Source organism: Pseudomonas sp. NFPP24 (assembly GCF_900112095.1).
In the GTDB taxonomy this organism is placed as follows: domain Bacteria; phylum Pseudomonadota; class Gammaproteobacteria; order Pseudomonadales; family Pseudomonadaceae; genus Aquipseudomonas; species Aquipseudomonas extremorientalis.
Map to the genome: position 1 here is coordinate 1 of NZ_FOKD01000009.1, position 56105 is coordinate 56105.

The 56105-nt window shown below is 60.0% G+C and carries 61 protein-coding genes and 1 tRNA gene (1 of these 62 running past the window's edge); 11 read left to right on the forward strand and 51 right to left on the reverse strand.

Annotation, left to right across the window (positions count from 1 at the left end; translation table 11 throughout):
• On the forward strand, nt 1–289 hold a 289-nt coding region (locus tag BM026_RS19545), incomplete at its 5' end, for a transposase domain-containing protein (RefSeq protein ID WP_139217563.1).
• Between the two features lie 55 nt (nt 290–344).
• Entirely contained in the window at nt 345–911 is a 567-nt protein-coding gene (locus BM026_RS19550) for a hypothetical protein (protein WP_093529775.1), read from the forward strand.
• A gap of 45 nt (nt 912–956) precedes the next feature.
• Here BM026_RS19550 and BM026_RS19555 read toward each other — a convergent pair whose 3' ends face one another.
• The 6 genes from BM026_RS19555 to BM026_RS19580 form a co-directional block, all read right to left on the reverse strand.
• Nucleotides 957–1250 (reverse strand): hypothetical protein, encoded by a 294-nt coding sequence (locus BM026_RS19555; RefSeq protein ID WP_093529777.1) that lies wholly within the window; start codon nt 1248–1250, stop codon nt 957–959.
• Between the two features lie 235 nt (nt 1251–1485).
• Nucleotides 1486–3279, reverse strand: a complete 1794-nt coding sequence (locus BM026_RS19560) for a DUF2326 domain-containing protein (RefSeq protein WP_093529779.1) — start codon at nt 3277–3279, stop codon at nt 1486–1488.
• Nucleotides 3266–3517, reverse strand: coding sequence for an ABC-three component system middle component 8 (locus tag BM026_RS19565; protein ID WP_256575531.1), 252 nt, complete (start codon nt 3515–3517; stop codon nt 3266–3268). Before BM026_RS19565 ends, BM026_RS19560 begins: the two co-directional genes overlap by 14 nt.
• Complete coding sequence (locus BM026_RS19570; protein ID WP_093529781.1) at nt 3498–4463, reverse strand: ABC-three component system protein; 966 nt, start codon at nt 4461–4463, stop codon at nt 3498–3500. Before BM026_RS19570 ends, BM026_RS19565 begins: the two co-directional genes overlap by 20 nt.
• Nucleotides 4464–4993: 530 nt before the next feature.
• Complete coding sequence (locus tag BM026_RS19575; protein WP_218189403.1) at nt 4994–5311, reverse strand: type II toxin-antitoxin system ParD family antitoxin; 318 nt, start codon at nt 5309–5311, stop codon at nt 4994–4996.
• 107 nt (nt 5312–5418) lie between these two features.
• Nucleotides 5419–5508 (reverse strand) — tRNA-Ser (locus BM026_RS19580).
• Nucleotides 5509–5828: 320 nt separating this feature from the next.
• On the opposite strand from BM026_RS19580, the gene BM026_RS19585 reads away from it, so the two are divergent.
• The 3 genes from BM026_RS19585 (at nt 5829) to BM026_RS19595 (ending at nt 8560) form a co-directional block, all read left to right on the forward strand.
• On the forward strand, nt 5829–6521 hold the full coding sequence (locus tag BM026_RS19585) for a crotonase/enoyl-CoA hydratase family protein (RefSeq protein ID WP_071491433.1): 693 nt from the start codon (nt 5829–5831) through the stop codon (nt 6519–6521).
• A 212-nt stretch (nt 6522–6733) separates the two neighbouring features.
• Nucleotides 6734–7456 carry a lysophospholipid acyltransferase family protein gene (locus BM026_RS19590; RefSeq protein ID WP_093529783.1) on the forward strand — a complete coding sequence of 241 codons (723 nt, stop codon included), beginning with the start codon at nt 6734–6736 and terminating at the stop codon, nt 7454–7456.
• A 132-nt stretch (nt 7457–7588) separates the two neighbouring features.
• A complete protein-coding gene (locus BM026_RS19595; protein WP_092242626.1) occupies nt 7589–8560 on the forward strand; it encodes a magnesium and cobalt transport protein CorA in 972 nt (323 codons plus the stop codon).
• Here BM026_RS19595 and BM026_RS19600 read toward each other — a convergent pair.
• From BM026_RS19600 to BM026_RS19610, 3 genes are all read right to left on the reverse strand, one after another.
• Nucleotides 8557–9270 carry an amidotransferase gene (locus BM026_RS19600; protein WP_071491436.1) on the reverse strand — a complete coding sequence of 238 codons (714 nt, stop codon included), beginning with the start codon at nt 9268–9270 and terminating at the stop codon, nt 8557–8559. The genes BM026_RS19595 and BM026_RS19600 overlap by 4 nt on opposite strands.
• Nucleotides 9271–9354: 84 nt before the next feature.
• The gene (locus BM026_RS19605; protein ID WP_093529785.1) at nt 9355–11502 is read right to left on the reverse strand and encodes a 3-hydroxyacyl-CoA dehydrogenase NAD-binding domain-containing protein; all 2148 of its coding nucleotides are present in this window, start codon (nt 11500–11502) and stop codon (nt 9355–9357) included.
• Nucleotides 11503–11518: 16 nt separating this feature from the next.
• The gene (locus tag BM026_RS19610) at nt 11519–12724 is read right to left on the reverse strand and encodes an acetyl-CoA C-acetyltransferase (RefSeq protein WP_093514576.1); all 1206 of its coding nucleotides are present in this window, start codon (nt 12722–12724) and stop codon (nt 11519–11521) included.
• 645 nt (nt 12725–13369) lie between these two features.
• On the opposite strand from BM026_RS19610, the gene BM026_RS19615 reads away from it, so the two are divergent.
• Nucleotides 13370–14176, forward strand: a complete 807-nt coding sequence (locus BM026_RS19615) for a c-type cytochrome (RefSeq protein ID WP_093514621.1) — start codon at nt 13370–13372, stop codon at nt 14174–14176.
• Between the two features lie 33 nt (nt 14177–14209).
• On the opposite strand, the gene BM026_RS19620 is transcribed toward BM026_RS19615, so the two are convergent.
• The 14 genes from BM026_RS19620 to BM026_RS19685 form a co-directional block, all read right to left on the reverse strand.
• The gene (locus BM026_RS19620; protein ID WP_092242614.1) at nt 14210–15013 is read right to left on the reverse strand and encodes a transglutaminase family protein; all 804 of its coding nucleotides are present in this window, start codon (nt 15011–15013) and stop codon (nt 14210–14212) included.
• Nucleotides 15010–15960 (reverse strand): alpha-E domain-containing protein, encoded by a 951-nt coding sequence (locus BM026_RS19625; RefSeq protein WP_071491441.1) that lies wholly within the window; start codon nt 15958–15960, stop codon nt 15010–15012. Before BM026_RS19625 ends, BM026_RS19620 begins: the two co-directional genes overlap by 4 nt.
• Before the next feature lie 4 nt (nt 15961–15964).
• Nucleotides 15965–17374 (reverse strand): circularly permuted type 2 ATP-grasp protein, encoded by a 1410-nt coding sequence (locus BM026_RS19630; protein WP_093529787.1) that lies wholly within the window; start codon nt 17372–17374, stop codon nt 15965–15967.
• A gap of 403 nt (nt 17375–17777) precedes the next feature.
• Nucleotides 17778–18119, reverse strand: a complete 342-nt coding sequence (locus BM026_RS19635) for a ribonuclease E inhibitor RraB (RefSeq protein ID WP_058427416.1) — start codon at nt 18117–18119, stop codon at nt 17778–17780.
• Between the two features lie 212 nt (nt 18120–18331).
• Nucleotides 18332–18568, reverse strand: a complete 237-nt coding sequence (locus BM026_RS19640; RefSeq protein WP_092242608.1) for a hypothetical protein — start codon at nt 18566–18568, stop codon at nt 18332–18334.
• A gap of 103 nt (nt 18569–18671) precedes the next feature.
• Nucleotides 18672–19277 (reverse strand): START domain-containing protein, encoded by a 606-nt coding sequence (locus BM026_RS19645; protein WP_092242602.1) that lies wholly within the window; start codon nt 19275–19277, stop codon nt 18672–18674.
• A gap of 41 nt (nt 19278–19318) precedes the next feature.
• Nucleotides 19319–19573 carry a YkgJ family cysteine cluster protein gene (locus tag BM026_RS19650; protein ID WP_071491547.1) on the reverse strand — a complete coding sequence of 85 codons (255 nt, stop codon included), beginning with the start codon at nt 19571–19573 and terminating at the stop codon, nt 19319–19321.
• Nucleotides 19574–19735: 162 nt separating this feature from the next.
• On the reverse strand, nt 19736–20221 hold the full coding sequence (locus BM026_RS19655) for a translation initiation factor 2 (protein ID WP_093529789.1): 486 nt from the start codon (nt 20219–20221) through the stop codon (nt 19736–19738).
• A 104-nt stretch (nt 20222–20325) separates the two neighbouring features.
• Nucleotides 20326–21765 carry an aminotransferase-like domain-containing protein gene (locus tag BM026_RS19660; protein WP_015885400.1) on the reverse strand — a complete coding sequence of 480 codons (1440 nt, stop codon included), beginning with the start codon at nt 21763–21765 and terminating at the stop codon, nt 20326–20328.
• Nucleotides 21766–22015: 250 nt separating this feature from the next.
• A complete protein-coding gene (locus BM026_RS19665; RefSeq protein WP_093514574.1) occupies nt 22016–22831 on the reverse strand; it encodes an OmpA family protein in 816 nt (271 codons plus the stop codon).
• Complete coding sequence (locus BM026_RS19670) at nt 22828–23190, reverse strand: DUF4398 domain-containing protein (protein ID WP_092242594.1); 363 nt, start codon at nt 23188–23190, stop codon at nt 22828–22830. Before BM026_RS19670 ends, BM026_RS19665 begins: the two co-directional genes overlap by 4 nt.
• A 9-nt stretch (nt 23191–23199) precedes the next feature.
• Nucleotides 23200–24015: a substrate-binding periplasmic protein gene (locus BM026_RS19675; RefSeq protein WP_092242591.1), complete on the reverse strand. Its 816-nt coding sequence runs from the start codon at nt 24013–24015 to the stop codon at nt 23200–23202.
• 73 nt (nt 24016–24088) lie between these two features.
• Nucleotides 24089–25018: an electron transfer flavoprotein subunit alpha/FixB family protein gene (locus BM026_RS19680; RefSeq protein WP_058427425.1), complete on the reverse strand. Its 930-nt coding sequence runs from the start codon at nt 25016–25018 to the stop codon at nt 24089–24091.
• A gap of 2 nt (nt 25019–25020) precedes the next feature.
• Complete coding sequence (locus BM026_RS19685) at nt 25021–25770, reverse strand: electron transfer flavoprotein subunit beta/FixA family protein (RefSeq protein ID WP_071491449.1); 750 nt, start codon at nt 25768–25770, stop codon at nt 25021–25023.
• A 506-nt stretch (nt 25771–26276) separates the two neighbouring features.
• Between BM026_RS19685 and BM026_RS19690 the strand changes: the two genes are divergently transcribed.
• Nucleotides 26277–27941, forward strand: a complete 1665-nt coding sequence (locus BM026_RS19690) for an electron transfer flavoprotein-ubiquinone oxidoreductase (protein WP_071491450.1) — start codon at nt 26277–26279, stop codon at nt 27939–27941.
• Between the two features lie 42 nt (nt 27942–27983).
• On the opposite strand, the gene BM026_RS19695 is transcribed toward BM026_RS19690, so the two are convergent.
• Complete coding sequence (locus BM026_RS19695; protein WP_071491451.1) at nt 27984–28877, reverse strand: AraC family transcriptional regulator; 894 nt, start codon at nt 28875–28877, stop codon at nt 27984–27986.
• A 181-nt stretch (nt 28878–29058) separates the two neighbouring features.
• Here BM026_RS19695 and BM026_RS19700 point away from each other — a divergent pair, with 181 nt between their 5' ends.
• Nucleotides 29059–30111 carry an NAD(P)-dependent alcohol dehydrogenase gene (locus BM026_RS19700; protein WP_092242587.1) on the forward strand — a complete coding sequence of 351 codons (1053 nt, stop codon included), beginning with the start codon at nt 29059–29061 and terminating at the stop codon, nt 30109–30111.
• Here the strand turns inward: BM026_RS19700 and BM026_RS19705 are convergent, their stop codons facing one another.
• The 6 genes from BM026_RS19705 to BM026_RS19730 all read right to left on the reverse strand — a co-directional run bounded on the left by BM026_RS19705 (nt 30112) and on the right by BM026_RS19730 (nt 36049).
• Nucleotides 30112–30915 (reverse strand): IclR family transcriptional regulator, encoded by an 804-nt coding sequence (locus tag BM026_RS19705; protein WP_093529792.1) that lies wholly within the window; start codon nt 30913–30915, stop codon nt 30112–30114.
• 183 nt (nt 30916–31098) lie between these two features.
• The gene (gene araH / locus BM026_RS19710; RefSeq protein WP_093128222.1) at nt 31099–32064 is read right to left on the reverse strand and encodes an L-arabinose ABC transporter permease AraH; all 966 of its coding nucleotides are present in this window, start codon (nt 32062–32064) and stop codon (nt 31099–31101) included.
• 17 nt (nt 32065–32081) lie between these two features.
• Nucleotides 32082–33581: an L-arabinose ABC transporter ATP-binding protein AraG gene (araG, locus tag BM026_RS19715; protein ID WP_093514570.1), complete on the reverse strand. Its 1500-nt coding sequence runs from the start codon at nt 33579–33581 to the stop codon at nt 32082–32084.
• A complete protein-coding gene (locus BM026_RS19720; protein WP_093529794.1) occupies nt 33578–34558 on the reverse strand; it encodes a substrate-binding domain-containing protein in 981 nt (326 codons plus the stop codon). Before BM026_RS19720 ends, araG begins: the two co-directional genes overlap by 4 nt.
• A gap of 32 nt (nt 34559–34590) precedes the next feature.
• Entirely contained in the window at nt 34591–35412 is an 822-nt protein-coding gene (locus tag BM026_RS19725) for an SDR family oxidoreductase (protein WP_092242578.1), read from the reverse strand.
• 157 nt (nt 35413–35569) lie between these two features.
• Nucleotides 35570–36049 carry a GNAT family N-acetyltransferase gene (locus tag BM026_RS19730; RefSeq protein ID WP_010208407.1) on the reverse strand — a complete coding sequence of 160 codons (480 nt, stop codon included), beginning with the start codon at nt 36047–36049 and terminating at the stop codon, nt 35570–35572.
• A gap of 190 nt (nt 36050–36239) precedes the next feature.
• On the opposite strand from BM026_RS19730, the gene BM026_RS19735 reads away from it, so the two are divergent.
• Together BM026_RS19735 and BM026_RS19740 are read left to right on the forward strand one after the other, a co-directional pair.
• Nucleotides 36240–36572 (forward strand): hypothetical protein, encoded by a 333-nt coding sequence (locus tag BM026_RS19735; RefSeq protein WP_058427434.1) that lies wholly within the window; start codon nt 36240–36242, stop codon nt 36570–36572.
• Between the two features lie 51 nt (nt 36573–36623).
• A complete protein-coding gene (locus tag BM026_RS19740) occupies nt 36624–36890 on the forward strand; it encodes a hypothetical protein (protein ID WP_058427435.1) in 267 nt (88 codons plus the stop codon).
• Between the two features lie 47 nt (nt 36891–36937).
• Here BM026_RS19740 and BM026_RS19745 read toward each other — a convergent pair whose 3' ends face one another.
• The 20 genes from BM026_RS19745 to BM026_RS19840 all read right to left on the reverse strand — a co-directional run bounded on the left by BM026_RS19745 (nt 36938) and on the right by BM026_RS19840 (nt 54504).
• Nucleotides 36938–37855, reverse strand: coding sequence for a PfkB family carbohydrate kinase (locus tag BM026_RS19745; protein ID WP_093529796.1), 918 nt, complete (start codon nt 37853–37855; stop codon nt 36938–36940).
• The gene (locus BM026_RS19750) at nt 37848–39314 is read right to left on the reverse strand and encodes a purine-cytosine permease family protein (RefSeq protein ID WP_093514567.1); all 1467 of its coding nucleotides are present in this window, start codon (nt 39312–39314) and stop codon (nt 37848–37850) included. The genes BM026_RS19745 and BM026_RS19750 overlap by 8 nt, the downstream gene beginning before the upstream one ends.
• Nucleotides 39315–39388: 74 nt before the next feature.
• Nucleotides 39389–40390, reverse strand: coding sequence for an ADP-ribosylglycohydrolase family protein (locus BM026_RS19755; RefSeq protein ID WP_093529798.1), 1002 nt, complete (start codon nt 40388–40390; stop codon nt 39389–39391).
• A complete protein-coding gene (locus BM026_RS19760) occupies nt 40387–41100 on the reverse strand; it encodes a GntR family transcriptional regulator (protein WP_092242568.1) in 714 nt (237 codons plus the stop codon). Before BM026_RS19760 ends, BM026_RS19755 begins: the two co-directional genes overlap by 4 nt.
• Before the next feature lie 70 nt (nt 41101–41170).
• Nucleotides 41171–41731, reverse strand: coding sequence for a DUF1285 domain-containing protein (locus BM026_RS19765; protein WP_071490493.1), 561 nt, complete (start codon nt 41729–41731; stop codon nt 41171–41173).
• A gap of 16 nt (nt 41732–41747) precedes the next feature.
• Nucleotides 41748–42353: a DUF4823 domain-containing protein gene (locus BM026_RS19770; protein ID WP_093529800.1), complete on the reverse strand. Its 606-nt coding sequence runs from the start codon at nt 42351–42353 to the stop codon at nt 41748–41750.
• A gap of 143 nt (nt 42354–42496) precedes the next feature.
• Nucleotides 42497–43465, reverse strand: a complete 969-nt coding sequence (locus BM026_RS19775; RefSeq protein ID WP_092242561.1) for a GTP 3',8-cyclase MoaA — start codon at nt 43463–43465, stop codon at nt 42497–42499.
• A 115-nt stretch (nt 43466–43580) separates the two neighbouring features.
• The gene (locus BM026_RS19780) at nt 43581–44234 is read right to left on the reverse strand and encodes a TetR/AcrR family transcriptional regulator (RefSeq protein WP_071490496.1); all 654 of its coding nucleotides are present in this window, start codon (nt 44232–44234) and stop codon (nt 43581–43583) included.
• 448 nt (nt 44235–44682) lie between these two features.
• Nucleotides 44683–45468: a TatD family hydrolase gene (locus BM026_RS19785; protein ID WP_092242558.1), complete on the reverse strand. Its 786-nt coding sequence runs from the start codon at nt 45466–45468 to the stop codon at nt 44683–44685.
• Nucleotides 45469–45531: 63 nt separating this feature from the next.
• The gene (locus tag BM026_RS19790; protein ID WP_092242555.1) at nt 45532–46521 is read right to left on the reverse strand and encodes a DNA polymerase III subunit delta'; all 990 of its coding nucleotides are present in this window, start codon (nt 46519–46521) and stop codon (nt 45532–45534) included.
• Nucleotides 46514–47146 carry a dTMP kinase gene (gene tmk, locus BM026_RS19795; protein WP_093529802.1) on the reverse strand — a complete coding sequence of 211 codons (633 nt, stop codon included), beginning with the start codon at nt 47144–47146 and terminating at the stop codon, nt 46514–46516. Before tmk ends, BM026_RS19790 begins: the two co-directional genes overlap by 8 nt.
• A 31-nt stretch (nt 47147–47177) precedes the next feature.
• Nucleotides 47178–48311, reverse strand: coding sequence for an endolytic transglycosylase MltG (mltG, locus tag BM026_RS19800; protein ID WP_093514562.1), 1134 nt, complete (start codon nt 48309–48311; stop codon nt 47178–47180).
• Between the two features lies 1 nt (nt 48312).
• The gene (gene pabC, locus BM026_RS19805) at nt 48313–49128 is read right to left on the reverse strand and encodes an aminodeoxychorismate lyase (protein WP_093529804.1); all 816 of its coding nucleotides are present in this window, start codon (nt 49126–49128) and stop codon (nt 48313–48315) included.
• Nucleotides 49128–50372 (reverse strand): beta-ketoacyl-ACP synthase II, encoded by a 1245-nt coding sequence (gene fabF, locus BM026_RS19810; RefSeq protein ID WP_093128129.1) that lies wholly within the window; start codon nt 50370–50372, stop codon nt 49128–49130. Before fabF ends, pabC begins: the two co-directional genes overlap by 1 nt.
• 128 nt (nt 50373–50500) lie before the next feature.
• A complete protein-coding gene (gene acpP / locus BM026_RS19815) occupies nt 50501–50737 on the reverse strand; it encodes an acyl carrier protein (protein ID WP_003175607.1) in 237 nt (78 codons plus the stop codon).
• A gap of 191 nt (nt 50738–50928) precedes the next feature.
• Nucleotides 50929–51672 (reverse strand): 3-oxoacyl-ACP reductase FabG, encoded by a 744-nt coding sequence (gene fabG / locus BM026_RS19820; RefSeq protein WP_015885432.1) that lies wholly within the window; start codon nt 51670–51672, stop codon nt 50929–50931.
• A gap of 25 nt (nt 51673–51697) precedes the next feature.
• Entirely contained in the window at nt 51698–52636 is a 939-nt protein-coding gene (gene fabD / locus BM026_RS19825; RefSeq protein WP_093529806.1) for an ACP S-malonyltransferase, read from the reverse strand.
• A 126-nt stretch (nt 52637–52762) separates the two neighbouring features.
• On the reverse strand, nt 52763–53773 hold the full coding sequence (plsX, locus tag BM026_RS19830) for a phosphate acyltransferase PlsX (protein WP_093529808.1): 1011 nt from the start codon (nt 53771–53773) through the stop codon (nt 52763–52765).
• 4 nt (nt 53774–53777) lie between these two features.
• The gene (gene rpmF, locus BM026_RS19835; RefSeq protein WP_003179396.1) at nt 53778–53960 is read right to left on the reverse strand and encodes a 50S ribosomal protein L32; all 183 of its coding nucleotides are present in this window, start codon (nt 53958–53960) and stop codon (nt 53778–53780) included.
• A gap of 13 nt (nt 53961–53973) precedes the next feature.
• Entirely contained in the window at nt 53974–54504 is a 531-nt protein-coding gene (locus tag BM026_RS19840; protein ID WP_010566563.1) for a YceD family protein, read from the reverse strand.
• 105 nt (nt 54505–54609) lie between these two features.
• On the opposite strand from BM026_RS19840, the gene BM026_RS19845 reads away from it, so the two are divergent.
• Nucleotides 54610–55188 (forward strand): Maf family protein, encoded by a 579-nt coding sequence (locus tag BM026_RS19845; RefSeq protein ID WP_093514559.1) that lies wholly within the window; start codon nt 54610–54612, stop codon nt 55186–55188.
• Between the two features lie 130 nt (nt 55189–55318).
• Here the strand turns inward: BM026_RS19845 and BM026_RS19850 are convergent, their stop codons facing one another.
• Nucleotides 55319–56105 carry the 3' portion of a S49 family peptidase gene (locus tag BM026_RS19850; RefSeq protein ID WP_092242527.1) on the reverse strand. 197 nt of this gene lie beyond the right edge of the window, so only the last 787 of its 984 coding nucleotides appear in the window; its start codon lies beyond the right edge, outside the window; it ends in the stop codon at nt 55319–55321.

A 56105-nucleotide genomic window follows, 5' to 3' on the forward strand; every position in this document is an offset into this window, starting at 1 on the left:
CCGACTGGAGCGCTATGTCGAAGCGGGTTATTTACCCATCGACAACAACGCCGCTGAAAGAGCGATCAAGCCGTTTGTGATCGGACGCAAAGCTTGGTTGTTCAGTGATACCGTCAACGGCGCCGCCGCCAGCGCAAAGATTTACAGCTTGGTCGAGACCGCCAAGGTCAACGGCCAGGAGCCCTATACGTGGCTGCGCCACGTACTGGAGCGGTTGCCATATGCCTCGACGGTCGAAGACTACGAAGCCTTGCTGCCGTGGAACTGCTCACCGGAGATGCCACGGTAAACCGTTGACTCACCTTGGGATAGGTGGGGTTTATGGATCGCTTACTGCCGAACGTATGTCTTCTGCATACGAGCAAGGTGAATCTATCACCATCGACCTGGCACAAGACCCACACAATCTGGCTATGTTCATGCGCTATGCAGAGCAGTATGGCGGCAACAGCGCAGCGGCCAAAGTGATGATGGACGCCGAACTGGCACGCCAAGGTTTGTCGCCCAACCGGGTGATTTCCGACGGCACTGCACTGCCCACCTCCTTCGGCGACCTGGGCGAGCAGCGCAGCACAATGCAACAACGAGTGGACCAACAAAGCAACCCTGCAAGCACATTTACCCGCAATCGGCGGACCGTCGAAGGTTGGGATAATACGTTGTCGGACGCACCAACGGCATCCGCCACGCCCATTCGGGAACAAATCCAGGCACGCGGCGAACAGATGCACGGTCAAACCCAAGCCGACCAGGTCGGCTTTGATCGCCGAGCAGACTTGGTAGACACCGACGACGGAACACTTGCATCGGATAAGTCACAGGTGGAACAGACCACGAAACAAGTGGAACGCGATGCACGCTCCACCATCACCCGAGCAAAAGACGCCCTGAAAGATCTGCTGAAAAAATGAACCTACTAGCATCGGCGAAGAAGAGAACACTCATCAGGGGTAACGCTAAAAATCTTTGGGGTTCGTAAAAGGCGGATGCCATTCATCTCGCCAATAATTGGCTGCATAGTCTTTTGCATGAACGCCAGACCCTATTGGCCGATGGATCTCATACCAATCATTGGCATCCGGCTCAGCCGTACCTCGACCGATATCCGCCACTGCCCCACCAATCGCCCCAGCAAACATCATGCTGATGCCCATCATCAACAAACGGGTGAGCCAATCATCCGGCGGCCCCCAGAGATAGCCGAATCCGGCACCTACGAGAAGAAAGCTGAAGAAGATCAACTTGCGCATCGCACACCTCCGATCAACAGGCGCAAATGCAAACTGACCCCCCACGGAAGGTGGGCGATAAGCACATCTTCCATCAGCGTTATATACGACGGTGCCGCCAGGAGTTCCAGTGAACCAACATCAAGTTACAAAAAAAGTGATCTACGTCGCCAATTCAGGAGCGAACGTTGCCCGTACAGATCACGAGCAGGGCAACGTAAAACACGCACATCCACTCCACCGACATCGGACAGGGCTACCAGGCTCGCATCTTGAACAGGCGTCCTTGCTCACTCTCATCATGCAGGGTCAGTGCAACTTCATCTTCAGAGAACACAGGGTCGTTGCCAGTGCGAACAGGGAGATCCGAGTCAATCAAAGTGATGACTGGCTGCAGCCCCAACTCAGCGTACCTATGGATAACCGTTAACAGGTTCTCTTTTTTGCGATCATCTAACGATTCGAACACGCCATCGTGATAGACAAAGCGCGGGAACTTCTCATCGATGTAGGCCCGCAGCACTGCCATATCAAAAGCAATGCAGAGCAGCTTACGGTAGGTATGCCCTTGATCTGCGCTGGTAGCATTGCCCGACTCATCCAATATTTCAGCCTTGAATTCCAAGTGCCCCTGTTGATTAGGGGACACGCTCAGCAATGCTTTGCGATCAATGACCTCCTCAACGATTTCATTGAAGTAGACACGAATCACCGAGAACAGGCTGTCCTGCGTCGAGTTCTGACGCTCAACATCTTCTTCAATTTGAGTCTGCAGATGGCTTCGTTCCTCCGTCAATGTCCGGATCTCAGCCCTTAGCTCCTGCAGTCGATGCACGAAGCCACGCTGCCGCTCAAGTGAGGTGATGTCTGCACGCAACATCACCATCTCGTCAGCTACCTGCTTGTACTTGGTGAAGACATCGGTGCCGCTCAGGAACGAGAGCATCTCCGAACGCTTCTTCCCCAAAGTGTTGAGCTCCGAGTTCAAACGTTTCAACTCCGCCTCAACTTCAATCCGCTCCTCTTGCAAGTATCCGCGGCGTTCCTCGGTGATGGCCTTGTTGAATGCGATCAGCTGTTCGAAATCCTTCTTGATCTGATTCTGAAAAAGCACTCCGACTTCGCTGAATAATTGCTGCGCCTCGTCAGGACTGAACAAAATCTGATCATCCTCCAACGACAACAGAATTTTCTTTCTATTTTGACTCAACGAGTAACGCTCGGCGTTAAGCACAGCAATTTTTTCGTCAATTCCTTCAACCAGTTGCTTGGTATGATCCTTGTCTTGGGAACGGAAATCGAACGCATCCAGCAGCTTCTGCTTTTTTTCAGCATCGTTTTTCTTCAGAAGCAAAATACCTTCAATTTTGCTGATGTCCTCAACAGAACCGCCAAGCTCATTTTTTATTGTCTGAGCTGTTTCCTGCTTTTTCGCCAGCTCTTCTTCTTTGAGGTAGTGCTGAGAAATCAGTTGCGCATTGAAGCCCAGCAAATGCGCGAGAAATGGCTTCCAATCGGCATGTTTTGACGCAAACTTGCGGAGCTGGAAAACTTCACGATAGTCCTCCTGAGCGCGCAACAAGTAGCCCAGGCCTTTGCGGTATGACCATGGCTTCAAGGCTCGCCAATCAAGCAAGCCATCCAGCAGGTCGCGCGCGCGCTCAAATGGGACATCGTAGTGATCCCATTCAGCAGCTTGCAGCATTGACAGGTCCTGCTTACCCGCCTCATGTTTCTTGAAAGCAATCTTCGTCGCATCCTTCACACTACGCCGCACAGTGACGAAAGAAGCGTCATTCAACTCGATTTCTAAAAAGAAAACGAAGTCCTTGAACAACTCAGAATGCTTGAAGAGGAAAAACTTAGCATCGCGCCCAGACAAGAAGCCGAAGTCGAGTAGGCGCCCAAGCGAGGTCTTTCCAAGATTGTGGGTATCTTTGGCCTTATTTTCGGGCAAGCGAATCTCGGCCAAGACAACATTCAGCCCTTCAACAAACTCTACCGGCTCAAACAGATCCGGCTTATCCGTATAAATTTTAGAGAGCTTCATTCGGACCTACATATTCCACAGCATCTGTTTTAGGGCGATAGTCGATCAACCCCAATAGATAAAGAAAATTCAACGCCGGCAAAAACAAAACATCACCACCGATGACTGCTTTTTTCGCATATCTGCGCAACGCATCATAATCGTCGACTCGACGCGACTTCAGTCGCCCGAGCAGCAGCAATGAAACATTGATCACAGTGCGGTCTGGGTGGGAGTGTTTAGTCGGCCTCAGCATCATCCACCTCGCCAATGTCGCAGTTCCAGTACATGTAGAACAGCACCGCACGAGTAAGACGCTTGTGCGCATGCTGACGCAGAACAGGATCACGGCTGAATAATAGGTCGATCAAGTACTCCATGACCTCATCAAAGGTCTGATAGTCCCGACGCTTGGCGATGATCTTGAATTGAAACTCGTCGACCACAGATTCATATAGATGAAGCAACTCAAGATTTTCCGGAGCCGCCAAAAAAGCACGTATCTGCGCGGTCTCTTTAAGAAATCGTCTACGCAGTGCCTTGGCATACTCTGCACTCATATTGTTCAGCGCATTCTTTGTTTCATAGGACACCCGTGCAGTCGGCGGGTCATCCAACAAGGCACCTACAGCATCCTTGTGGTTTGCCAGTGCTTGAACAACCTCAGCCAGATCATCCGGACTGACAATTAATGGACAATCGATTGGGTCGAGGTCTGCCAAGACGGCGACTTCCGGAAACACCTTCAGAAATACTTCCAGCTGCTCCACACCGCACAAGTAAATGGACGACTCCGGTAACCCACACTGCGTCGAGATATGTTTGCGTATCTCGCTTTCGGCATTGCCTGCAAGGCGCCGGTTGGCGAACAGCATGTAGTGATCCAGCTGTTTTTTGGTACGCAGATTCTGAATCCGGGGGATCTCTTTGCTCAGTACGGTATTGGTGCCTTTAGCACTGTAAAAGTCAGGCTCGGAGAAATTCCGGTTGTAACCATTGGTGTGCTTGGCTTGAATGATGATCGTGCCTGCCCATGGCGCAGCCTTGCTAGGATGCAGCTCGGCGGTACCGACAAATTTCGCATCACGCCCCCCATCAGGGCCTTTGGCGAAGCCTTGAACGGAGATGCCAAGCAGCCGTTGGCACAAGAACACGATAAGGTTCTCGAACTGCGTATCGCTCAGGTCTTCATAGGCGTACTTCATCGCGCTTCCATGGCGAAAGACATCGTTAGGTTTGAGCCAGTCTCCCGACGACCCTCAATATTCAGCGTACGCATAACCATTGCCTTCAGGCCTCCCAGGCCAGATCAACACCTCAGACAGCAAAGCCCTGAGAAGGCTGTCAGGATGCCGTAAGGGCGTATTGAGCATCATAGAACGCCGTGGATGAAGGAACATCGACCCACTCGTTCAGTCGAAACGTCAAATTTACCCGCCACCACACCAGAACACAATGGTTCCTCCTGGCCCTTGGCAGAACTCAGATAAGTGGCAACCCGTTGACTCTGTTTGATTTTTAACAGATCAAGAAACGTGCAGAGATCAAGAAATCTATGCCTTAAGCGCAGACTTGCTTGCACAAACAACACTGCAAGCAAGCAGCGCGCTCATGCTCCAAATTCCTGCGGCAATGGCCCTACACTATTGCTTCAGCTTACAGATTGCCCAAGGTCTAGAGGCCAATCAGCCCCCCCGTGCCGGACATCTCGCAGATGGTGAACAGTCCGCAGTCATCAGCGTCTGGAATTGGCCAACTCACGCACCTGCGCCTCGATCACGTCGAAGACTTCATCGGTAGCTTGCGGCTCTCCGCTTTGCATTCCTTCAGCCAATGCCGCCTTCAATTCCAGTGTCCTGGTCGCGAAATGTTGCTGTTGCTCTTCCAGCAGACGCAAACCTGCCCGGATAACTTCACTGACCTTGTTGAAGCGACCGCTCGACCCTGGACAGGCCTGGTGGAAACCGCTCAAAGGGTCATGTTGCGCGGCACAGGCAGCGGGCTCGGGTGTCATTTTCGCGTTGAGATCCGCCGCCATACCGGCCCAAGCCATCCACTCAAGTCCTGTCACAAACGGGGGTACAGATGGGGGTACGCTGCCAAATCGCGGGCAAAAAAAATCCCGCTGAGCGTCTAACTCGCGAGATTTCTTCAAGAATTTGGCGGTGAAGGAGAGATTCGAACTCTCGATACAATTTCTTGTATACACACTTTCCAGGCGTGCTCCTTAAGCCACTCGGACACTTCACCGTATCTCGTCAAACCAGTTCAGTCTGTCGAGGCGCGCTAATGTAGTCGAAAGCCTTTCTGATGGCAAAGGTTTTTTTCAGAATATTCATGCGCTTAGCCGGTTATGCCGCTCACCGCCCGGCAAGGGGCGTTGATTGTGCCATTCTCAGGCATCGGCGGTAGGTGTCTGGGGCGGCGATTGTGCCCTGCCCCAGGCATTCCGATGCGCTGTGCAGGGGAAAACCCTGACTGGCCAGTCAGTCACAGCGCTTTACCGGGGCGGGCGTGGTGGGTAACGTCTGCTGCATTCTTCTATAACAAGTCCTACAAGGAACCGCGTCATGAGTGAGTTGATTGCCTACCACCTCGAAGACGGTATCGCGACCCTGACCTTGAGCAACGGCAAGGTGAATGCCATTTCTCCGGCGGTGGTCAGTGCCTTTAATGAAGCGCTGGACCAGGCGGAGAAGGACCGGGCGGTGGTAGTGATCACCGGTACGCCGGGGATTTTGTCGGGTGGTTATGATTTGAAGGTGATGACCGCCGGCCCTAAAGAGGCGATCAGCCTGGTGACGTCCGGTTCGACGTTGGCGCGTCGCCTGTTGTCGCACCCGTTCCCGGTGATTGTGGCGTGCCCTGGGCATGCGGTGGCCAAGGGTGCCTTCCTGCTGCTGTCGGCGGATTATCGGATTGGCGTGGAAGGCCCGTTCAGCATTGGCCTGAACGAAGTAGCGATTGGCATGACCATGCACCACGCCGGTATCGAGTTGGCGCGGGATCGCCTGCGCAAGTCGGCGTTCCATCGTTCGGTGATCAATGCCGAGATGTTTGACCCGCAGGGCGCGTTGCAAGCGGGCTTCCTCGACAAGGTGGTGGCACCGGAAGAGCTGCACGCGGCGGCGCTGGAAGCGGCGCGTCAGTTGAAGAAGCTCAACATGAACGCCCACAAGCACACCAAGTTGAAAGTCCGTAAAGAACTGTTGGAAGCCTTGGACGACGCCATCATCCAAGACCAGGGGCATATCCTGAGTTAATCCCTACGCCTGATACACCGAAGCCCGACCTTGCGTCGGGCTTTTTCGTACAACCAATTCCGAATCATCTTCAGCCGCTCTAGCTTGCCCGTATCGACAGATGTTGAAACATGCGCTTAAACATCGGCTATCTCCTACCTCTACCGGGGTAATTGCCGAATACAGTGCACAACCGTACACTGCGCCACCTTTTGTCCCGGTGGGCCGTGTCGATGCTTTTTCTGTTGCGTATGTTGTTGATGAGCCTGCACTTTATGCTTGCCGGCGTGCTCGGCGTGCTGGTTGGTGTGTGCCGGCCGTTCAACCCGGACAACAGTCGCCTGTGCGCACGCCTGTACGCGCTGCCGGCCATGTGGATCCTGCGGCTCAATGTGAAGGCCGATGTGGACTCGCTGCGCAACAAGCCCGGCACCTGCGTGATCATCGCCAACCACCAGTCCAACTATGACCTATTTGTGTTCGGCACCGTGGTGCCCCACCGTACGGTGTGCATCGCCAAGAAAAGCCTGAAGTGGGTGCCGCTGTTCGGCCAGTTGTTCTGGCTGGCGGGCAATGTGTTGATTGACCGGGGCAATGCGCACAAGGCACGCCGTGCGATGCTCACCACCACCCACACGTTGCAGCATGAAGACACCTCGATCTGGGTGTTCCCGGAAGGCACGCGCAACCTGGGCAAAGGATTGCTGCCGTTCAAGAAAGGTGCGTTCCATATGGCGATTGCGGCGGGTGTGCCGATTGTGCAGGTGTGTGTCAGCAATTACGTCACGCATATGCAGCTCAATCGCTGGAACAGTGGGGATGTGCTCATACGGTCGCTGCCGCCAATTCCTACCGTTGGCATGACTTCGGACGACATCCCGGCGTTGATGCAGGCGTGTCATGCGCAGATGCAAGCCTGTATTGACGAGATGGACCGCGAGTTGCGGGCAGCCTGAACACCGCTTGAAGGCGCTTCGCACCCCAGCGCGAGCAAGCTCGCTCACTACAAAAAGCTCGACGCAACGACGGAACGCCATTCAGGCTAAGCTGCCCAACACTTGTCCTCCCAATAAGAAGCGATCAGCACCATGGGTAGAGTTGTTGCGGCCGCCGTCTACAGCGCCGGTAAGAAAGTCACGGATATCACCCTCGATGAAGGCGCGGCCTGGGCCGCCAAACCCGATCACTTTGTATGGATAGGCCTGGAAGAACCCGACGCCCGGGAGCTGGCCAACCTGCAACGCCAGTTCAACCTGCATGAACTGGCCATCGAAGACGCCCTGGAAAAACACAGCCGCCCCAAGCTGGAAACCTTTGGCGATGCGCTGTTTATCGTCACCTACTCGCCGGTGCGCGAGAACGGCAAGCTGGAGTTTATCGAGACGCATATCTTTGCCGGCAACGGCTACATCATCACCGCGCGCAATGGGCACTCGGCGTCCTACGGCTTTGTGCGCCAGCGTTGTGAGGCGCGGCCGCTGTTGCTGGAGCATGGGGAAGACTTCGTACTGTATGCGCTGCTGGATTTCGTCACCGAAAACTACCAACCGGTGAGCGAAGCGATCCATGCCGAGATCGATGAGCTGGAGCGCAACGTGTTGTGCAGTTCGCTGAGCGAGCGGGATATCCAGAAGATCCACGGCCTGCGCCGCGACGTGTTGCGACTCAAGCGTTATGTGGCGCCGATGGTGGAGATCAGTCAGGAGTTGCAGAAGCTCAGCTTCCCGTTCATCGACAAGAACATGCGCCCGTATTTCCGTGACGTGCAGATTCACGTGACGCGGCAGATGGAAGACCTGACCACCCTGCGCGATATCGCCAGCCAGACCATCGAAATCGGTGTGTTATTGGAGGCTTCGCGCCAGAGCGTGGTGCAGCGCAAGTTTGCCGCATGGGCGGCGATCCTGGCGTTCCCCACCGCAGTGGCGGGGATTTACGGGATGAACTTCCAGAACATGCCCGAGCTGCAATGGCACTACGGCTACTTTGCGGTACTCGGGTTTATTGCGACGGGTTGCACGGCATTGTGGGCCAGTTTCAAAAGGTCGGGTTGGCTTTAGGATTTGTGCGCCACAAACCGCATCATCCATTCCGCCACGGTTGCACCGTGGTGGTCGCGCTCGAGGCTGGCCACGCCGTTCGTATAGACTTTTTCGCCCAGGGTTGTCTGGAGAATCTCCAGCAACTCGCGGGAATAATCATGGACAAATTCCGGGTGGCCCTGGAAACACAACACCTGGTCACCGATGTGGTACGCCGCGAACGGGCAAAAAGCGCTGGAGGCGATGACCGTGGCATTCTCCGGCAACGTGGTGACCTGGTCCTGATGGCTGATCAATAGGGTCAATTCCGGTACTTCAGGGCTCATCCACGGGGCCTTGGCATCTAACTGGTAGTCGTGAATGCCCATGCCCCAGCCCTGGCCGGCGCGCTCGGTCTTGCCGCCCAGCAGCAGTGCCAGCAACTGATGACCAAAGCAGATGCCGAGCAGCTTGTCGCCACGCTCGTAACGGTCGAGCAGGTAGGTCTTGAGGGTCTGGATCCATGGGTCAGTGCCGAAGGAGTCGGCCTTGCTGCCGGTGACCAGGTACGCGTCAAAGACTTCGTCGTCCGAGGGGTATTCACCGTTCACCACGTTGTACACCACGAACTCGGCGGGAATCGGCTGCTTGGCGAACAGGCGCTTGAACATCTGCCCGTACCCTTGGTATTGATCGATCAAGCCTGGACGCAGGATATCGGTTTCCAGGATACAGACGCGTAGCGACATAAAAAATACCTGACACGGTGATGGGAATATTGCACACCCCCAGAGCCTGCCTTGAAATACCCCTTCAAGGCAAGCCCCCCAGCTTCACCGGAACACTTCACCCTGCGCCGCTTTCTCCAGCAACAGCGCCGGCGGCGTGAAACGTTCGCCATACTGCTGCGCCAGATAGCGGGCGCGGGCAACAAAGTCGTTCAAGCCGTATTGGTTGATGAACTGCAGCGCGCCACCGCTCCAGGCCGCGAAACCAATGCCGAAAACAGACCCCACGTTCGCGTCCGCCGTGGACATCAACACCCCCTCCTCCACACAGCGCACCGTCTCGATGGCCTGGATAAACAGCAGGCGGTCGCGTACATCCTGTGCAGAGATGCGTTGGTCGGGTCGCTCAAAGCGGCTTTTCAACTCTGGCCACAGGTACTTTTGCCCGCCGCTGGGGTACTCATAGAAACCGCCTCCCGCCGCCTTGCCCAGCCGCTTGTATTCATTGACCAACAGATCGATCACCGCCGTCGCCGGGTGCGCAGGCAGCGCCTTGCCCTCCGCCTGCAGGTCCTTGGCCGTCTGCTGCCGGATATGGCTCATCAGGCTGAGGGACACTTCGTCAGACACCGCCAACGGCCCCACCGGCATGCCGGCCTTGCGCGCTTCGGTCTCGATCATCGGCGCGGCCACGCCCTCACCGAGCATGGCAATGCCTTCGTTAGTAAAGGTGCCGAACACCCGTGAAGTGAAGAAGCCACGGCTGTCATTGACCACGATCGGGGTTTTCTTGATTTGCAGGACAAAATCCAAACCACGGGCCAGGGTTTCGTCACTGGTGCGTGCGCCCTTGATGATTTCCACCAGCGGCATCTTGTCCACCGGGCTGAAGAAGTGCAGGCCAATGAACCTGGCCTGATCCGGCACCGCCGTGGCCAGGCCGCTGATGGGCAAGGTGGAGGTGTTGGAGGCGATCACGGCGTCGGCGCCGACCACGCTTTGCGCAGCGGCCGAGACCTTGGCCTTGAGTTCGCGGTCTTCGAACACCGCCTCGATGATCAGGTCACAGCCTGCCAGATCAGTATCAGAGGCCGTAGGAAGAATCCGCGCCAAAATGGTTTCCCGCTGCTCGGCGGTCAATTGCCCACGGCTGACCTTCTTGTCCAGCAGCGCCGCCGAATGCGCCTTGCCCTTCTCGGCGGCCGCCAGGTTGATGTCCTTGAGCACCACCTCGATGCCTGCGCTGGCGCTGACATAGGCAATGCCCGCCCCCATCATCCCCGCGCCCAGCACGCCGACTTTACGCGTGATATGCGGCGCAAACCCTTGCGGCCTCGAGCTGCCGGCGTTGATCTCGTTAAGCTGGAACCAGAAGGTGCCGATCATGTTTTTTGCGACCTGCCCCGTCACCAGCTCGGTGAAGTAACGGGTTTCGATCAGGTGCGCGGTGTCGGAGTCTACCTGGGCGCCTTCGACGGCCGCACAGAGAATTTTCTCCGGGGCGGGGAAACAGCCGTTGGTTTTACTGCGCAAAATCGACGGCGCAATTGCCAGCATCTGCGCAATTTTCGGGTTCGAAGGGGTGCCGCCCGGAATCTGGTAGGCCTTGTTGTCCCACGGTTGCCTGGCGTCCGGATTGGCCAGGATCCAGGCGCGGGACTTGGCCAGCAACTCATCGCGATCCGCCGCCAGTTCGTTGATCAAGCCGGCTTGCAGCGCCTGTTGCGGCCGCACTTTCTTGCCTTCGAGCAAATACGGCAAGGCCTTTTCCAGCCCCAGCATACGCACCATGCGCACCACCCCGCCGCCCCCCGGCAGCAGGCCCAGGGTGACTTCCGGCAAGCCCAACTGCACCGACTTGTCGTCCAGCGCGACGCGGTAATGGCATGCCAGGCAAATCTCCCAGCCGCCGCCGAGTGCCGCACCATTGATTGCGGCCACCACGGGTTTACCGAGGGTTTCCAGGCGCCGCAGTTGCGCTTTCAACACCCGCACACCGTCATAGAAATCCTTGGCGTGGGCCTTGTCGACCTTGATCAGTTCATTGAGGTCGCCACCGGCAAAAAACGTTTTCTTCGCCGAGGTGATGACGACGCCGGCGATGCTGTCCCTTTCCGTCTCCAGGCGCTCGACCGTGGCCGCCATGGCCGCGCGGTATACGCCGTTCATGGTGTTGGCGCTTTGGCCGGGCATGTCGAGGGTCAGCACCACGATGCCGTCCTGGCCTTTTTCGTAACGAATGGCTTGGGTCATGACAAATTCCTTGGGCTCAGAGGCGTTCGATAATGGTGGCGATGCCCATGCCACCGCCAACACACAGGGTGGCCAGGCCATAGCGCTGCTGGCGTACTTCGAGTTCGTCGAGCAGGGTGCCGAGGATCGCGCAGCCGGTCGCCCCCAACGGGTGCCCCATGGCAATCGAGCCGCCGTTGACGTTCACACGTGCGGCGTCGATGCCCATGTCCTTGATGAACTTGAGCACCACCGAGGCAAACGCTTCGTTGACCTCGAACAGGTCGATGTCTTCGACGCGCAGGCCGGCCTTGGCCAGGGCCTTGCGCGTGGCGGGCGCGGGACCGGTGAGCATGATCGTCGGATCGGTACTGGTGACCGCCGTGGCAACGATACGTGCCCGGGGTTGCAGGCCCAGTTCACGCCCCTTGGCTTCGGAGCCGATCAACATCAGCGCCGCCCCGTCGACGATGCCGGAACTGTTGCCGGGGGTGTGTACGTGATGGATGCGCTCTACATGGCTGTAGACCCGCAACGCGGTGGCATCGAAGCCCATCTGCCCCATCATTTCGAAACTCGGCTTGAGCTTGCCGAGGCCTTCAAGGGTGGAATCGCCGCGAATGAATTCGTCATGGTCCAGCAGCACGATGCCGTTCTGGTCCTGCACCGCGATCAGCGACTTGTCGAAGGCACCGTCTGCACGCGCCCTCGCCGCTTTCTGCTGCGAATGCAGGGCAAAGGCGTCGACGTCCTCGCGGGTGAAACCTTCCAGGGTGGCGATCAGGTCCGCGCCAATGCCCTGTGGGGTGAAGTGACTGTGCATATTGGTCTGCGGGTCGAGCACCCAGGCGCCGCCGTCACTGCCCATGGGCACGCGGGACATGGACTCGACACCGCCGACCACCACCAGGTCCTCGAAGCCGGAGCGGACTTTCATCGCGCCCAGGTTCACCGCCTCCAGGCCCGACGCGCAGAAGCGGTTGACCTGCACGCCGGCGACGCTGATGTCCCAGTCCGCCACCAGCGCCGCGGTCTTGGCGATGTCGGCGCCCTGGTCGCCTACCGGGGTCACGCAGCCGAGCACGATGTCGTCCACTTGATGAGTGTCGAGGTCACTGCGTCGGGCCAGCGCGGTGAGCAGGCCGGCCACCAGGTTCACCGGCTTGACGCTGTGCAAGGCACCGTCCGGCTTGCCTTTGCCACGGGGGGTGCGTATTGCATCAAAGATCAACGCTTGGGTCATGACGTCCTCGAACCAGTGTGCATGTGTGCCCTACCTTAGGCCCGATTGACACGGTTTCAATGACGGATGCGCTCATTGCTTTTGACCCCCTCGCTCGGACGAACGGTAGGTACCTAAGGTAATCCCCTGATTAATCGTTTTAGCTGTCTAGCCAAGGCATTGGCGCCAAGATGGCGATATGCCTCATGCCTTTTTAAGCAGAAATACTGATTAACTGATACGAAATGAGTCTAAGCCGCGAAGAACAAGGCCTCTAAGGTTGAATCAGTAGGAAGTTGCTGCCGGGTTTTGCCGGAGCAACTGTAAGAAAAGCGACACGTCATCTCGCCATACTGAAATAAAACCGGCACGCATTTGACGCTCAGGAATAACAACAAAAGGCAGTCAGCCATGTTCAAACATTCGAAAGTACGTCAGGCGGGACTCATTCTGTTCGCCACCACACTGATTCTGATCTTGCCCAATTTAACCAAGGTTATTGGGTGACACCTCCACGCCCACATGCCGTGCATTCACAGCACCGGTTCTGCAGTTTTTGGCAGCGCCTGCAAGGACATTGCGCATAGCGGTCCTGCAGGGGCTGTCTTTTTGCGTGCAGATTTGCGCTATCGTGAGCAGCATCGCCACTCGACACCGGGCCCTTTCTTGAAAGCCATCCTTGCCCTCCTCGCCTTGCTCATCAGCCTCCCCACTGCGGCGGCCCAATTGACCATCGAACTCGACCACTCCCGCAAGACCTGGGAGACCGCCGACTTGCTCAAGCACCCGCAAGCGCAGACGGTGCAGATCGCCGATGACGTCTCCTACAAGCGCAGCATGAATTATCGCGCAGTGCCGCTGGCCGTACTCCTACCTGGCTTGAAACCCGAGAGCCACGTGCAAGCGGTGGCCCTGGATGGATTCGCCGCCGAACTCACCGCCGCGCCGTTGCTGGAACAACAGGGTGCACGCGCCTGGCTGGCGGTGGAGGATCCTGCTCAACCATGGCCGGCGCTGGCAGATGGCAAACCCAGTGCAGGGCCGTTCTACCTGGTGTGGACCAACCCGCAAGCCGGGGCTATCAGCCCTGAGCAGTGGCCATTCCAGATTTCCGCGATCAAGCAGTTGAAGACAGTGGCGGAGCGTTTTCCGGCGTTGTTGCCGGATCCGAAGCTGGCGGCCAACGACCCGATCAACCAGGGTTTTGCCCTGTTCCAGAAAAACTGCCTGGCATGCCACCGCCTCAATGGCGCCGGAGACGGCCAGGTGGGACCGGACCTGAATATCCCCTACAACCCCACCGAGTATTTTGGCGGTGATTTCCTCAAGCGCTATATCCGCGACCCACAGAGTTTGCGGCATTGGCCGCAGGCGAAGATGCCGGCGTTCGCGACCAGCGTGTTGCCCGACGGTGAGCTGGATCTGTTGGTGGGGTATTTGAAGCACATGGCCGGGCGTAAACCGCAACCTTAAACATCCCACGACACCCCGCTCGCCGCGACCCTATCATTGCTGCTGGACGGAAATCACCGGCGTCGGCGCCACGAACACCTTGGCATGCATTTGCTCATGCCCACCGCCCCGGCGCATGCCGCGCACCGGGCAAGCATCGAGGTAATCCAGCCCCACCGCCAGCTTCAAATGCCGCTCCGGGCGCGCCAGTTGGTTGGTCACGTCAAAACTGTACCAGGCGTCATCCAGCCAGGCTTCGGCCCAGGCGTGGCTGGCCAGGTGCGTGCTGTCCTCGGTGTATAAATACCCCGACACATACCGCGCAGGAATGCCCAGGCTACGCGCACAGGCCAGGAACGCGTGGGTGTGGTCCTGGCACACGCCCGCCCGGCCGGCGAAGGCCTGGGCGGCGCAGGTGTCGACTTCGGTCGCGCCAGGTGTGTAGGCCATCGCCTGGTTCAGCGCGTGCATCAAGTCGATCAACGCCGTGCGGTCGCGCCGTTGACGGCAGTGCTGTTCGGCAAAACCACGCAAGGCGTCATCAGGTTCGGTCAGGCGGGTGCACCGCAGGAACGGGAACGCCGATTGGCTCTCGTGCTCGGCCTCACGCAGCTCGTCGATATCCACCTGGCCACGCGCGCCAATGATGATGGCGTCGTGGGGCTCATCCAGGGTCAACACATGCAGGATGTTACCGAACGGGTCCACCTGGGCACGCACCGGGCGCGGCAGGTCGAGTTGCCAACTGAGCACATGCTGGCGCTCGCTGTCATGGGGCGTGAGGCGCAGGTACTGGATGCTGGCGCGCACCTGGTCTTCATAGTGGTAGGTGGTTTCGTGGCTGATGGAGAGTCTCATGCCGCCTCCAGGTAGGAACTGTAGATGGCGTCGCCCAACTGGCGGACCAAAGGGATAAAGTCGGTCAGCCAGGCGTGCAGGCCTTCCTCAAGGATTTCATCGATGGCGGTAAAGCGCAGGCGCGCATCCATCTCGGCAGCCAGGCGCTGGGCCGGGCGGCCGTTGATGCCGGGCAGGCTGGCGAGGATCTGGTCGATCTCTTCACTGCAGGCACGCAACGAGCGTGGCACATCGGCGCGCAACAGCAGCAACTCGGCGACTTGCCGCGCGCCAGGCGCATCGCGATAAATCTCGGTGTAGGCCTCGAACGACGACAAGGCGCGCAGCAAGGCACTCCATTGATAGTAGGCGTGGGCCGTGCCATCGGTGACAGGCTCGGCGCGGTCACCGGCCATTTCATAGCGGGCGTCCAACAGGCGCAGCGTGTTGTCGGCGCGCTCGATAAAAGTGCCCAGGCGGATAAACCGGAAGGCGTCGTTGCGCATGATGGTGCCGTAGGTGGCGCCACGGAACAGATGGGAGCGTTCCTTGACCCACTCACAGAACCGGCTCATGCCATAACGGCTGAGGCCCTGCTGGGCGATATCGCGAATATCCAGCCAGGTGGCGTTGATGTTTTCCCACATATCCGCGGTAATTCGCCCACGCACGGCATGGGCGCTGGCCCGCGCCGCACCGAGACAACTGTAGATGCTGGCCGGGTTGGCCGCGTCCAGCGCAAAAAAGTGCAACAGCCGTTCGGCGTGCAATTGGCCGTGACGCTCGTGGTAATCCTCCAGGGTGCCGGTAATCAACAACGGCATGGCCAGTTCATGCAGGCCATCGCCGCGCCCATCCTGGGGCATGAGTGACAGCGAGTAGCTGACGTCGAGCATGCGTGCGAGGTTTTCGGCACGCTCCAGGTAGCGCGACATCCAGTACAGATCCGAGGCAGTTCTACTCAACATGGCATCATTCCTCGACCACCCAAGTGTCTTTGGTGCCGCCGCCCTGGGACGAGTTGACCACCAGCGAGCCTTCGCGCAAGGCCACGCGGGTCAGGCCGCCGGGGACTACACGGGTCTCCTTGCCGGACAACACAAATGGGCGCAGGTCGATATGGCGCGGCGCAATGCCGTTTTCGACAAAGGTCGGGCAGGTGGATAAACACAGGGTCGGCTGGGCGATATAAGCGTGGGGCTTGGCCTTGATACGCGCACGGAAGGCTTCGATTTCCGCTGCCGTGGACGCCGGGCCTACCAACATGCCGTAGCCGCCGGAGCCCTGGGTCTCCTTCACCACCAGGTCGGGCAGGTTGGCGAGCACGTGGGACAGTTCGTCGGGCTTACGGCACTGGAAGGTCGGAACATTCTTCAGGATCGGTTCTTCATCCAGGTAAAAACGGATCATCTCGGTGACGAAGGGGTACACCGACTTGTCATCCGCCACCCCGGTGCCGATGGCATTGGCCAGCACCACATTCCCGCAGCGATAAGCCGCGAGCAGGCCGGGCACGCCGAGCATGGAGTCCGGGTTGAAGGCCAGGGGGTCGAGAAACGCATCGTCGAGGCGACGGTAGATCACGTCCACGGCCTTTGGCCCATCGGTCGTGCGCATGAAGACGCGATCATCACGCACGAACAGGTCGGCGCCTTCCACCAGTTCCACCCCCATCTCACGGGCGAGAAAGGCATGCTCAAAGAACGCGCTGTTAAAGCGGCCCGGCGTCAATACCACCACGCTGGGGTTATCCAGGGGGCTTGAGCTTTTCAGGGTGTCGAGCAACAGGTTGGGGTAGTGATCGATAGGCGCGATGCGCTGGGCAGCGAACAGTTCGGGGAACAGGCGCATCATCATCTTGCGGTCTTCAAGCATATAGCTGACGCCGCTGGGCGTACGCAGGTTGTCTTCGAGCACGTAGTACGTACCGTCTCCATCGCGTACGAGGTCGACGCCGGAGATGTGGGAATACAGATCGCGGTGCAGGTCCAGGCCCTGCATTGCCAACTGGTATTGCTCGTTGGCCAGCACCTGTTCGGCAGGAATGATCCCGGCCTTGATGATGCGTTGCTCGTGATACAGGTCGGCGAGAAACATGTTCAGCGCCTTGACCCGCTGGATGCAGCCGCGCTCGACAATCCGCCACTCGCTGGCGGGAATGCTGCGCGGGATGGTGTCGAAGGGAATCAGGCGCTCGGTGCCCTGCTCGTCCCCGTAGAGGGTGAAGGTGATCCCGGCGCGGTGAAACAGCAAATCGGCTTCGCGCCGGCGCTGGGCCAGCAGTTCAGGCGGGGTTTCGGCCAGCCAGTGGGCGAACTCGCGGTAATGCGGTCGGACCTGGCCTGCCCCATCGTACATTTCATCGTAATAAGTGCGGATCATGCCGAACTCCTTGTCACCCGGGCGAAAGAACCGTCGCAAGGCCCGTGCCAGCGGCATAAACACTTAGAAATCAGTGAGTTGAATTAACCACGCAATCTGCTCGCACCGTCCTGGTGCGCAGAATGCCCGGTGCACTGCCCGACGCTTCATCGCAATGCGGGCTTTGACTATCAACAGCATAGTCAGAGTTGATTTCACTGCCCGGCGCAGGCTGCGGATAATCGGCCCCATCTGCTGAACTGCCTTCAGCGCTCCGCTCTTCCCTTTAAGCCACCCTCATGGGTGGCCTTTTTTTTGGTGCGTAAAAATAGCGCGCAAGTTCCGAGTAATTTTCCCACCTCACAAACAAAATCGGCCGACCCAAAGGTCAGCCGATACGCTGCGTTTCTCATACTTTAAGCCGCTACATGGGTAACCCACGCACCTCCTGCTTCACGCCCCATCCTTCGATGATCCCACCCAGCGGCTCGACCACCGCCCCGAAGTCTTGCTCGAAGTCTCCTATGCCGTCGTAGGTCGCAAACATGACTTTGCTCAGTTCCAGGTACCAGGCGCCATCGTCGCGCGCACTCACCTGGGCATTCAGGGATTCCCCGCGAAACTCACCCGCAGCCCTGCGCGCCCGTTCCTCATCCGGGAAAATGGCGTAGAACTCGATGGGGTGAAAACGCGAAAAGTCGAAGCCGCCTTCTTTCATGCGGCGCAGAACGTTGGTGCTGATGTCTTCTTGATAGGCTGTGCTCATGAAAAGTGCTCCTCGAATTGATGGATAGACTTTCCGTGCTTCCCGAAGCCCACGCCGCAATGGCGTGGGGACTACGGCAACAACATCACCGCTGGAAAACAAGCATGTAGCTGACAAGACCAGAACTAGCGATTCATTCGCTGATCTCGTTTGCAGAGTAGCGCGAAGCTATCACCTCCACCAGAGGCGCTTGGATGGCTTACAGGGAATGTTCAGGCGGCGGGAGAGATGTCGAGGATCTGGATACTGTTCTGGTCTTTGAGAATCTTGACCGTCGGCTCGGGCTTGCGGCCCTCCAGGTCATTGAGGTTCAGTTTGGCGGCGACGGGCACCAGCTTGTTGCGAATCATGTGCGCAGCGTCTTCGAGGCTGGGCTTGTGTTCGCAGGTGAACTGCTCCACGGACTGCACGCCGTGATCATCAACGAAGGTAATTTGCCACGTTTGCATCGGTGCCTCCTCGATAAAACCCATGTGTGGGCTTACACGTATCTGGACCTTGAGCGCTGGACAAACGTTCCACTCAAGGCCGGAGGCACCGGATCAACTGCAGTTATTTTTCTGCGTGTTGTTTCAAGGCTTTCAAGGTGTTGAACGGGGCGTCCACCACAAACTTGTTGGCCAACCACGAGGGCACGCTGCCGCCTGGCTCGGTGTGCACCTGGTAGGTGACTTCGGTCAGGTTGTCGCCTTTGGGCACCAGTTTCCAGAAGCCGTCGACCTGGGCGACGCGCACGTAGCCTTTTTCTTCAGGCTTGTAGGTGGGGACACCTTCAAGTTTACGAGTCAACGTGCCATCGGCGGCCTTGGTCGTGGTGATATGCAGGTAGGAGTCGCGGTCCGTCACAGGGAACGGCGCTTTGAATCGGGTGTAGGTCCAGATCTCGTCGCCCTTCTTGTCGACCAGTTTCTGGGACTTGCATTCGTGGATCCAGGCGCACGCACCGGCAACGTCTTCCTGCAGCGCGACAATCTTGGCCACCGGCGCCTTGATCGTGGTGACCCCGCGATACGCTTTGTACTTGGAGCCGGCAATTTCGCTCAGGGACACCTTGATACCGTCTTCGTCCTTGGCGACTTGCCAATCCTCAGCCTGGGCAGTGGCAGCAAACAACACTGTAAAACCGCACAACACAGCCATTCGTTTCAGCGAACCCATTGTTGTATTCCTTATTGTTGAAGTTCCGATAGTAAAGCCCATCAAGCCGCCGTCATCTGCTCCCACCAGCCGATCAAGCGGATCGCATCGGCCTGATCGGTGCCGCAGACCTCGAGATCTGCCTTGAAATCACTGCACACCGCCGGTCGCTCCGGCTGGCCGAACAGCAGGCATAGTTGTTCGACCGACAGGTGCAAACAGCGTTCGCCGGCGGGCTTGCCTTGTGGCATGCCCGGTAATGGCGAACTGATGGAGGGGGCGATGCAGCAAGCGCCACAGCCTTCACGGCAATTCATGACCAGCAGGTCCTCGACGACTCAATGTGGATGGCGGGGCTAGAGTACGCCCTAAAACAGCCGTTTTAAAATGGGTTAACAGGGGTTTTTCGCAGAAAACAAAAGTGACTGACCAGTCTGCGACAGATGGTCGAGGGCACGCGTCACGTTTGCGGGAAAAGTTTACTGCTTGAACTCGAACTCCAGCGCGGCGCCTTCCACTTCGCGTCGTTCTTCGTTGCGCAGTTGCAGCTGCATTTCGTTGCTGAGCAGGCGGCCGTTGATCTGGAAGGCGCTGTTGTCGGCGGGCTTCTCACCGAACATTGGCGGCAGCAAGGGCACACTTTTGGGTTTGGGCATGGTGCCGATAGGCTGCAAGTGCCTGACCATATCCGACGGCAAGGACAGGTCCAACTGTGCCGGTGGCAATTGTGTCTGCGTCACTTCGCGAGATGCCTTGGACTTGCTGGCTGCACGTTTTTTGGCGGCGGCGGTGGGTTTCTTCACCGCTGGCGCTTTTTTTTCGGGAGCCGGTTTTTTCGCGGGGGTCTTCTGCTCGTTACTGGCGGCGGGCTTGGTTTCGCTCACAGGGGCTGCCGCCAGCGCTGTGCCGACGTTGCACAGGCTTAACAGGCCAATTACCAGAACAGCGCGAAAAATACAGGTCATATCGCCTACAGCATTAACGGCAGAGGGCCATATGCTCGCTTGTTGTGCGCGGCATGACAAGCACGGTGATCAGCGCGCTATAGGATTTGTCCCCTTTCCGAGCGTCACAGTCCTGCTGCCGTTTCCTGGCATAACTGGCTGGCCAGCATCCCCAACGTCATCAGCGCCCGCTCTGCCTCGCGGTTCCACGGGGTGCCGCAGTTGAGGCGAATACAGTGATTGAACTGCTCCGTGTTACTGAAGATCAGCCCCGGCGCAATACTGATGCCCTGTTGCAGTGCGCGCACGTGCAGTTCCTGGGTATTGACCCTTCCAGGCAAACTGACCCACAGGATGAAGCCGCCCGTCGGACGGGTCATCTGAGTGCCTTCCGGGAAATACTGCTGCACGGCCAGTTGAAAGGCGCTGAGGTTCTTGCGGTACTCCTGGCGGATGTAACGCAGATGCCGGTCGTAGCCGCCATTTTCCAGGTAAGCCGCAACGCCCATCTGTGTGACACTGCACGCGGAGTGGGTGCTGAACATCTGCAGGCGCTGGATCTCCTGCTGGTACTTGCCGGCGATCATCCAGCCAATGCGCACACCGGGGGACAGCGTCTTGGAAAAGCTCGAACAATAGATGACCCGATCCAGGCGGTCATAGGCTTTCAGCGCCTTGGTGCGGCCCAGTTCGAACATCAGCTCGCCGTAGATATCGTCCTCGACAATCTGGATGTCGAAGTCCGAGGCCAGGCGCAGTAACTGTTTCTGTCGTTCCTCGGGCATCGTGCCGCCCAGCGGGTTGCTCAGGCGCGTGGTCAGCACCAGGGCCTTGATCGACCATTGGTTGGCCGCCAGCTGCAGGGCCTCCAGGCTCATGCCGGTGGACGGGTCGCTGGGAATCTCGATGACCTTGAGGCCCAACAGATCGGCCAGTTGCAGCAAACCGTAATAGGTCGGCGATTCAGCGGCTATCAGGTCGCCTGGCCGCGTCAGCACCCGCAGGGACATCTGCAACGCGTCGACACAACCGTGGGTGATCACCACTTCGGACGGGTCCACCACCACGCCCGCATCGCGCATGCGGATCGCCACTTGGCGGCGCAGCGGTTCGAAACCGGGGCTGAACATGTAGCTGAACGCCCGTGGGCTCTGGAAGCGCGTGACCTTGGCCAGTTGCTGGTGCAGCGCGCGTACAGGCAGGTAGTCCACGCTCGGCACCGCGGCGCCCAACGGAAACACTCCCTCGCGACGCGACTCGCCCAATACCTGTTGAATGATGCTGCTGCGGGTGACCAACCCAGGGCGCTCGACCCGTGCAATATCCGGCGTCGGCGCCGTGAGTGCTGGCGTCTGGTGCACGTAATAACCGGACTGTGGCCGCGCCCGGATCAGTCCCTGGTCTTCCAGGTTGGCATAGGCCTGCAACACCGTCGCGTGGCTGACGTTCAACTGCGAACTCATCTTGCGCACCGAAGGCACGCGCTCGCCCGGTTGATAGACACCGCGCCGGATATCTTCAGCCAGTTGCTGGGCGATACGTTGGTAAAGCAACAGATTGGTCATGACGCAGCACTCGATTTCACGGGTATTTTATTTTTGTGTGAAACATACCGGCACAGTTTAGAAGTGTACGGGGACAGTTGCCACAATAGTCGAGCGCGCGTTGTAGTGACAGTAAAAACTGTGAGGGTGCACACCAAAAAATGTGGGAGGGGGCTTGCCCCCGATGACGGTGGGTCAGCGACAGATTTGCTGACTGATGCACCGCTATCGGGGGCAAGCCCCCTCCCACATTCAGAGCTGCTCCAGGCTACTATCGGGCAGCGCCCAGTTGGCCTTTTTCGTCAGAGAAGACGATTTCAACGCGACGGTTCTGTGCCCTGCCCCGCTCGGAGGCATTGGCCTCCACCGGGTACTGGTCGCCATACCCTTCCACCTGGATGCGTTTTTCGTCGATGCCCAGGTCGACCAGCACATCAGCCACCGACTGCGCGCGGTCGCGGGACAGCTTGAGGTTTTCCTGCTCGCCGCCGGTGTTATCGGCGTAGCCCTCGATACGCACCACACGCTTGGGGTTCAGTTGCAAGAACTGCACGATCTTGAGCACTGTACGGTTGGCCGAGTTCTTCAGCTCGGCGTCACCGGTGTCGAACAGCACATCGCCCAGGGTCATCACCAGGCCACGATCGGTCTGGGTGGTGGTCAGGCTGGCGATCTGTTCTTCAAGCCATTTGCCCTGCTGCTGCACGCTGCTCAGCTTGCTTTCGCGCAAGGCCAGTTGCAGGCGCTGGCGCTCCAGTTCGAGCTTGGCGCCGCGCTCCTGGTTGAGCGCCTGTTCGGTGTGTTCGCGGGCAATGGCGCTATAGCGCTGGCTCAAATAGGCGTAATGCACCACGTCGGCACCGCTGCCCCAGTAGCTGGACATGCGGTCGGCACGGGCCAGGGACTCACCGGCGCGGATCACGTCCTTGGGTGCAAAGCGCAACACATTGGCGTCTTCCTTGACCTTCTGGAAATCATTCCCGGCCTGTTGCAGGGCCTGTTCGCTGTCGGGATGGCTGGCACAACCGCCCAATACAGCAGTGCCCAACAGCAGCGCACAGCTCAAACCACGGATCATCGGGCTCATTGGGCGTCCCCCAACTGCAGTTGCTTGCGCAGGCGAGTGATGCGGGTGTTGAGCACGTTTAACTGCTCCTGGCTCTTGCGGGTCAACACTTTGGCTTCTGCGAGCCGCGCGTCCAACTCGGCTTGCTCAAAGCGCATGCGTGCATTTTTGTAGGACTGGTCAGCCATGCTCGACTTGGCCCGGGCGAATTTCTCTTCGGCCAGTTTCAGTTCGGGCGATTCATCAGGGTTGGCGCCAACGGCGCTGGCTTGCTCCAGGGCTTGCTGGGTGAGGCGAATTTGTTCATTCGGCGCAGGATCAGCTGCACATCCCGCCAGAGCGACAACGGCGAGGGCCGCGAAAAGAGGTCGAAGAGTCACTGAAAATCCCTACTTTGTTGGGGTGCCGACGGGTTGTTGCAATTGTGCTTTCCAACGTTCCAGATTGCGCTGCAACGCGGCTTCCGTCACACCAGACCCGGGCAATTCTGTCATCTTTTTGGCGAGCTGTCCGCGCAACCACGGATCGTTGCAGGCCGAGTTGTGGGAAATCGCCAGGTACAGGCCCGGCTGATCGACGGGCACGTCGCGGGCGATCAGGTCGTTGCTCATGCCCAGGGTCTGCGCCATCGCCATGCCGGAATAGCGTCCGGCGAGGACATAGTCGACCTCTCCCAGCAGCAGCTTCTGGAACGCCGGCGTCAGGGACGCCAGGCGTTGCAGGCTCAATTGCTGGCCGGCGAAGGTCTCGAAGGCGGCACTCAAGCGCGCACGTTCCGACACCGCGCCTTTGTGCCCGTGCAGGTCGGCCGCCGTGGTGTAGACCAGCGCTGAATCCTTGCGCGTCCACACCAGATAGTCGAGCTGCACCAGGGCCGGGTGGATGTAGTCAAGGGTTTCCAGCTCGCCCAGGTTCAGCGGCGCATCGGCGAGGATATCCATGCGCCCGCTGCGCACCTCATCCAGGGCCAGCGAGCGTTTACCGCCATAGAGCAGGTCGATTTTCAACCCGAGGTCCTTGCCCACCTGTTGCAGCACGTCGGCGGTGGCGCCGATCAGGCGCGTGGGGTCTTGCGGGTCACGCCAGAGCAGGGGCGGCGCGTCCGGGCTGCCGGTGATCACCAGGCGGTCGCATTTGCCGGCGGCCAGCGCCAGGCTCGGCAGCAGTGTGAGGCCCAGCAGTACAGCCCAGGGGCGCAATTCCATGGCGTGTGTCTCCAGCAAGTCAAAAAAAAGCCCGGTCACTAGGACCGGGCTCTTTATAAGTGAAGCGACTGGATTAGACCAGCTTCTCCAACTCAGGGACGGCTTCGAACAAGTCCGCCACCAGGCCGTAATCAGCCACCTGGAAGATCGGTGCTTCTTCGTCCTTGTTGATCGCAACGATCACTTTGGAGTCCTTCATACCGGCCAAGTGCTGGATCGCGCCAGAGATACCGACGGCGATGTACAGCTGTGGCGCAACGATCTTGCCGGTCTGGCCGACCTGCATGTCGTTGGGTACGAAACCTGCGTCGACGGCCGCGCGGGAAGCGCCGACCGCAGCGCCCAGCTTGTCGGCCAGGGCGTACAGGTGCTTGAAGTTGTCACCGTTCTGCATGCCACGGCCGCCCGAAACGACGATCTTGGCAGCGGTCAGCTCAGGACGGTCCGACTTGGCCAGCTCTTCGCCTACAAAGCTTGAGGTGCCAGCGTCGTGGGCAGCGGCGACGGCTTCAACGGCAGCCGAACCACCTTCAGCGGCAACCGGGTCGAAACCGGTGGCACGCACGGTGATGACTTTGACCGAAGCATTGGACTGTACGGTAGCGATAGCGTTACCGGCATAGATCGGGCGCTTGAAGGTGTCTGCGCTTTCGACCGAGATGATCTCGGAGATCTGGTCAACGTCCAGCTGCGCGGCAACGCGTGGCAGGATGTTTTTGCCGTTGGAGGTGGCGGCAGCCAGGATGTGGCTGTAGCCAGCGCCAAGCTCTGCAACCAGAGGCGCAACGTTTTCCGGCAGTTGGTGAGCGTAGGCCGCGTTGTCGGCGACCAGTACTTTGCTCACGCCAGCGACTTTCGCAGCGGCTTCAGCCACCGCGCCAGCGCCCTGGCCCGCAACCAATACGTGGATATCACCACCGATTTTCGCAGCGGCAGCCACGGTGTTCAGGGTGGCCGGGGCCAGCACTTTGTTGTCGTGTTCTGCGATTACCAAGATAGTCATGGTTAGATTACCTTCGCTTCGTTTTTCAGTTTCTCGACCAGTTCAGCCACCGACTTGACCTTGATGCCCGCGCTGCGTGCAGCCGGTGCTTCAACTTTGACGGTCTTGTTGGTGGAAGCGGTGGAAACGCCCAAAGCTTCCGGAGTCAGCGACTCAAGCGGCTTCTTCTTGGCTTTCATGATGTTTGGCAGGGACGCGTAGCGCGGCTCGTTCAAACGCAGGTCGGTGGTGACGATGGCCGGCAGTTTCAAAGAAACGGTCTGCGCGCCGCCGTCGATTTCACGGGTGACAGCCACGCTGTCGCCGCTCACTTCGACTTTGGAGGCGAAGGTACCCTGGCCGTAACCGGTCAGCGCAGCCAGCATCTGCCCAGTCTGGTTGTTGTCGCTGTCGATGGCCTGTTTGCCGAGGATAACCAGCTGAGGCTGTTCCTTGTCGACAACGGCTTTGAGCAGCTTGGCCACGGCGAGGGAGGTCAGCTCTTCAGCGGACTCGACCAGGATGGCTCGGTCGGCGCCCAGTGCCAGGGCGGTACGCAGCTGCTCTTGAGCAGTGGCAGGACCGATGGAAACCACGACGATTTCAGTCGCCACGCCTTTCTCTTTCAGGCGTACGGCTTCTTCCACGGCGATTTCGCAGAACGGGTTCATCGACATCTTGACGTTAGCGAGGTCGACGCCGGAATTGTCCGCCTTGACGCGAACTTTCACGTTGTAATCGACAACGCGTTTGACAGCTACAAGAACCTTCATGGATTCCTCGTTACTCTCCGGTGAAAAGAAAGTCGCCTAGGCGAACCTGGCGGTTGATGCTCATCGGCACACAAGGGCACCTCCAAAAACGCAGGCGGCGAACTTGCTCACGGGAAATGATGACCGTTCGTCAGGGGTGACTGAGAGGTCATTCTTTATCGCAGCGTGTAAACTGCGCGCCAATGGTTGGGCACGCGTCACCTGTCTTGCTTTTGGACGTGCTCTTGAAACCTGCTGTCTGCCTACGGTAAGCGCAAAACCGACCGTATATTGACCGGAACGCCTATTCTGGTCAATACGGCAAAATAGCCAGTCATAAGCCGCACCACTGTGATTTATCTAGCCTGCGGGCAATTCAAACAAACGTTTGTATTGGACGCTGCCAGTGGTGTAGATATAATGCGCCACCTAGAGAGAAAGGTGGGTCTTGCCGTTGCCGCAAGACAACACCGAACCTCCACCCATTAGAAAAAAAAGCCTGTTGAGCCTTGAGTAGGAGATAGCCTGTGGAACGCGAATACATGGAATTCGACGTGGTCATCGTCGGCGCTGGCCCGGCGGGACTGTCTGCCGCCTGCCGCCTGAAGCAGAAGGCCGCCGAAGCCGGTAAGGAAATCAGCGTCTGCGTGGTCGAGAAAGGCTCCGAAGTCGGCGCGCATATCCTCTCCGGTGCAGTGTTCGAACCCCGCGCCCTGAACGAACTGTTCCCGGACTGGAAAGCACTCGGTGCGCCGCTCAACACTCCGGTGGTGCGCGATGACATCTATGTACTGCGCAGCCCCGAAGCCTCCACCAAGGTCCCTGACTTCTTTGTGCCCAAGACCATGCACAACGAAGGCAACTACATCATTTCCCTGGGCAACCTGTGCCGCTGGCTGGCCCAGCAGGCCGAGAACCTGGGCGTGGAAGTCTACCCAGGCTTCGCCGCCCAGGAAGCGCTGTTCGACGAAAACGGCGTGGTGCGCGGCATCATCACCGGTGACCTCGGCGTCGACCGCGAGGGCAACCCAAAGGAAGGCGTCTACACCCCAGGCATGGAGCTGCGTGGCAAGTACACGCTGTTCGCCGAAGGTTGCCGTGGCCACATCGGCAAGCAACTGATCCAGCGCTTCAACCTGGACAGCGACGCCGACGCCCAGCACTACGGCATCGGCCTCAAGGAAATCTGGGAAATCGACCCGGCCAGGCACCAGCCTGGCCTGGTGGTGCACACCGCCGGCTGGCCGCTGGACATCATGAGCGCCGAGAACACCGGCGGCTCGTTCCTCTATCACCTGGAAAACAACCAGGTGGTGGTCGGCCTGATCGTCGACCTGTCCTACAGCAACACCTTCCTGTCGCCGTTCGATGAGTTCCAGCGCCTCAAGCACCACCCGGTGCTGGCCCAGTACCTCGAAGGCGGCAAGCGCATCAGCTACGGCGCCCGTGCCATCTGCAAAGGCGGCCTGAACTCGCTGCCGAAGATGGTCTTCAAGGGCGGCGCGCTGATCGGTTGCGACCTCGGCACCCTGAACTTCGCCAAGATCAAGGGCAGCCACACCGCGATGAAGTCCGGCATGCTTGCCGCCGACGCTGTGGCCGACCGCCTGTTTGCCGAATCCGAAGGCGGTGATGAACTGACCGCTTACGTCGACAGCTTCAAGTCCAGCTGGCTCTACGAAGAACTGTTCGCCAGCCGCAACTTCGGCCCGGCGATGCACAAGTTCGGCCCGATCATCGGTGCCGGTTTCAACTGGTTCGACCAGAACATCCTGGGCGGCAAGATGCCGTTCACCCTGCACGACACCAAGCCGGACTACGCCTGCCTCAAGCTGGCCAAGGACAGCAAGAAGATCGACTACCCGAAACCCGACGGCAAGCTGAGCTTCGACAAGCTGAGCTCGGTGTTCATCTCCGGTACCAACCATGAAGAAGAACAGCCGTGCCACTTGAAGTTGAAAGACGCAAGCATCCCGATCGGCACCAACCTGCCGCTCTACGATGAACCGGCGCAGCGCTACTGCCCGGCCGGCGTGTATGAAGTGATCACCCAGGAAGACGGCGAGAAGCGCTTCCAGATCAACGCCCAGAACTGCGTGCACTGCAAGACCTGTGACATCAAGGACCCTTCGCAGAACATCACCTGGGTTACGCCGGAAGGCGCGGGTGGGCCGACTTACCCGAATATGTAAGCTCGCAGCTCGAACAAAAAGGCTCCCAAATGGGAGCCTTTTTTATGCTGCGCGCTCTTCGCCGGGATTACGCAGGAAATAGCGTTTATATTCCCGACTGAACTGCGACGTACTCTGATACCCCACGCTATGCGCCGCCTGCGCCACGCCCATGCCGTCCACCAGCAGCAACTGTTGGGCCTTGAGCAGACGCAAACGCTTCAGGTACTGCACCGGCGACAACAACGTGCAGCGCTTGAAGTGCTCATGAAAGGTCGACGCACTCATGTGCGCATACCCCGCCAGCGTCTCGATATTCAGCGGCTCGGCGTAATGGGCATGCAGGTGATTCAACGACGTGGCGATGCGCGAAAACTGCCCCTGCTGTTCCACCAGCGCCCGCAATACATCCGCTTGCGGACCTCGTAAAGCGGTGAACAACACTTCCCGGACCCGCGCCGGCCCCATGATCCGGCTTTCCAGCGGATCGTGCAGACACTCCAATAGCCGTTCGACGGCACCGCGCATCGCATCATCGAGCATCACCGAACTCATCGACTCCAGCGTCTGCGCCGTGGGCGGCGGCCCGGCCTGAATGCCCATGGCCATCACCAATTCGCCCAAGACCACGCGGTCAATGCCCACCGTGACGCCATACAACGGCGCATCGGAGCCCATGGCAAACGTCTCGCACTCGAACGGCACCGGCATGGCCTGGATCAGGTAATGCCCGGCGCCATACTCCAGCGTGCGCGGCCCCAGGTAGGCGACTTTGCTGCCTTGGGCCACGAACATCAGGCTTGGCTCATAGATCTGCGGCCCGCGTGCCACGTCACAACTGGCGCGCAGCACTTGCACACCGGGCAGGTGGGTCGGGGAGAAACCGTCGCAGGGCGTAAGCCCCTCAATCAAGGCAACCAAGGTGGCGTTGGCATCGAGATGGCGGGTCAACAACATGGCAAAAAACTTCGCGAATAAGGGATGAGAACATCATCGCAGGTCTGGCGGCCAATGGATCCAAACCAGGGGCACTCCCGGACGAATAGGCATGAGACTCGGAGCATTTGCCATGTTCGCTCCCAGGGTCGGCGCGCAGAATGCGCCACCTCTACAGTCCAGGCTTTTGCGAGGTTTCCCCATGTATACCGCCATCGGTTATGCCGCCCAGTCGGCCACCACTCCCCTCGCCCCCATGTCCTTCCAGCGCCGCAGCCCGCGCGCCGATGACGTGGCCATCGAGATCCTCTACTGCGGCGTCTGCCACTCCGACATCCACCAGGCTCGCAACGAATGGGGCATCGCCGTATACCCGCTGATGCCGGGCCACGAGATTGTCGGCAAGGTCACTGCCGTTGGTGCCAATGTCACCGCGCACCAAGTCGGCGATCTGGTCGGCGTCGGCTGCATGGTCGACTCGTGCCGTCACTGCGACGCCTGCAAATCGGACCTTGAGCAATACTGCCTCGAAGGCCCGACCATGACCTACGCCACCCCGGACCGCGTAGACGGCAGCAACACCATGGGCGGTTACTCGGACAGCATCGTGGTCAGCGAACACTTCGTGGTGAAGATCCCGGCCAAGCTCGACCTGGCCAGCGCGGCACCGATCCTGTGCGCCGGCATCACCACTTACTCGCCGCTCAAGCACTACGGCGTAAAGGCCGGCGATAAGGTCGGCGTGCTGGGCATGGGTGGCCTGGGCCATATGGGCATCAAGTTCGCCAAGGCGATGGGTGCGGAAGTGACATTGTTCACCCGCTCGGCGAGCAAGGCTGAGGAAGGTCGTCGCCAGGGGGCCGACCATGTGATCGTGTCCACCGATACCGAGCAGATGAACGCCGCCGCCGGCAGTTTCGACTTCCTGCTGGACACCATCCCGGTGCAGCACGACCTGAACCCTTACCTCGACGTGCTGCGCTTTGACGGCGTGCATATCCTGGTGGGTCTGATCGAACCGGTCGACCCGCCCGTCAACGCCGCCAAGCTGGTGCTGGGCCGTAAAGTGCTGGCCGGTTCCTTGATCGGTGGCATTGCCGAAACCCAGGAAGTCCTGGATTTCTGCGCCGAGCACAACATCACCTGCGACATCGAAATGCTCGACATCCGCCATATCAACGAAGCCTACAGCCGCATGATCGCCGGCGATGTGAAGTACCGTTTTGTCATCGACATGGCGACCTTGAAGGCCTGATCAGGCCTTCGCGCCCAACTCCGCCGACAGCCGGGCTGCGACCTGTTTGACCACGGGGATCAGCTCGGCCATTTTCTCCAGCGGCATGTAGGGCACGGTACTGGCGATGCTGATGCCGGCGACGATGCGCCGGCTGGCATCGCGCACCGGTGCCGCTACGCAGCGGATCGACGGTTCGTTGTCTTCCAGGTCGAACGCATACCCACCCACCACGTATTCACGCATGCGCTGCTCGAACTGCGCCCAGGATTGTTCCGGGTGCTGCGGCCATTGCAGGCTTTTCCCACCCGCCGGCAGACTGACGTCGTACAGGCGCTGCCACTCCTCCAGCGTGTCATCCAGCAGCAATGCCTTGCCGATCCCGGTCCGCGCCAGCGGCATGCGGTGGCCGACCCGCGAGCGCATTTCCGGGCCATTGCGGCCGGGGTTCTTGTGCAGGTAGAGCACATCGTCGTATTCACGGATGGCCAGGTGGATGGTGTCACCGGTCAGCGCCGACAGCTCATCCAGATACGGAATGGCCAGGGTCACCAGTGGCAGCTCTTCGCGCGCCTGGAACCCCAGTTCGATCAACTTCGGCCCCAACAGGTAACCCACTTGCGGCACCACGCGCAGGTAACGCTCCTCCACCAGGCAACTGGCCAGGCGGTGGGTGGTGCTGCGAGTGGTGCCGATGCGCTTGGCGATCTCTTTCAGATCCCGCGCACCCGCCGCCACGGCCTGCACCACGCCCAGGCCGCGCAACAGGGTCTGGGTGCCAGTGGGGGCGGTATCTTTGACGGGGATGTGGGCGTTTTCCTGCATATCGGGCCTATTAGTGTGAAAGCGGGGGCATTATGGCAAATACCGCCCCTCAATACAGTGGCGATCCAAATGTGGGAGGGGGCTTGCCCCCGATGGCGGCACATCAGAAAAACAGGTATCCACTGACCCACCGCTATCGGGGGCAAGCCCCCTCCCACATTCGAATCTTCATAGGGCTCGGGATCAACGCTGTTTCATGCGGTCGATGATGACCGCCAGCAACAGGATCGAACCACGGATGACGTACTGGTAGAAGGTGTCGATGTTCTTCAGGTTCATCGCATTCTCGATGATCGCCAAAATCAACACCCCGGCAATCACATGGCGGATCATGCCGATGCCGCCACTCAACGACACCCCGCCCAATACACACGCCGAGATCACGGTCAGCTCGAACCCTTGCCCAATCATCGGCTGGCCCGAGGTCATGCGCGAGGCGAGAATCACCCCGGCCAGGGCGCCGATCAACCCGTGCACGGCAAAGATGATGATCTTGGTGCGATCGACGTTCACCCCGGCCAGCAATGCCGCTTCCTGGTTACCACCGATGGCCATGGTGTTGCGCCCGTAGGTGGTGTAGTTGAGCAGCCAGCCGAAGAACACAAAGCACAGCACGGTGATGATGATCGGCACCGGCACGCCCATCAGCTGGCCGTTGCCGAACACGAAGAAGCCCTCATCCATCACCCCCACCGCTTTGCCGTTGGAGAAGATGTAGGCCAGGCCGCGCACGATCTGCATGGTCGCCAACGTCGCGATCAATGCATTAATGCGCAGCTTGGCGATGACGATGCCGTTGATCAGTCCCACCACCAGGCCCATGGCCAACGCTGCCGCGACACCGAGCACCACGCTGTCAGTGTCGCGGATCACGATGCCCGCGACCACGCCGGCACACGCAATCACCGAGCCCACCGACAAGTCGAAATGCCCGGAGGCCAGGCAGAACAACATGGTGCACGCGGCAATGCCTACGGTGGAAATCGCCAGGCCCAGCCCACGCATGTTCAGCGGTGAAAGGAAGTTGTCGATAAACAACGCGCTGAGCACAAAGATGCTCAACGCGGCGAGCAGCATCACCCAGTCATCGAGGAATTTGCGCTGGTTGAAACCCGGCCAGAAGCCCTTTGCAGTTTTTACCTCGGACATCATTCACCTCGAATTCTTCAAGCCCGCGAACGCGGGAGAGCCAGTTGCAACAGCCGTGCTTCATCCGCCTGGTCGCGGGTGAGTTCGCCGGTCAGGGCGCCTTCGCTCATCACCAGGATACGGTCGGAAATCCCCATCACTTCCATCAGGTCGCTGGACACCACAATCACCGCAATGCCGCTGGCCGCCAGGTTATGGATAATCTGGTAGATCTCCGACTTGGCGCCGATATCGATGCCTCGCGTTGGCTCATCCAGCAGCAGCACTTTCATCGGCATCGACAGCCATCGGCCGAGAATGGCCTTCTGCTGATTGCCACCGGACAGGTACATGATTTTCTGTTCGGCGTTCGGCGTCTTGACCTTCATGCTTTTGATTTGCCGGTCGGCGTTGGCCTTTTCCCAACCGTCGCGCAGCAGCCAGCCAAACGCAGAGTGGGCGCCACGCGCACTGATATTGATGTTCTCGGCGACGCTGGATAGCGGAATGATGCCTTCCTTCTTGCGGTCCTCCGGGCACAGCAGCACCCCGGCGACGATGGCATCGCGGGGTGAATGCAGCCGCAGTGGTTGCCCACAGAGTTCCAGGCGTCCTGCGGTGCTGCGGGTCAAACCACTCAGCAGCCGAAACAGCTCCGTGCGCCCTGCCCCGACCAGGCCGAACAGGCCGAGAATCTCGCCCTTGTGTACCTGAAGGCTGACCGGCTCACGCAGGCCCGGGCCAAGCAAGCCCTCGACCTTCAGCGCCACCTCGCCCTGTTCACGCGGGCGGTAGTCGTAAATGTCCTGGATATCGCGACCCACCATGCACGTCACCAATTGATCGTGGGTCAGCGTGCTCATGTCATCGAAAGTACGCACGTAGCGACCGTCCTTGAACACCGTGACGGCGTTGCAGATGCGGAACACTTCTTCCATGCGGTGGGACACGTAGAGCACCACTTTGCCTTCGTCACGCAGGCGCGTGATGATCGCCATCAGGCGGTCGATCTCCCGCGCCGACAGGCTGCTGGTGGGTTCGTCAAAGGCAATCACATGGGCGCCACGGGACAGCGCCTTGGCGATTTCCACCAGTTGGCGTTGCCCAAGGGAAAGCCGACCGAGCTTCTCATCCGGATCGATTTCATCCGCCAGCCCCTTGAGGCAGGCCAACGCTTGCTTGCGCAACCGGCTGCGGTTGACCACCCCGAAGCGCGTCGGCAAATGCCCAAGGAACAGGTTCTCGGCCACCGTCATTTCCGGCACCAGGTGCAGCTCCTGGTGGATCACCGCCACGCCGCTGGCAATGCTGTCGGCGGCGTTTCGGAAGGCCATGGTCTGCGCGCCGATCTGCAGTGAGCCGCTGCTGGGCAGGTAGGCGCCGCCAAGGATTTTCAGCAGCGTCGACTTGCCCGCACCGTTCTCGCCCATCAGGGCGTGCACCTCGCGCGGCCGCGCTTCAAAGCTGATCTGCGCCAGGGCTTTCACACCGGGAAACTCCTTGCCGATGCCGTTGAAACGCAAGGCCGCGCCGGTCATTTCCACAGCCCGATCTTGGTCAGCTCTGCCTGGAAGTTGGCGCGGGTGATCAGCGTCACTTCGTCCATCGCCGTGTATTTCGCAGGCTCCTTGCCGGTGGTGACCCACTCGTACATCGCCAGCGCGGTGTTGTAACCCTCGATATGCGGGCTGGGCAGCATGGAGCCGAAGAAACCGCTTTCAGCCTTTTTCAACTCGCCGATGGCGTCGGTGCCATTGATGCCGATGCCGATCACGTTGGCCGCCTTGAAGCCGGCGCTTTCGGTGGCGCGTACGCCGCCGAGCACGGTGTTGTCGTTCATGCCGCCGATGATCAGGTTTTTCGCGCCTGCAGGCAGTTTGACCAAGGCCGAGTTGGTCGCGTCCATGCTGCCGGGTACGTCGAGAGTCTTGGCGGCGGTGAACAGGATGTGGTCCTTGGGCATGCCGGCTTCTTCCAGGGATTTGACCGAGCCGTCGGTGCGCTTCTTGCCGGTGTCGAGTTCGTTATAGGTGTTGATCACCGCGTAGGTGTCCTTCCAATCCCAGCCGCGTTTTTTCGCCTCCTCCGCCATCGCGGTGCCCTGCTTCTGGCCCACTTCAAAGGCCGCCATGCCCAGGTACGGCACGTCTTCCATGAAGTTGCCCTTGGCGTCGACAAAGCGGTCATCCACAGCCATGACTTTCAAGCCATTGACCTTGGCCTTGGCCACGATGGCCGGGCCGAGGGACACGTCCGGCGGGCAGATCACAAAGCCCTTGGCACCGTTGGCGGCCAGGCTGTCGATGGCCGAGAGCGTTTTTTCACCATCGGGCACGGCGATCTTGATCACGGTAAAGCCGTGTTCTTTGCCGGCTTTTTCGGCGAAGGCCCATTCGGTCTGGAACCAGGGCTCTTCGGCCTGCTTGACCAGGAAGCCGATCTTCACTTCTTCGGCCGATGCAAAGCCACTGAAGGCAAGGGCGAGCGCGAGGGTGCCTAGAGTCTTCTTGAACATGAACCACCTCTTTCTTGTTATTGGAAAACGCGTTAGTCGTGGTACATCACAGACCGCCCGCCATCGATCATCAGACAGGTGGCGTTGATAAAAGGCGCCTCGTCGGTCGCCAGAAACAGCGCGGTCATCGCCACCTCGATCGGCTGGCCGATGCGCTTGGGCGGGTGCAGGTCGAACGCACGCTGGCGCTCGGCGTGGGGGTCGGGGAAACCGTTCCAGTAGTCGACATTGAGTTGGGTTTCGATGTAGCCCGGCGCGATGGCATTCACACGGATGCCCTTGGGCGCGTATTCGATGCCGAGGGCGCGGGTCAGGCCAAGCAGGCCATGCTTGGCCACGGGATAGGGGAAGCAGCCGGGGATGATGTGGCTGGAATGGGTGGAGGCAATGTTGATGATGTTGCCGATGCCCTGCTCGATCATGTGCGGCAGCACCGTGCGGCAGCCGTACCAGGCGCCGTCGAGGTCGATGGCGAAGCAGCGGCGCCAGTCTTCGTCGGTCATCTCCAGCGGGTCGCGGAACACATTGACCCCGGCGCAATTGACCAGCACATCAACCCGGCCGAAGCGCTCGATGGCCACATTGACCAGCGCCTGCCATTGCTCCCTGGACGTGATATCGACCGGTTGCGCGTAGATCTCGGCGCCACGTTCACGCCAGTGGGTCGCGACGTTCTCGACCTTTTCACCCTGGATATCGGCGATGACCAGCTTCGCCTGCTGCGCCTGGAAACACGCGACGATCGCCTCGCCAATGCCCTGGGCGGCACCGGTGATGATCACCACTTTGCCTTTGAGCCGCTCGCCGTAGATGGGCTCGGGCACGGCGGGGAGTGACAACGGTTGTGCCTGCATCGCTTCACCTGTTTTATTTTTGGTAGTGAGTGCTGATGCAGCCGACTATAAACCCATCTTTTGAAACATCTCAATATATAAATTTGCATCCCATATAGTGAGCAAAGCACAAAAAAATGTGGGAGTAGGCAAGCCCCTCCCACATTTTGATTTTCAGCTAACCCAAGGCGAAATCACGCAGCGCATCGCCTTCCATTCGGTAACGCACCCACTCTTCCTGCGGCTGGGCGCCGATGGATTTATAGAAGGCAATCGCCGGTTCGTTCCAGTCCAGCACGCTCCACTCGAAGCGACCGCAACCGTTGTCGAACGCGATCTTCGCCAGGTGGCGCAAGAGCTTCTTGCCTGCGCCGCCACCGCGTTGCTCCGGGTTGATGTACAGGTCTTCCAGGTACAGGCAGTTGCTGCCCAGCCATGTGGAATAGCTGAAAAAGAACACCGCAAAACCAATCGGCAAGCCATCGCGCAAACAGATCAGGCCATGGGCGGTCGCCCCTTCGCTGAACAGGCTGCGCTCGATGTCCACCACACTGGCGATCACTTCATGCCGGGCCTTCTCATACTCGGCAAGCTCGGTGATGAAAGTCAGGATCTGCGCAGCATCGCTGGGCACGGCGGGGCGAATCTCGATGGTCATGGGTGAGCCTTGGCAATTTCAAAGCACACATACTAAGGCGCTTTCGTGACGAGTTGCAGCGCATTTTCGTGGTCACTGGCACACAAAATCTTACAGGTGACACAAGACCGTTCGTCGCCATCAAGGCACGAACGCAGAATACCGGCGGACCAATAGAGGGTAAGGACATTCATCATATGGAGACACCCTCATGAAGCATTCCAAGTTTGCTGCCCTCGCCCTGGCTGGCCTGTTGTCTTCGGTTTCGCTGAGCGGTTTTGCAGCCACCTCCTCTACCGGCCCGACCAATCCGGACGCCACCACCGAGTCCCAGAAATCCATGGGCACCGGCCTGGACACCAATGGCGGCGCAGTCATCGACAATACCAATGCCGCCGACCCGCACACCCAGGGTCATGACACTCAACGCCAGGCGCCAGCCGCCGTCGGCAACGGCAAAATGGGTCCATCGGTCAATGAACCCAAGATCAACAAGGGCGATGACTCGAACCTGCCCGGCGCTCCGAAACAACCTGCGCCCTGATCCAACCAACGCCTGACGAACACCCGATCATTTCCCAGTGAAGAGGTACGCATGAACGTCGACAAAGACCTTGAAAAAGAAGTCCTGACCCGCCTGCTGCACGCTCACCCTCAAGGGCTGGGCAAGGAGGTGTTGGATAACTACCGCGGAGAAAAAGTCGTCGCCAGTGCGTTGGCGTTCCTGCAGGATCGCGGCCTGATCAAGGATGGGCATGTGACCACCGACGCCGCCGGTGAGTATGCGTTGAACCTGCCGATCAAGCTGACGGCGTCGGGTGTGGATGAGGCGCGCAAGCTGGAGTCTGAAACGAGCCAGTAGCCTCAAATATGGAGGGGGCTTGCCCCCTCCACATTTTTTGACCCACCCTATTCCCGCAGCAAGGCATCGACTTCTGCGCTGCCAGGCGATGTAGCCGGCCCCCAGCGAGTGACCGCCAGCGCCGCTGCCGCATTCGCCCGGCGTGCAGCCTGGGCAGGTGCCAAGCCATCGGCCAACCCTGCGATAAACACCCCGGCATGGGCATCCCCAGCGCCATTGCTGTCCACCGCCGTCACCTTGAACCCCGGCACATGCTCGGCCTGGCCATTGCGGCTCACCCAGCAACCATTCGGCCCATCCCGCACCACCAGCAAGGCATCGCCGGGCAGATGACGGTTGAGGTCGACCAGTGCCTCTGCAACCGTTTCCGCCCCGGTAAACGCCAATGCTTCAGGGCCGTTACTGGTCCAGATATCGATACGCGGCAACAGCGCCACCATCAGCGCCGAATCCGGTGCCTTCACCAATGGGCCTGGGTCGAATACCACCTGGATGTCACGAGGCAATACCAGCAGCCAGTCGAGCAAGGCCTGCGCCTTGCCTTCCAGCAACAGGCTGTAGCCACTCACATACACGTAATCGTCCGGCCGCGGGACCACGCGCGCCAGGTCCTCGGCGCTCAACTCGCCTTCAGCGCCGATATGGGAAATGAAGGTGCGTTCGGTGCTGGCCTCGGTCAGCGACACACACAACCCCGTGTCTTTGTCCGTGCTGGCCGCTTGGGCGATCTCGACACCTTCCGCCTGCATCGCCGCACGCGCCAGGTCGCCGAAGCGCCCGTTGCCGTGACGGCCCAGGTAGACCACCGCCAGCCCATTGCGCCGTGCGGCCGCCATCACATTGAAACCACCGCCGGCTTCGAAACTGGCCGATTGCGCCAGCACGTCGCCACCGGTTGCGGGCAAGGTATCGAGGGCCATGACCAGGTCGACGATGACCTGGCCGGTGTGCAGCAATCTAGACATTAGGGCTCTCGACTAAAGCCGGGCGACGGTCAGCCGCACCGCCCAGCACCGCATAAATCCCGCCGGCCACCAGGAAGGTGACGATCCAGCCCAGGCCGTTGTGGCCCAGCCACGAGTCGGACAAAGGCCCGGCGAACCAGATGTTCTCGGCGGTGGTGCCAATGGTGGTGAAGCTGAAGCCCAGCACGATCGCCACGGCCCAGGCACCGAAGGCACGCCATTCCACACCGCCGCGATACCAGTAGGCGCTGCTTGGGCTCACGTCCAGCAGGTCCTTGGCGCTGTAGTAGTGACGGTGGATCAGGTCGACCACAAAGATGCCGACCCATGCCGTGATCGGCACCGCCAGCAAAGAGATGAACGTGATGAACGGGCCGTAGAAACTGTCGGCGATCAGCATGAAGTAGATGGAGCCGGCGAAGATCGCCACGATATCGACGATCACCGCATGCACGCGCTTGACCTTCAAACCGAGGGTCAGCGTGGTGAGGCCCGCCGAGTACACCGACAGGTTGTTGGACAGCAGCAACCCACCGAACGCGGTGATCAGGTACGGCACGGCCATCCAGGTCGGCAGCATGTCGCGGATCGCGACGATCGGGTCGGTGGCCGAAGCCAGGTCGTTGTTGCCCACCGACAACAGGCCGCCGAGGGTGATCAACAGCACCAGCGGAATGCCCGCACCGAATGCTGCCGACGCCACCAGGCGCACCGCCTTGACGCTGCGGTGCTGGTAGCGCGACATGTCCGCGCCGGCGTTGGCCCAGCCGATACCCGTGCCAGCGGCCATGGTGCCGATGCCGATGATCATCGCGCTCAACGGTGCCGGGGTAGCGTTGAACACCGCGCTCCAGTCGATCGTGGCGCAGAGGAAGCCGCCGACCAGGACGTTCAACGCGCCGAACACGTAGGTGGCCCACTTCTGGATCACCAGCAAGGTGGCGTGGCCCAGCCCGGATACCGACAACGTCAGCAGCACGAAGATGGCGATAAAGACCAGGGTGAGCACCGGTGCGCTTTTGGCTTCGACCGGCGAGCCGAACAGGATCGAGCACAACGACAGCAGCACAAAGGCCGCCGTGGTGGTGTTGACGGTTTCCCAGCCCAGGCGCGACATCAGCGACACCAGGGTCGGGCCGATATTGCCGCGCACACCGAAGATGGCGCGGGACAGCGTCAGGCTGGGCGCACGGCCGCGACGGCCGGCGATGGAGATGATGCCGACCACCGCAAAGGAGCCGGCGGCGCCGAGGATCGCCACGATGATGGCCTGCCAGATCGCCAGGCCGCGAAACGCGACCAGCGTGGCGCCGAGCGGCAAGCCGAGGATGCTGATATTGGCCGCGAACCACACCCAGAACAGTTGCAGCGGGTGGCCGTTGCACTCGCCTTCCGGGACCGGTTCGATGCCGCGTGTTTCCAATTGCCCGGCACTCTGGCCAGAAGATGTGCTGCTCATGAGGGGGTGCTCCAAGTGCCTGTATTGTTGTGGTTGTGGCAGGTATACAAAGCGAATCTTCCGGTCGTCCTGACTCAGCGCATTTTCAACAGCTCTTGAACCAGCGATTGCAGATCCAGGCCATTGACCTGCTTGACCTGTTCGATCATCGCCTCGGGCCAGCACTGCATGCCCAGGCACGCGCCGAGCATGGCGCCGAGAATCGCCGCGATGGTGTCAGTGTCGCCGCCAAGGCTGGCCGCCAGGCACAACGCCTCGAAGGCATTCATCTCGCCCACCGCCACTTGCTGGGCCAGGGCGAACGACACCACCACCGACTCCTGGGACGCGACGGAGGTGCCGATCAATTCGTACAACAGGTCCGCGAACAGGGCCTTGTCACCGCTGCCGACGCTCAAGGTCCGCGCCCAGCTGATGCGCGTGGAAATCCGCCCACCAGCGATCCAGTGACCATGGCCTTCGGCCTGCTGGGCAACCTGGGTGCCGATGTTCAACGCTTCGCCCAGGTCCACGCCGTTGATGCCGGCCGACACCACCGCCGCCACCGCCGCCGCGCTGGAAATACCCAGGGTGGTGTTGTGGGTGACCTGGCAGGCCTGGATCACCGCCTGGATAAACTGCGCCGGGTCGCTGACATCGGCGGCAATCCCCACTGGCGTGATGCGCATCGCGGCGCCGTTGGTGGTGCCGTAGCGGCCGGATTCTTCCGGGGTGTGGCCGGCGAGGATCATGTCGATCGCACGCTTGGTGGAGGGACCGAGCAAATCCTGCGAGCCCTTGGCACGCATCACCGCTTCCCAGTCGATCAGGCGCTGGGCAAGCACAGCGGGTTCGATGTTGCCTCGGCCTTCCACCAGCAACTCGCCCACCAAAATGGCCTGTTCGGTGTCATCGGTAATGGAGCCGGCGGGCATGTTCGGTGCGATGGGCTGGTCGGTGCCGGCGTTTTCCAGGCCGGTGATGGCACCGAAACGCGCACGCACCTGCTCGCGGCTCAAGGACTGGGTCGGCATGCCCAGGGCATCGCCCAAGGCCAGGCCGTAGAACGCGCCGAGGGCGCGATTGAGCGGGGTCATTTCGAGTTTCCAAATTGCAGGTGCAGGCGAAAATGCAGAGGGTCGAGCAAGCTTTCGACATACTCCATGAAACGTTCGCGACGGTCGTAGGTGGTACGCGAAGCCTTGAGGAACACCGTGCCGGCTGGGCGGCCAAGCAACTCGGCATCTTCATCGCTGAGGGGCTCGGCACCGATCCATTGGTCCCCTTCGGCGCCGACATATCCGTAGGCAGCCAGGGTGATGGTCAGGGAATTATCGATCAGGCCTACTCTTGGCAGGCCCTCCAGGCCTCCGGAAGCGGGCATCAGCGAGCGTTCCAGGGACACGGCAGTGCCATCGGTAGTGCGACGGCGGCGGTCGAGGGCAATGAATTGGTCGCTGCCGAAACGGCTGAGCAGGTCCGGGCGGGTCACCGCTTCCAGGCGCAGGATATCGGTGTTGACCTTCGCACCGGTGTCCGCCAGGGCCTGGGCCCAGCCACTGCGCTGGTCGAGCACCATGCCGTCAAAGGTCACGATGGAGCCGACGCCGCTCTGGGTCGCGATGTAGTTGCGCCGCTTGAGTTCGGCCAGGGCCTCGCGCAGGGTGCCGCGGCTGACCGCGAACTCCTCGGCCAATTGGTGCTCGCCCGGCAGCAGGAAACCGTCGGCCATCACCCCACCCTCGATACGGCGGATGAGCTCGTCGACGACGCGTTTTTTCTTATCAAATCGAACATGTCTAATCATGTACAAATTGATAACGCAAAGCGCCCATGTGCAGCAAGCGAATTATTTCAGGGAGATGATAAAACCGGCTTCAGGGCTCCAGGCCAATAGGGAAAAACTCGCCTGCGCTCCAGACGCCCAGCCAGTTCTGACCGTTGATCGGACGGCTCACTGCCAACTCCACCAACTGGTAGAACGCATTGCGGTGCACCAGGGCTTCGAGGTTGCTGCGCACTCGCAGATAGGGTGCAGGCTCCTGGGTCACAGGATCGATCACCACCCGCAGCGGGTGTTCGAGGCCGGCTTCGACCTGGTCATCGACGTTGGTGGTGAAGCGCAGCACCTGGCTTTCGCCCTGCCCTTCGACTTCCAAGGTAATGGCGACAAACGGAGCATCATCGACGGTGATGCCGACTTTTTCCACGGGGGTAATCAGAAAGTAATCATCGCCATCGCGACGGATGATGTTGGAGAACAGCTTGACCATCGGCTTGCGCCCGATCGGCGTGCCTTGATAGAACCAGGTGCCATCACGGGCGATGCGCATGTCGATATGGCCGCAGAAGTCCGGGTTCCACAGGTGCACCGGGGCCGGACCCTTGCCCTTGGGCAACTGGGCCAACAGGTCGTTGGCCTTGGCGGAATCGGTCATGGGGTTCTCCTGGGTCTTATGGATTGCTCATCCCCAACAGGCCGCGGGCGTACTGCGCCAGGGGGCGGGCAATCAGATCTTCTGGCTTGTTGTCGTGAAACGTCAGTAAACCGCCACGACTGCGTATACGTGCAGTATCAATCAAATACTGGGTGCTGGTCTCGATCAACATGATCTGGATGACGCCGCTGTCCAGGCCGACGCGGTCGAGGGCTTCCTGGTCGGCCCATTCATCCGCGTTGCCGATGCGGTCATCCGCCTTGGCGAAACGGCAGTACAGCAGGTAGTGAGCCCCCGCCGCACGGGCTTCGGCCATGGCCTGCTCCAGGCCTTCAGGCTGACGGGCGCGGCGCACCATGGGGAAGTACTCGACAAAGCCATTGAAGGCTTCTTCGGCCACCACGTTCGGCCGCGGGTAGGCACTGCCCGGCGGCACAAAGGCGCCCTGGGCGATAAAGACAAAGGAGTCCGGCTGTATGCGTACCGAGGCGGTACGGCGGGTATCGCTGTGGTCCAGCAAACCGGCGTCGCTCATCTGATAGCGGGTGCCTTCGGCCATATCGCTGACGGTCATGCAGCCACTCAGCGTCAACGACGCCAGCAACAAAACCAGACTACGCATCCTAATCCTCCAGAAGCCGGTGACGGAAAACCGGCGAATGGGCGTGTGATGCAGGTTTTGCGCCATTTGGCAGCAACCTATAACAAATGTGGGAGGAGCTTGCCCCTTCCCACAGTTGGTTGTGTGCTGGCTTGGCGGGTTGGTTAGCCGCCGATGATTTTCATGATGGTGGCGCCGCCAGAAAAAGCCACCTCCTGCTTGTCACCCAACGCCTTCATCAACAGCCCCTGCAAGGCCGGGAGTGCTTGATGGCGCGGCTTGTCCAGCAGGTCGCCGACGTAGTGACGGTTACTCGACGACAGGCAGCCATGCAACCAACCCGTGGACGACAAGCGCAACCGTGAGCAGGTGCGGCAGAACGGTACGCTTTCGTTGGCGATCACACCAAAGAAGCCTTTACCGGGGATTTCGTAGCGTACGGCAGTGGCATCCACAGGCGCATTGGCTTGCAGGTATTCATGCTGCTCACCGATCAAACCCAGCAGTTGTTGCAGGCTGACAAACTGCTGCAGGAACGCGTTGGAGTCCTTGGCCAGGTGGCCCATTCGCATCAATTCGATAAAGCGCAGCTCGTAGCCACGCTCCAGGCAATAGTCGAGCAGCGGCATGACCTGGTCGAGGTTCTGGCCGCGTAACGGCACCATATTGACCTTGATCTTGATGCCGGCAGCGCGGGCCTGGTCCATGCCGTCGAGCACAGTGGCCAGGTCGCCACCACGGGCAATGCCGCGGAAGGCATCTGCGTCGAGGGTATCGAGGGACACGTTGATGCGCTTGATCCCGGCCTCCACCAGCAACGGCAGCTTGCGCGCCAGCAATTGGCCGTTGGTCGTCAGGCTGATATCGCTGAGCCCCATCCCCCCCACGGCGCCCATGAACGCTTCCAGCTTGGGGCTGACCAGCGGCTCGCCGCCGGTGATGCGCAGGCGGTCGATGCCCGCCGCTTCGATCAGGTATTCCACACCACGGGCCATGGCCTCGGCGGAGAGTTCGTCCTGGGCAGCCACCAGCCGCTTGCCGTTAGGCACGCAGTAGGTACACGCGTAATTGCAGGCTGAGGTCAGGCTGATCCGCAAATTGCGAAAACGCCTGCCTTGACGATCAACGATCATGGATCACTCCGGCAGAGGATGATTCGGGCGCGCTAAAAGCTGACTGATAAATCAGCTTTTAGCAAGAGTCCATGCCTGAGTATATTCCTGGGGTACTACGCGTGGCAGCAAATCATTACGTGGCAGGCGTTTCTGCCGGTGGCTGCTCACTGCTGTGCTTGCGCTTGTTGCCCATGCGCACACCGATATCCATCAAAAACTGGAAGAAACCTTCCTGGTCTTCCAGCACGTTGCTCCAGAACGGCGAGTGGTACAGCGCCACGGCACCGTGGACCAAGGCCCAGGCGGCGCAGTAGTGGAAATACGGCGGCACATCTTCGAGCTTGCCTTCGCTGATGCGCCCCTTGATCAGCAAAGTCAGGCGTTCGAAGTTCGAGGCGCGGATCTTGTGCAGTTCCTCGACCATCTCCGGCACCTGGTGGCCCTTGACCACCTTCTCTTCCAGCCGGTCGAACAGGCGATAGCGCTGCGGGTCACGCATGCGGAACTCGAAGTAGGCACGGGACAGGGCTTCCTTGTCCTTGTCGACATCGGCCGAGTGCAGCAACTCGTTCAAGTCGCGCTCATAGTCGAGCATCAGGCGCAGGTAGATCTCGGCCTTGGACTTGAAGTGCTTGTAGATCGTGCCTTTGCCGATACCCACGGCATCCGCGATCATCTCGACGGTGACGCTGTCTTCACCTTGTTCAAGGAACAGCTTGAGTGCGGTGTCGAGAATTTCCTGCTCACGGCGGCGAAACTCACGGACCTTACGGGGTTCTTTGTGCATGAGGAAGAGGTCTGCAAAGGTCGGATTAGGGAGGGTTGCGCAGGGCCACGGATACGTGGCGATACGATTTACCCGGTGCGAGGGATTATCCCGACTGAACGGTCGTTGGGCAATGTCTATGTGAACCCGGAATGCACTTTACTTTCAGCACGCCTACGTTTTCATAGATATCAGTCAGAAATAATACGCAACAACTGCACCCGTGCACCGGCCTGATGAGAACTCAAGCGAAGCGCGCGTATTCCAAATCTGTTTAAAAAACGATCAGCCGCGACTGGACTGAATCGGATACTGATCAATACTTGAACTGTCGGCGTGACATCTCCCCCAAGTGAAGCGCCGACCTGGGTACCAACGGACCGCGTACCCTTGTTTTACTCCTAATGGTCTTAACCCGGATTCACCCCCCAGAACCCGGGTTTTTTTTGCCTGCGATTTGACCCTCGCGTCAAGAAGCGACGTGGGCCAGTGGGAAAAGGCGCTTGAAGTTTTCGGTAGTCTGCTCGGCAAAACGCTCGTAGGACTCACCGCGCAGCATCGCCAGGTAATCCGCCACGTCGCGCACATACTCCGGCAGGTTCGGCTTGCCGCGATGGGGGATGGGAGCCAGGTACGGGGAATCGGTTTCCACCAGCAGGCGGTCGGCGGGCACCTGGCGTGCGACATCACGCAGGGCGTCGGCGTTGCGGAAGGTGACGATGCCCGACAGCGAAATATAGAACCCCAGATCCAGCGCCGCCTTGGCCATGTCCCAGTCTTCGGTAAAGCAATGCAACACGCCAGCCTGGGGCAATGCCGCTTCGCGCAGCAGGGTCAGGGTGTCGGCACGGGCGCCACGGGTGTGCACGATCACCGGTTTGCCGGTCTGCCGGGCGGCTTGCAGGTGCAGGCGGAACGAAGCCTGCTGCAACTCGGCGGCTTCGGGTTCGTAGTGGTAATCCAGGCCGGTTTCGCCAATGGCCACCACGCGCGGGTGATTGAGTTCACCCAGCAGCCAGTCGAGTGCCGGGGCTTCACCGGGCTTGAGGTCCAGCGGGTGGATGCCCACCGAGCAATCCACATCGGCATAACGCTCGGCCAGGGATTTGACGTCCGCTGCATTCTCCGCGCTGACGCCGATGCACAGGAAGTGCCCTACCCCACGCTGGCGTGCGGCGTCGAGGGCAGCGTCAAGGGAACCGCCGTGCTGGGCCAGGTCGAGGCGGTCAAGGTGGCAGTGGGAATCTACAATCATAGGAATCTACAACTTCAGTCACGAAAAGTGTCTGGCCGACGATACACCCGCCGGCCACGGAAATTAACGGCGTCCGAGCAAACCGACCCATTGCACCAGCAACGCTTCAAGCAGCAGCACGCGGTTGAGGTTGGCCTTGCCGAGCACCTTCTGGCGCTGGGCGAGGATCCAGTCCTGGTTCGCCAGCACCTTGTCCTGGGCACTTTTCTGCGCCAGGTACTGCACCACCTTGCGCATATCCGGCAGGCCCAGACCGTTTTCATCCTGGGTCAGCTGGTAGCGCAGGATCAGGCTTGACCAGTCGCAGAACCAGTCGAACAGCAACAGCAGGGGGATGTCCTTCCAGGCGCTTTCTGCCAGCTGGGTGGCGGACACTTCCTGCTTGATCAGTTTCTTGACCCCCTCCACCACCAGCGCCCGTTGTTCACGCACGCCCTGGACCTGCAGCTTCACCGCCGCCAACGGCGAACCGGCGGCCAGGCTCAGCAACTCGACCCGTTCGTCCTGGGAGCACTCCGGCAACGCCTGTGCCAGCCACGCAAGACTCATGGCCTCGCTTGGCAGCGGGCACGCCTGCTGCACGCAGCGGCTGCGGATGGTCGGCAGCAAACGGCTGGACTGGTGACTCACCAGCAACAACACCGTATCGCCGGACGGCTCCTCCAGGCTTTTGAGCAAGGCGTTGGCAGCATTGATGTTCATCGCCTCCACCGGCTCGATCAGCACCACCTTGCGTCCGCCCATCTGTGCGGTCTGCACCACGAAGCTGACCAGGTCGCGCACCTGGTCGACCTTGATTGCCTTGTCGGCTTCCTCGGGTTCCAGCAGGTAGTTATCCGGGTGGCTGCCAGCCTTGAGCAGCAGGCAGGATTTGCACTCGCCGCAGGCCTCAAGATTGATCGGGCGCTGGCACAGCAGGCTTGCCATCAGGCGCTCGGCCAACGCTCGCTTGCCGATCCCCACCGGCCCATGCAACAGGTAGGCGTGGGCGTGTTGGGCACGGCCGGCCAGTTGTTGCCACAGGCTGTCCTGCCACGGGTAGGCTTCAGCCACGGGCGCGCTCCAGCAGTCCGGGTAGCAGCGCGTCGATGGCCTGCTGCACCTGCGCCAGCGGCTGGGCTGCATCCAGCAGGGAGTACCGTGCAGGCTCCGCCTTGGCAAGTGTGAGGAATGCACTGCGTACCGCGTTGAAGAACCCATCGCCTTCCAGCTCGAAGCGATCCAGGCGGCCACGGGCGCTGGCACGGGCCATGCCGACTTCCACCGGCAGATCGAACAGCAAGGTCAGGTCAGGGCGCAAGTCGCCTTGGACAAAGGTTTCCAGGGTGGCGATGCGCTCCACGGACAAGCCCCGACCGCCGCCCTGGTAGGCGTAGGTGGAATCGGTGAAACGGTCACAAATCACCACGGCACCACGGGCCAGGGCCGGACGGATCACCTCGGCCAGATGCTGGGCACGGGCGGCGAACACCAGCAGCAGCTCGGTGTCCGGGTTCATCTGCTCGTCACCCGGCGCCAGCAGCACTTCGCGGATACGCTCGGCCAGCGGCGTGCCACCGGGCTCACGGGTCAACACCACCTCGATGCCTTCGCTGCGCAAGCGCTCGGCCAGGTAATCGCGGTTGGTGCTTTTGCCGGCGCCTTCGGGGCCTTCCAGGGTAATAAACAAGCCAGTCACAGGCAGTCCTTAGTCAGAATTATTGCGGGCTTTACGGCGCGGTAGCGTCCGGAGCAGGGTCGGCCGGCTTTTCTACCGGCGCCTCGGCAGGCACATCCGCCGGTGGCGTTGCGTCTTCGGCAGGCTTCACCACCGGCGCCGGGCTGGAGCGGTAATCGGCGCGTCGCTTGAGTTGGAACTCACGCACGGCGGCATTATGCGCATCCAGGTTATCCGAGAAAATGTGGCTGCCATCGCCACGGGCAACGAAATACAGGCTGCTGCCCGGCACCGGGTTCAGCGCGGCATGGATCGCCTCGCGGCCGACCATGGCAATGGGCGTCGGCGGCAGGCCGGCGACCATGTAGGTGTTGTAGGGATTGGCTTCCTTGAGGTGCGCGCGGGTCAACTTGCCGTTGTAGCGTTCACCCAGGCCGTAGATCACCGTCGGGTCGGTCTGCAGCAGCATGCCGACCTTCAGGCGCCGCACAAATACCCCGGCAATCTGCCCACGTTCTTCAGGCACGCCCGTCTCTTTCTCCACCAGGGAGGCCATGATCAGCGCTTGGTAAGGGTCTGTGTAAGGCGCGTCGGCAGCGCGCTTGCTCCATTCCTGGGCGAGTACATCGTCCAGGCGGTTGTAGGCTTTCTTCAGGAATTCGACGTCGGTCATGCCACGCACGAAACGGTAGGTATCGGGGAAGAACCGCCCTTCTGGAAACACGCCAGGGTGACCGAGCTTGTCCATGACGTCGCTGTCGCTCAGGCCCGAGAGGGTCTGCACGATCTTTTCATGCTTGGCCAGGGCCGAGCGTACCTGGCGGAAGTTCCAACCTTCGACCAGCGTCAGGCTGTATTGCACCACTTCGCCACGCTGCCACAAGCCGATCAAGCCTTGCGCCGTCATGCCGGGCGTCATGCGGTATTCGCCGCTGTGCAATGGCTGGCCGTCCAGGTTGAAGCGCCAGTACAAACGCAACCAGAAGGCACCGTCCAGTACGCCGTCAGCTTCCAGGCGATTGAAGGTGCCGGTGGGGGTCGCCCCTGCCGGTACGTCGAGCAATTGCTCCTGGGTCAGCTTCAAGGGCTGCTTCAGGGCAGCGTCGTATTTCCAGGCGCCATAACCCAACAGCAAAGCCGCCGAGAACAGACCGATCAGCAGCAGTACAAACAGTTTTCGTATCAACTCAAATTTCCAATAGCGCGCGAACAATGCCCTGCAGTTTACGGGTGAGCGGGCCAACCGACCAGCTCATCGCAGCGCACTCGCGCACCGGCCAAATGCCATAAACGCTGTTACACACGAAGACTTCGTCGGCTTGCTGCAACTGCCCGACACTGATGTCGGCCACGGCCACCGGGATGCCCAGGGTCTGTGCCTGGGCCAGAATCTCGGCGCGCATCACCCCGGTCACGCCGCAACGTGTCAGATCAGCGGTTAGTAACAAGCCGTTGCACACCAGGAACAGGTTGCTGAACACGCCTTCGATCACACGACCGGACACATCCAGCATCAAGCCTTCAGCGTGCTTGGTGTCCTGCCACTCGGCGCGGGCGATCACCTGTTCCAGACGGTTGAGGTGCTTGAGACCGGCCAGCATCGGCTGTTCGGCCAAGCGGGTGGCACAGGGAAACAGGCGGATGCCATCGGTTCCATGAGCGCTGGGATAAGTAGCAGGCGGGCTGCCCTGCAAGATACGGCGCACCGGTGCGCCAGGGTGGATGCCATAACCGCGCAGGCTGTCGCCACGGGTCAGGATCAATTTGAGGACACCCTCGCCAAGGGCGGTGGCGTAGGCCAGCACTTCGCTGCGGATCACCATCGGATCCGCAACCAAGGCGAGGCGCCTGCAACCCTCGTCGAGGCGTTGCAGGTGACGGTCGAGCAGCACCGGCTGTCCGGCCTTGACGGCAATGGTCTCGAACAGCCCATCGCCATACGCCAGGCCGCGATCTTTCAGGGGCACGCTGTCCGCTGGCTGACCGTCGACCCAGCTGTGCATCACTCGGCGAACCGGCGGAACACCAGGGAACCGTTGGTACCGCCAAACCCGAACGAGTTGGAGATCGCCACGTCGATCGGCATCGGCTGAGCTTCGTGAGGCACGAAGTTCAGGTCGCAGCCTTCGTCAGGCTCATCCAGGTTGATGGTCGGCGGCGCGACCTGATCCTTGATGGCCATCACACTGAAGATCGCCTCGACCGCGCCCGCCGCACCCAAGAGGTGTCCGGTCATGGACTTGGTGGAGCTGACCGCCAGCTTATAGGCGTGCTCACCGAACACCGACTTGATGGCCTCGGCTTCCGCCAGGTCGCCCGTCGGAGTCGAAGTCCCGTGGGCGTTGATGTACTGCACCTGGTCCGCATTCACCTTGGCATCGCGCAGGGCGTTGGTGATGCAACGTGCGGCACCGGCACCGTCGGACGGTGGCGAGGTCATGTGGTAGGCGTCACCGCTCATGCCAAAGCCAATCAGCTCGGCGTAGATGGTGGCACCACGCGCCTTGGCGTGTTCCAACTCTTCCAGCACCAGGGCGCCGGCACCGTCGGACAGCACGAAGCCGTCACGGCCTTTGTCCCATGGACGGCTGGCGCGGGTCGGCTCGTCGTTGCGCGTCGACAGCGCACGGGACGCGCCGAAGCCGCCCATGCCGAGGCCGCAGGCCGCCATTTCGGCGCCACCGGCGATCATCACGTCGGCTTCGTCATAGGCGATATTGCGCGCCGCCATGCCAATGCAGTGCGTGCCGGTAGTGCACGCCGTGGCGATGGCGTAGTTAGGTCCCTGTGCGCCCAGGTGGATGGACAGGAAACCGGAAATCATATTGATGATCGAGCCCGGGACGAAGAACGGCGAAATTCGACGGGGGCCGGAATCGTGCAACGTGCGGCTGGTTTCTTCGATATTGGTCAAACCGCCAATACCCGAACCCATGGCCACGCCGATGCGGTCACGGTTGGCGTCGGTGACTTCCAGGCCTGCATTACGCACCGCCTGAAAACCGGCTGCCAGGCCGTATTGAATGAACAGGTCGAGTTTGCGGGATTCCTTGACCGAGAGATATTCCTCGACATTGAAACCCTTTACCGAGCCGCCAAAACGGGTGGAATAGGCAGAAAGGTCCGTGTGTTCGATCAGACCAATACCACTGCGGCCAGCCAGAATGCCCTGCCAACTGCTTGGCACATCCGTGCCCAGTGGCGACAACATACCCATACCGGTGACTACGACGCGTCTACGCGACACAGCACTCTCCTTTTTCTAATGACGACACTTTTGCTTCAGCGCGTACTTTTCATCAGGGCTAAAGAAAAAACCGCACGCCGTTACAGCAGTGCGGTTTTTCCCTGACAGCAAGCGACGACTACAAACTATTACGCCTGGTGGCTAGTAACGTAGTCGATAGCAGCTTGAACAGTAGTGATTTTTTCAGCTTCTTCGTCCGGGATTTCGGTCTCGAATTCCTCTTCCAGAGCCATCACCAGCTCAACGGTGTCAAGGGAATCGGCACCCAGGTCTTCTACGAAGGAAGCAGTGTTGACCACTTCTTCTTCTTTAACGCCCAGTTGCTCGGCGACGATTTTCTTGACGCGCTCTTCGATGGTGCTCATACCTTGTTTAACTCCTAATGGACAAATTCAGGCAGCTGGCCAGTGGGTAAGTGTATAGAAAGCCTTTTCAGCTTTTCAACTGAAAGCTTCATCCTGTACCCGGTCGGCCACCTGCCTATAAATTAAGTTGCAGCTTTATAACGGATTTTAGACAGCTCGTATGACATATTTTTGAAGCGATCCGTCACAATTTAACTCATGTACATCCCGCCGTTCACCGGGATTGTAGCCCCAGTCACGTATGCCGCACCGTCGGATGCCAGGAAAGTGACCACATTCGCGATCTCTTGAGCCTGGCCCAGACGGCCCAGCGGAATCTGCGTCAGCAACGCTTCACGCTGTGCTTCCGGCAGTTCGCGGGTCATATCGGTGTCGATGAACCCTGGAGCCACCGAGTTGACCGTAATCGACCGCGAGCCGACTTCACGCGCCAATGCACGGCTGAAACCTTCCAGACCGGCCTTGGCGGCTGCGTAGTTTACTTGGCCTGCGTTGCCCATGGCACCCACTACGGAGCCAATATTGATAATTCGGCCCCAACGCGCCTTGGTCATACCGCGCAAAACGCCCTTGGACAGGCGAAACAGACTGTTCAAGTTGGTGTCGACCACGTCGTACCACTCGTCGTCTTTCATGCGCATCATCAGGTTATCGCGGGTGATACCGGCGTTATTCACCAGAATCGCCGGCGCGCCGAACTGTGCGGTGATCTCGGCCAAAACGGCAGCCACGGATTCATCGCTGGTCACGTTCAGTTCCAGGCCGGTGCCTTGCACGCCGTTTTCCTTCAGGGTCGCGGCGATACGCTCGGCGCCCGAGGCGGAAGTAGCGGTGCCGATCACAACAGCGCCCTGACGGCCCAGCTCCAGGGCGATCGCCTGGCCAATGCCACGGCTTGCGCCGGTGACCAGTGCAACTTTACCTTGCAGACTCATGCAGGCTTCTCCTAAGTTCAGGGATTCAGGCCAGTGCCGCGCGAGCGGCAGCAAAGGCGTCAGGGGTATTGAGGTTGGCAGTCGACACGCCGTCGGCGCAGCGCTTGTTCAGGCCGGCCAGGACTTTACCCGGTCCACACTCAACCAGTTCAGTCGCACCATTGGCGGCCAGGGTCTGGACCGATTCAACCCAGCGTACCGGCTTGTAGAGCTGCTCCAGCAGATCGCGCTTGAGGGTTTCGAGGTCGGCAGCCACGGCGGCGCTGACGTTCTGCACCAGCGGGATCTGCGGCGCCTGCCAGTTGATGGCGGCGATGGACTCGGCAAAACGCTCGGCCGCCGGGCGCATCAGCTCGCAGTGCGACGGCACGCTCACCGGCAACGGCAACGCACGCTTGGCGCCACGGGCCTTGCAGCCTTCGATGGCACGCTCAACGGCAGCCTTGACACCGGCGATCACCACCTGGCCCGGGGAATTGAAATTCACTGCACTGACGACTTCGCCCTGGGCCGCTTCGGCGCAGGCTTCGATCACCACGGCGTCGTCCAGGCCCAGGATCGCGGCCATGCCGCCCTGCCCGGCCGGAACGGCTTCTTGCATCAGCTGGCCACGACGCTCGACCAGCTTGACCGCCTCACCCAGGGTCATGCTGCCCGCTGCCACCAGGGCGCTGTATTCGCCCAGGCTGTGGCCGGCGACGAATGCAGGGCGTGCGCCGCCTTCTACCAGCCACAGGCGCCACAGGGCGATCGAGGCGGTCAGGATGGCCGGCTGGGTTTTATCGGTTTGATTGAGTTGCTCTTCCGGCCCCTGCTGGGTCAGTGCCCACAGGTCGTAACCCAGGGCGTCGGAAGCTTCCTTGAAGGTGTCCAGGATCAGCGGGTATTGCGCGCCCAGCTCGGCCAACATGCCGAGGGACTGCGAACCCTGCCCTGGAAAGACGAATGCGAGGGATGTAGACATGTAACAAGCCCCTAATGATCTGGTCGTCAAAAATGCGCACTCCTACGGTGGGAGCGCACGAAACTGACAGATTGGATGGTCAATTGAACTGGCCGGTCACATTTAAGCACTCCCGGGCCGATTCGCCTAAGGCAACAGGTCCTCAAGACGGCCGTGCAAGCGTTGCGGCAGGTTTTCCTGGATCTCGATCACTGCCCGCGCGATCGCACTTTGAAAACCCTCGACACCGGCCGAGCCGTGGCTTTTTACCACAATGCCCTGCAACCCCAGAAAACTCGCGCCATTATGCCGCGCCGGAGCCAGGTCAGCCTGCAAGCGGCGCATCAACGGCAGCGCCAGGGCGCCGACAACGCGCGATGCCAGGTTCCGTTTGAACAGCGCCTCGATACGCGTGGCGATCATGGTCGCCAGGCCTTCGCTGGATTTGAGCAGGATATTGCCGACAAACCCGTCACACACCACCACGTCCGCTTCGCCACGGTACAAGCCGTCACCTTCGACAAACCCGACGTAATTCAAACCCCGCGCGCCCTGCAGCAACGTGGCGGCCAGCTTGACCTGCTGGTTGCCCTTGATGTCTTCGGTGCCGATATTCAGCAAGGCAACGCGCGGGCGGGCCACGCCAAGCGCCTCGGCGGCCACCGAGCCCATCACGGCGAACTGGAGCAGATGCTCGGCGCTGCAATCGACGTTTGCGCCCAGATCCAGCAACTGGCAATAGCCTTTTTGCGTCGGAATCGCCGCCACCATAGCCGGTCGATCAATGCCGGGCAGGGTCTTGAGCACAAACCGCGACAACGCCATCAGCGCCCCGGTATTACCGGCGCTGACACAGGCTTGCACCTTGCCATCACGCAGCAGTTCCAGGGCCACCCGCATTGAAGAGTCAGGCTTGCCACGCAGAGCTGCCGCAGGCTTTTCATCCATGGTGATGGTTTCGCTGGCTGGCGTAATCGTCAGGCGCGCGCGATCCACCGCCGGATGGCTGGCAATCAGTTCTTCAAGTAAGGAGGGTTGGCCGACGAGGGCCAGGTGCAGCGAGGGTGTTGCAGACAGGCTGGCAATGCAGGCCTGAACAATGCTGCGGGGACCGAAGTCCCCGCCCATTGCGTCTATCGCGATGACTAGAGCAGACAAGTGATTACTCGTCAGCGCCCTTGTCGATCACTTTACGGCCACGGTATACGCCTTCTGGCGATACGTGGTGACGCAGGTGAACTTCACCGGTGGTCTTTTCCACGGACAGGGTGCTAGCCTCGAGAGCGTCGTGCGAACGGCGCATGTCACGGGCGGAGCGGGATTTTTTGTTCTGCTGAACAGCCATAATTGATTAACTCCTAAACGTTTGGGTCACGCTTTAACTGCGCCAATACACTGAACGGGTTGGACCGCGTTACCTCGTCCTCGCTCGGTTCGGGCTCGTCATCGAGGCCCGCCGGCTGCTGGCATTCTTCCGGATGATGAGCAGGCACAATGGGCAAGGCGAGCAGAAGCTCCTCCTCGATCAGTGCATGCAGATCCAAAGGATCTTCGCCCAGTTCCAGCACGTCATAACCTTTCGGCAACGACTGGGTATTCGCACCCTCCTTCACCACAGCATAACTGCACTCGCTGTGGATCGGCAGGGTGACCAGCTCAAGACAACGCTGGCAAACCATTTTGACTTCGGTGTCGATAAAACTGTGGATTACCACAGATTTACGTTCATCTCGTTCAAAAACGAATTTGGCCTGCACCGTACCGACAGTGTCGGAAAGCGGGTCGCAGAGTCTCTCCAAATCGGCCAGCAGCAACTCACCTTGAAGGGAAGTGCCACGATCAGCCAATTTGCGCGGGTCAACGTGAGGTGGAATCGGGTCATTCAACATAGGCGCAGCATTATAGGGATGCACCCAGCCATGTCAAAGGAAATTCAGCCCTGTGCGTCAGCCGGTCGCCCCGCTAGAATCCGCTGCCGACCTGAGGAGACGCCCATGCTGCCTTTATTACTCGCATCCAGCTCGGTGTATCGCCGGGAATTGCTGAGCCGCCTGCACCTGCCGTTTATCTGCAGCTCACCGGATATCGATGAAAGTCACCACGAAAATGAATCCGCCGAGGAACTGGTCAAGCGCCTGGCCGAACAGAAAGCCCGCGCCCTTGCCGCCAGCCATCCGGGGTATTTGATTATCGGCTCCGACCAGGTGGCCGCACTCGATGGCCGGATCATCGGCAAGCCGCACACCTTCGAGAATGCCCGCGAGCAACTGCTGGCCGCCAGCGGCAAGCGCGTCAGTTTCCTCACTGGGTTGGCGCTGCTGAACAGCGAGACAGGCAACTGCCAGGTCGACTGCGTGCCTTTTACCGTGCACATGCGTGAGCTGGATGCCGAGCGCATCGAACGCTATTTGCGAGTCGAGCAGCCGTATGACTGTGCGGGAAGCTTCAAGGCCGAGGGGTTGGGCGTGAGCCTGTTCCAAAGTACCGAAGGGTCGGACGCCACCAGCCTCATCGGCCTTCCCCTCATTCGCCTGGTGGATATGCTGCTGGCCGAAGGCGTGCAAATCCCCTGAGAACACCACAAGCAAATGTGGGAGGGGGCTTGCCCCCGATAGCAGAGGATCAGCCAACTAACCCGCAGTTGACCCACCGCAATCGGGGGCGAGCCCCCTCCCACATTTTGATCTATATGTAGCCTGGGGCTCAGCGCAGGGATGGGCCTTGGAAGCCCATGTAAAAGGCCAGCTTCTCGGCCACACTGGCACCGAGCCGCTTGGAGAAACGATCAAACGGCGATTCCTCAACCGTAAAATCCACCAACTCCTTCTCGCCAATCACATCCCGCGCCACCGAACTGGCACTGCCCAGGCCGTCGATCAAGCCCAGCGGCAACGCCTGTTCGCCAGACCACACCAGGCCGGAGAACAGCTCCGGATGGTCTTTGTCCTTCAGACGATCACCACGCCCCTGTTTCACGCTCGCGATGAATTGGCGATGGGTGGTATCGAGCACACCCTGCCAGAACTGGGTCTCATCGGCCTTTTGCGGCTGGAAGGGATCGAGGAAGGATTTGTGTTCACCCGAAGTGTACGTGCGACGCTCCACCCCGAGCTTCTCCATGGTGCCGACGAAACCATAACCGGCCGCCGTCACGCCAATGGAACCCACCAGACTGGCCTTGTCGGCGTAGATCTGGTCAGCGGCACTGGCAATGTAATAGGCACCCGAGGCGCCCAGGTCGGAAATCACCGCATACAGCTTGGTATCCGGGTGCAGACCACGCAGACGACGGATCTCGTCATACACATAACCCGATTGCACCGGGCTGCCGCCCGGGCTGTTGATACGCAGGATCACACCTTTGACCTTAGGGTCTTCGAACGCGGCGCGCAGGCTGCTGACAATGTTGTCGGCACTGGCGGACTCCTTGTCGGCAATCACTCCGCGCACTTCGATCAGGGCAGTGTAATTGGCACCCCGGGTTGCGCTT

Bases quoted from the DNA above. Each gene is read 5' to 3' on its own strand.
- BM026_RS19755 (WP_093529798.1), bottom strand. From the start codon at position 40,390: ATGACCCCGCTCAATCGCGCCCTCGGCGCGTTCTACGGCCTGGCCTTG.
- rpmF (WP_003179396.1), bottom strand. From the start codon at position 53,960: ATGGCTGTTCAGCAGAACAAAAAATCCCGCTCCGCCCGTGACATGCGC.
- BM026_RS19660 (WP_015885400.1), bottom strand. From the start codon at position 21,765: ATGACCAATCTGTTGCTTTACCAACGTATCGCCCAGCAACTGGCTGAA.
- BM026_RS19595 (WP_092242626.1), top strand. From the start codon at position 7,589: ATGGGTAGAGTTGTTGCGGCCGCCGTCTACAGCGCCGGTAAGAAAGTC.
- BM026_RS19560 (WP_093529779.1), bottom strand. From the start codon at position 3,279: ATGAAGCTCTCTAAAATTTATACGGATAAGCCGGATCTGTTTGAGCCG.
- BM026_RS19705 (WP_093529792.1), bottom strand. From the start codon at position 30,915: ATGCAGGAAAACGCCCACATCCCCGTCAAAGATACCGCCCCCACTGGC.
- acpP (WP_003175607.1), bottom strand. From the start codon at position 50,737: ATGAGCACCATCGAAGAGCGCGTCAAGAAAATCGTCGCCGAGCAACTG.
- BM026_RS19590 (WP_093529783.1), top strand. From the start codon at position 6,734: ATGCTTTTTCTGTTGCGTATGTTGTTGATGAGCCTGCACTTTATGCTT.
- BM026_RS19635 (WP_058427416.1), bottom strand. From the start codon at position 18,119: ATGAGCACAGCCTATCAAGAAGACATCAGCACCAACGTTCTGCGCCGC.
- BM026_RS19640 (WP_092242608.1), bottom strand. From the start codon at position 18,568: ATGCAAACGTGGCAAATTACCTTCGTTGATGATCACGGCGTGCAGTCC.
- BM026_RS19610 (WP_093514576.1), bottom strand. From the start codon at position 12,724: ATGACCCAAGCGTTGATCTTTGATGCAATACGCACCCCCCGTGGCAAA.
- BM026_RS19695 (WP_071491451.1), bottom strand. From the start codon at position 28,877: ATGTTGTTGACCCGCCATCTCGATGCCAACGCCACCTTGGTTGCCTTG.
- BM026_RS19550 (WP_093529775.1), top strand. From the start codon at position 345: ATGTCTTCTGCATACGAGCAAGGTGAATCTATCACCATCGACCTGGCA.
- BM026_RS19730 (WP_010208407.1), bottom strand. From the start codon at position 36,049: ATGACCATCGAGATTCGCCCCGCCGTGCCCAGCGATGCTGCGCAGATC.
- BM026_RS19570 (WP_093529781.1), bottom strand. From the start codon at position 4,463: ATGAAGTACGCCTATGAAGACCTGAGCGATACGCAGTTCGAGAACCTT.
- BM026_RS19600 (WP_071491436.1), bottom strand. From the start codon at position 9,270: ATGTCGCTACGCGTCTGTATCCTGGAAACCGATATCCTGCGTCCAGGC.
- BM026_RS19760 (WP_092242568.1), bottom strand. From the start codon at position 41,100: ATGATTAGACATGTTCGATTTGATAAGAAAAAACGCGTCGTCGACGAG.
- BM026_RS19775 (WP_092242561.1), bottom strand. From the start codon at position 43,465: ATGATCGTTGATCGTCAAGGCAGGCGTTTTCGCAATTTGCGGATCAGC.
- araH (WP_093128222.1), bottom strand. From the start codon at position 32,064: ATGTCCGAGGTAAAAACTGCAAAGGGCTTCTGGCCGGGTTTCAACCAG.
- BM026_RS19565 (WP_256575531.1), bottom strand. From the start codon at position 3,517: ATGATGCTGAGGCCGACTAAACACTCCCACCCAGACCGCACTGTGATC.
- BM026_RS19655 (WP_093529789.1), bottom strand. From the start codon at position 20,221: ATGACCTGTATTTTTCGCGCTGTTCTGGTAATTGGCCTGTTAAGCCTG.
- BM026_RS19680 (WP_058427425.1), bottom strand. From the start codon at position 25,018: ATGACTATCTTGGTAATCGCAGAACACGACAACAAAGTGCTGGCCCCG.
- fabG (WP_015885432.1), bottom strand. From the start codon at position 51,672: ATGAGTCTGCAAGGTAAAGTTGCACTGGTCACCGGCGCAAGCCGTGGC.
- BM026_RS19780 (WP_071490496.1), bottom strand. From the start codon at position 44,234: ATGCACAAAGAACCCCGTAAGGTCCGTGAGTTTCGCCGCCGTGAGCAG.
- BM026_RS19770 (WP_093529800.1), bottom strand. From the start codon at position 42,353: ATGCGTAGTCTGGTTTTGTTGCTGGCGTCGTTGACGCTGAGTGGCTGC.
- BM026_RS19840 (WP_010566563.1), bottom strand. From the start codon at position 54,504: ATGTTGAATGACCCGATTCCACCTCACGTTGACCCGCGCAAATTGGCT.
- BM026_RS19665 (WP_093514574.1), bottom strand. From the start codon at position 22,831: ATGAGCCCGATGATCCGTGGTTTGAGCTGTGCGCTGCTGTTGGGCACT.
- BM026_RS19765 (WP_071490493.1), bottom strand. From the start codon at position 41,731: ATGACCGATTCCGCCAAGGCCAACGACCTGTTGGCCCAGTTGCCCAAG.
- BM026_RS19620 (WP_092242614.1), bottom strand. From the start codon at position 15,013: ATGAGACTCTCCATCAGCCACGAAACCACCTACCACTATGAAGACCAG.
- BM026_RS19625 (WP_071491441.1), bottom strand. From the start codon at position 15,960: ATGTTGAGTAGAACTGCCTCGGATCTGTACTGGATGTCGCGCTACCTG.
- BM026_RS19585 (WP_071491433.1), top strand. From the start codon at position 5,829: ATGAGTGAGTTGATTGCCTACCACCTCGAAGACGGTATCGCGACCCTG.
- BM026_RS19785 (WP_092242558.1), bottom strand. From the start codon at position 45,468: ATGATTGTAGATTCCCACTGCCACCTTGACCGCCTCGACCTGGCCCAG.
- BM026_RS19650 (WP_071491547.1), bottom strand. From the start codon at position 19,573: ATGAATTGCCGTGAAGGCTGTGGCGCTTGCTGCATCGCCCCCTCCATC.
- BM026_RS19740 (WP_058427435.1), top strand. From the start codon at position 36,624: ATGAACGTCGACAAAGACCTTGAAAAAGAAGTCCTGACCCGCCTGCTG.
- BM026_RS19700 (WP_092242587.1), top strand. From the start codon at position 29,059: ATGTATACCGCCATCGGTTATGCCGCCCAGTCGGCCACCACTCCCCTC.
- araG (WP_093514570.1), bottom strand. From the start codon at position 33,581: ATGACCGGCGCGGCCTTGCGTTTCAACGGCATCGGCAAGGAGTTTCCC.
- BM026_RS19745 (WP_093529796.1), bottom strand. From the start codon at position 37,855: ATGTCTAGATTGCTGCACACCGGCCAGGTCATCGTCGACCTGGTCATG.
- BM026_RS19575 (WP_218189403.1), bottom strand. From the start codon at position 5,311: ATGGCTTGGGCCGGTATGGCGGCGGATCTCAACGCGAAAATGACACCC.
- BM026_RS19675 (WP_092242591.1), bottom strand. From the start codon at position 24,015: ATGGAATTGCGCCCCTGGGCTGTACTGCTGGGCCTCACACTGCTGCCG.
- BM026_RS19725 (WP_092242578.1), bottom strand. From the start codon at position 35,412: ATGCAGGCACAACCGTTGTCACTCCCCGCCGTGCCCGAGCCCATCTAC.
- BM026_RS19750 (WP_093514567.1), bottom strand. From the start codon at position 39,314: ATGAGCAGCACATCTTCTGGCCAGAGTGCCGGGCAATTGGAAACACGC.
- fabD (WP_093529806.1), bottom strand. From the start codon at position 52,636: ATGTCTACATCCCTCGCATTCGTCTTTCCAGGGCAGGGTTCGCAGTCC.
- BM026_RS19735 (WP_058427434.1), top strand. From the start codon at position 36,240: ATGAAGCATTCCAAGTTTGCTGCCCTCGCCCTGGCTGGCCTGTTGTCT.
- BM026_RS19555 (WP_093529777.1), bottom strand. From the start codon at position 1,250: ATGCGCAAGTTGATCTTCTTCAGCTTTCTTCTCGTAGGTGCCGGATTC.
- BM026_RS19685 (WP_071491449.1), bottom strand. From the start codon at position 25,770: ATGAAGGTTCTTGTAGCTGTCAAACGCGTTGTCGATTACAACGTGAAA.
- BM026_RS19645 (WP_092242602.1), bottom strand. From the start codon at position 19,277: ATGGGTTCGCTGAAACGAATGGCTGTGTTGTGCGGTTTTACAGTGTTG.
- BM026_RS19605 (WP_093529785.1), bottom strand. From the start codon at position 11,502: ATGACCCAAGCCATTCGTTACGAAAAAGGCCAGGACGGCATCGTGGTG.
- BM026_RS19630 (WP_093529787.1), bottom strand. From the start codon at position 17,374: ATGATCCGCACTTATTACGATGAAATGTACGATGGGGCAGGCCAGGTC.
- pabC (WP_093529804.1), bottom strand. From the start codon at position 49,128: ATGCACAGCTGGGTCGACGGTCAGCCAGCGGACAGCGTGCCCCTGAAA.
- BM026_RS19720 (WP_093529794.1), bottom strand. From the start codon at position 34,558: ATGTTCAAGAAGACTCTAGGCACCCTCGCGCTCGCCCTTGCCTTCAGT.
- BM026_RS19845 (WP_093514559.1), top strand. From the start codon at position 54,610: ATGCTGCCTTTATTACTCGCATCCAGCTCGGTGTATCGCCGGGAATTG.